Origin of the sequence: Pseudomonas sp. GM60, from assembly GCF_000282415.1 — a bacterium.
GTDB classification, from domain to species: Bacteria; Pseudomonadota; Gammaproteobacteria; order Pseudomonadales; family Pseudomonadaceae; genus Aquipseudomonas; species Aquipseudomonas migulae.
This window is the reverse complement of the sequence record NZ_AKJI01000070.1, coordinates 57,672-114,417: the sequence shown is the minus strand read 5'-3', so window position 1 is coordinate 114,417 and position 56,746 is coordinate 57,672. Positions and strand designations below refer to the sequence as shown.

Genomic DNA, 56,746 nt, shown 5'->3' with positions numbered 1-56,746 from the left:
TGAGCTGAACCTTTCTATCCGCCGTAACCGTGCGATGTTCTTCCGCGCCAAGCACCGCGATGCTGTTGCCCTTGATCGCTTCCCGACGCTCATTCCCCACGTCCAGTCGGCTGTCGTTCCCGACCTTCTGCTCCATGTCCCGCTGCGCTCGCAGGTAGATCAACTCCAGCCCGGCGCGGTCTTCGATCGACAGTTCGTTATAGCCACCGGTATGCGGCGAGCTGTGGCTGCGCAGCACGGTTCTGGTTTTGTTCTCGGGCAAGGGGTAGGGTGCCGGTGTGACCTTGTTGATCAGGCAACCGGTTATGAGTGGGTTATCTGGATTGCCTTCGAGGTAGGTGACGAGGACTTCCATGCCGATGCGCGGAATGGTCACCGCACCGAAATGATCCCCCGCCCAACTGGACGTCACCCGCAGCCAGCAACTGCTTTGTTCGCTGTTGCGCTCCGCGCGGTCCCAATGGAATTCGACTTTGACGCGACCGTCTTCATCGCAGTAGATCTCTTCTCCGACAGGCCCGGTGACGCGGGCGGTCTGGCAGACGAGCACGGGGCGTTGTGCGGGCATCGGCGGCCGATAAAACACGTCCCAGGGAATCGCGCTGAAACTGTTTTGGTAGCCCTGGGTAAAACTGCCCTCGGCGTCGGTGATTGACTCTTCCAGCACCTGCGGCTGTTTGCCGATATGAGTAACGCTGAGCAGCAGCCACAGATCGTTGTACGTGGCGCGTGGGTGATCCGTCAGGCTGAAAAAGTGGCCGCTGCGCAGGCACGGCTGATCACTTTTGCCCTCGGCCAATTGATAGTCGGTGCGGTGCCGCTCCAGTGCTTGTCGGGCGAGCTGTTTGCCGTGCTTTTCGGTCTCGAAAAACAGCGGATAACGATAGTCTTCAAGCTCGGGGCTGAACTCGGCGATGAAGCGACTTTCCAGCAGCAAGCTCGGGTGTTTCGGGTCGTAGTTTCGGCGGGTGACTTTGCTGGGGCGAGTGCTGTAACGCATGGAAAACTGGCTGACGACCGGATGCTCCGCCACCATGCCGGCGCCTTGCAGATAGGGCGTTTCGCCCAATTTCGCAAAGGCGGTCTGGTCATCGCTGAACACCAGCACATGGCCTTCCCGGGAGTGCTGGTGATGCCACGCAATGCCGTCCTCGGCGCACAGTCGCCGGACGAACTCAAAACAACTTTCCCCATATTGGGTGCAGTATTCGCGCTCGGGACTCGTTCTGACGTGGAAGGTAAATGCATCGGCCTGAATGCCGTGACCCTTGAGTACCCGAGCGATGATTTGCGGTGCCGTCAGGCCCTGGAAAATTCGCTGATCGTGACTGAACTGCAAGTCATGCAGCGCCGGCACCAGGTGCATGCGATAGCGGGTCAGGCGCTTTCCGACTTCGCCCACGGACACCCTGGTGACATGGCCATGAATGCCCTCGCCGTTGAGGCCGAATTGGAGAAATGCGGGTTGGTTGAGCAAGCTTTCCAGATCGAAATCCGGATGCTCGCTGACCAGGTCAACCTGGATCGAATACAAGGCGCTGATGGTTTCCGTGCCTTCGAAGGCCAGCACTTTGAAGTCGTTGCGAATCGTCGGGATAAGGAGGGTGAAGTGGGCAACGTTGGCCGATGCAAGCATGCGCTTATCCTTTTGCTACGTAGTCGCTCGTCCTTAAGCTGAAAGAAAAAATCGGCGAAACCGAGCCATACGTGCCCGGATTAAGTCGCCAAAATGCCGGGCACGCTAACAAGGCATGCAAAGTATTGATGTAGGAAGGATCTTGAAGAGTGGTGTGATATTTCCCAGATACCCGAAGTTCCATTTTGGAACTTTGTTTTAAATTCAAAGTGGCCATCATAGTGATGGCACTTTTCTTATCGGCAGTTGTCACTCGTCGCTTTATTCATCGATGCCGTAACATTTCGGAATGCTCCTACATTTATATTTTTTTGTTTTTGGCATGCTGCGCGCCTGCCAAAGGGAGCAATCGGCAATGAATATGCGATTAATTCAGGTGAAAGAAGCGGAGGCCTCTACCTCAACGGTTTCAGGGCGTTGGGTCGAGCGCTGAATTATTAAACTGACATCAGGGATCCCCTTGCTACATATAGGGAGATCTCCTACGAGAGATAAACGCGCTTCGTCTTATTGTTTAATCGGGTGCTTGCTAGTGGCCATCATCGTGAGTACGATGCGCCCACTTTGAAAGAGCACGATCTCAATTGGATGAGACATTTCGCAGCTCTTTGATTCTGTCTCACGCCGTTGGAACTCCAATGAACGTATGACCGTAATCCAAACTAAAGGCCATGGATGTCCTACTCAAGCAAACTTTCTGCTCATTACCTCGATCTCGCAAAAGCCTCTGTTTCCAAAGAGAATTTCGCGGGCGAGGATGTTCGCTTTTCGAGCGAATATGAGTCATTGGAAAGTGAGCTGGCCAAAGCCTCGTCCATGCACGAAAGCGGTCAGATCGACTGGCTGAAAATCCGTGAAAACAGCGAAAACCTGCTGCGCACCCAGTCCAAGGATTTGCGCGTCGGCGCCTGGCTGACCTGGGCCCTGTACCAGCGCGAATCCTTTCAAGGCCTGCTCGCCGGCCTCGGTTTGCTGCACTACCTGTGCGAAAGCCATTGGGCCGAAGTCCACCCGAACAAGGCACGTACGCGCTCCGCTGCGATCAGTTGGCTGGTGCCGCGTCTTGAGCAGGTGCTGACCGAAAACGTCGCGATCAAAGAGCAGTTGCCGATGTTCCGCCGTCTGGTGGAACACCTGGAAGGCCTCGACGCCGCGTGCACCGAGCACTTGGGTGACGACGCGCCGTTGCTGTTGCCAATCTCCCGCCGTCTGAAAAACATGGTGCAACGCGCCGCCGACAACCAGCCGGAACCAGGTGTGGTCGGTGCGGCCGTGGCTCAGGTCAAACAAGTCGCGACGCAACTTTTAACGCCCGGCGCGCCGATCGACAACGAAAAAGAAGCCCACAAAGCCCTGCGCGCGCAGCAAGAAAGCGCCCGGCCGTTGTGCGCCTGGTGGCTCAAGCAGAAAGCCACCGACCTGCGTGCCCTTCGCCTCAATCGCACGCTGTTGTGGTTGCCCATCGACGCTGTCCCCGAACGTAATGCCGAGCAGATCACCGTGCTGCGCGGCTTGCCGGCGGACAAGCTCAAGGCCTATCAGGACCGTTACGATCAAGGCAAATACGCCGACCTGTTGGTGGAACTGGAGGCGAGCCTGGCGAAGGCGCCGTTCTGGTTCGATGGCCAGCGAATGGTCTGGGAATGCCTCCAGGCACTCAACGCAGAAATGGCGATGCGCGAAGTGGAAATCCACTTCGCGCTTTTGGTTCAGCGCCTGCCCGGTATCGTCGAATTGCGCTTCCATGACGGTGCGCCGTTCGCCGATCCGTCCACTCGCGCCTGGATCAGCGCCAACGTCATGCCGCACCTGCAAAGCGCCAGTGCGCCACGCAAAGTCGAAGTCGCCGACACCCAGCCCGCCTGGGAACTGGCCCTCGAAGAGGTCCTGCCGATTCTGCGCAAGGACGGCCTCAAGGCCGCTGTGCAAATCCTCAAGCAGGGCCTGCAAAGCGCCAACGGCGGGCGCGTGCGGTTCTTCTGGCAGTTCGCCCTCGCGCGACTGTGCTTCATGGCCAAGAAATACGAACTGGCCAAGACCCAACTCGAAACCCTCGACCAAACATTACAGGACTCAGGCCTGCACGCCTGGGAGCCCGATCTTGCGCTGGAAGTGCTGCATTTACTGCATAGCTGCTGCGAGTTGTTGCCGCAGAACCATGCCGTACGTGAACGCAAGGAAGAGATTTATCGCAGGCTGTGCCACCTCGATCTCGAAGTGGTACTCGAATAGGCCCCAGGGCCACAACCGCAAGGAGAAAAGCCATGGCCAAAGAAGGCTCGGTAGCCCCCAAGGAACGCATCAACGTCACGTTCAAACCTGCCACCGGTGGTGCCCAGGAAGAGATCGAACTGCCGTTGAAACTACTGGCAATCGGTGACTACACCCACCGCAAGGACGAACGCAAAGTCGAAGATCGCAAGCCGATCAGCATCGACAAGATGACCTTCGACGAGGTGCTGGCCAAGCAAGAGCTGCAGCTGACACTGAGCGTACCGAACCGTCTTCAGGAAGAAAGCGACACTGAAGAACTGGCCGTGAAACTGCGCGTCAACTCGATGAAGGACTTCAACCCGGCCAGCCTGGTCGAGCAAGTGCCTGAGCTGAAAAAACTGATGGAACTGCGCGACGCGCTGGTGGCCCTCAAAGGCCCGCTGGGTAACGCGCCTGCGTTCCGCAAAGCCATCGAAGGCGTTCTCGCCGACGACGAATCCCGCGGTCGCGTACTGGGTGAGCTGGGCCTGAACGCCGCAGCCCAGGACGTCTGAGTCTCCATCAGCCAAGGAAGCCAACATGAGCACGAGTGCAGCGCAGCAAAAGAGTAACGAGAACGGCGAATACAGCATTCTCGACAGCATCATCGCCGAAACCCGCCTGACCCCGGACGACGAAGCCTACGACATCGCCAAGCGCGGTGTGTCGGCCTTCATCGAAGAGCTGCTCAAGCCGCAGAACAACGGCGAGCCGGTCAAGAAAGCCATGGTTGACCGCATGATCGCCGAGATCGATGCCAAGCTCAGCCGTCAGATGGACGAGATCCTCCACCACCCGGACTTCCAGTCCCTGGAATCGTCGTGGCGTGGCCTGCAGTTGCTGGTCGACCGCACCAACTTCCGCGAAAACATCAAGATCGAAATCCTCAACGTCTCCAAAGAAGACCTGTTGGACGATTTCGAAGATTCGCCGGAAGTGATGCAGGCTGGCCTGTACAAGCACATCTACACCGCTGAATACGGCCAGTTCGGTGGTCAGCCGGTAGGCGCGATCATCGCTAACTACTTCATGTCCCCAAGCTCGCCGGACGTGAAACTGATGCAGTACGTGTCCAGCGTTGCGTGCATGTCTCACGCGCCGTTCATTGCCGCCGCCGGCCCGAAATTCTTCGGCCTGGAAAGCTTCACCGGCCTGCCGGACCTGAAGGATCTGAAAGATCACTTCGAAGGCCCGCAATTCGCCAAATGGCAGAGCTTCCGCCAGTCGGAAGACTCCCGTTACATTGGCCTGACCGTGCCGCGTTTCCTGTTGCGCAACCCGTACGACCCGGAAGAAAACCCGGTCAAATCGTTCGTGTACAAAGAAACCGTCGCCAACAGCCACGAGCACTACCTGTGGGGCAACACCGCCTACGCGTTCGGCACCAAGCTGACCGACAGCTTCGCCAAATTCCGCTGGTGCCCGAACATCATCGGCCCACAGAGCGGTGGCGCGGTTGAAGACCTGCCGTTGCACCACTTCGAAAGCATGGGCGAAATCGAAACCAAGATCCCTACCGAGGTATTGGTCAGCGACCGTCGTGAATACGAACTGGCCGAGGAAGGCTTCATCTCCCTGACCATGCGCAAAGGCTCCGACAACGCGGCGTTCTTCTCCGCAAGCTCGGTGCAGAAGCCGAAGTTCTTCGGCATCAGCGCAGAAGGCAAGGCGGCAGAGCTGAACTACAAGCTCGGCACCCAACTGCCGTACATGATGATCGTCAACCGCCTGGCTCACTACTTGAAAGTGCTGCAGCGCGAGCAACTCGGTTCGTGGAAAGAGCGCACCGACCTCGAGCTGGAACTGAACAAGTGGATCCGCCAGTACGTGGCCGACCAGGAAAACCCGAGCGCCGAAGTTCGTGGCCGTCGTCCACTGCGCGCTGCCCAGATCATCGTCAGCGATGTCGAAGGCGAGCCTGGTTGGTACCGCGTCAGCCTGAACGTGCGCCCGCACTTCAAGTACATGGGTGCCGATTTCACCCTGTCGCTGGTTGGCAAGCTGGACAAAGAGTAAGCGGAGCTAACTCATGACTGGATACGGCAGCCTTTTCGAACGCCTGGGTGGCGACGCGGACAAACGCGTCGGCTGGAGCCGCGAGGTCTCCGCCATGGCGTCCGTGGCTGCCCATTTGGCCAAGATGCTCAGCACCCGTGCGGGCAGCGTGCAAACGCTGTCCGATTACGGGCTACCCGATCTCAATGACATGCGCCTGAGCCTGCACGACTCCCTGAGTCAGGCCCGCCTGGCCATCGAAAGCTTCATCGAAGCCTACGAACCGCGCCTGAGCAACGTGCGTGTCATCTCCCTGCCGCGTGACAACGATCAGCTTCGCCTGTCCTTCAGCATCGAAGGCCTGCTGGAAGTTGATGGTTTCAAGCGCCAGGTCAGTTTCGCCGCGCGCCTGGATGGCAGCGGTCAAGTAAAGGTGAGCTAGGGATATGCGAATGAGGGGGCTAAGTACCGTGGCAATGATCGTGCGTCGCGCTTTGCTGCTGATCGCCCTGACTGCCGCTGCTCTGGTGTTGGCTGCTTGCTACATGAAAGTGACGGCTTCAAGGCTCGCTCACATGTACTCCACAGTCTGGAACGAGTCTGGGACTTGTTACATCAATTCCTACATTCCGCAGTATTCGGCTCTTGGCATTCCCGGAAAGATCTTCCGTCTTTTCACCAGTGAAGCCTTTTTCAGGGTGTACGCAAAAGACGGCACGTTGTTGAAGTCGTCTGAATGGTTGATTTGGCAGAACGAATTCACGACGGATGAACGGGCGCAATGGGTAAACGCACATGCGATCTATCCGACAGCGACGGGTTACGAGGGCTGGAAAATTCCAGTGTGTGGTTGAGCAATGAACAGTCATCAAGCCAAGGTCAATTAAGGAGAGCCCAATGTCAGGAAAACCAGCAGCACGCGTATCCGACCCCACCGCTTGCCCGCTCCCCGGCCACGGCACCAACCCGATCGCCGCCGGTTCCGGCGACGTCTTCTTCGACGGCCTCGCGGCCGCCCGCCAAGGCGATGCCTCGGCGTGTGGTGGTGCGATGTCGGGCGGGTTGGCTACGACGGTTTTGATTAACGGGAAACCGGCTGCGACGGTGGATTCCGTTGGGACGCATGGCAACAAGGTTACGGCCGGTTCCGGGACGGTGATTATCGGGAATTCGCATTCGCCGGTGCCGTTTGTGGCGCCGTTGCCGTTAATGCTGTTTACCCACACTCAGCATGTAGTGATGGAAGATCAGGATGGAAATCCTCTGCAGGATATTCCCTATCAGATCACTACGGCTAAAGGTCAGGTCATCTCTGGCCAGAGCGATGCGATGGGAAGAACCCAGTTAGTCGGTGGTAAGGAAGGTGAAGCCTTCGACTTTCACGCTGCGATTGGTGGGGCAATGGTATGAGTGCAGAAGTTCTATCTACATTAATGGCGCGCTCAATTGCACTTACCCCAAAGGAAGACAAAGCACCAAAAAAAGTTACTTACAAGGTGTTCTGGAAAACAACTGCTTTCTGGACTGATGCGGATATTGCTGACTATCACAAAGAAGCACCAGAGATAGCAGAACGGCTTATCGTAGAAAAATACTGGACTAAAGAGGGGGCGGTTAGCGGAAATAAATTCACCTGTGAAGATTTCGCACTCAGATTGCTTTGTGAATTTTCCTCTAGTCGCGGGTTGCCGATTAAGCTAAAAACCGGAGTAAGAACCTATAGAAATATGGAGAACTACTCTGCCGCTGAGCATGATCGCTACCTATCGCACATGTATGGTTTCTGCGAAATGGTCATGTTGACTTACGGCGCCCCAGATATGCAGCGAGTTGGCGAAAATACGTTATCGGTCGAGACAGCCGAGGCCTTGCTACCTGGAGATATCCTCGCTCAAGCATTGGACCGGCCCAAGGACATCGCCCACCACGTTCAAATTACCGTGAGTGTCAACGAGTCGAAAATCGAAATTAGGCAGGGCAACACAAGCGGAGTAAGCGTCCGTCCTTTCACTACGGTTCAAAAATGGCTTGGATCAAACATGGCTGATCCGCAAAACTCGGGCTACGCGGGAATGCCGATAGAGAAAGGATATTACACAAAGCATGCGGTGGGTTGGACTTACCGTAATGAAAGTACAGGGGCAATGGCTGAAGATTTCCTGAAGAAATTCTTATTTTATAGGTGGAATTTTATGGAGTTCAACAAATGACTTTTCGAGACTATTTGGCAAGCGTTGCTGATAGCGATTTTTTTGGTGTGTTGGCGATTTTATGTTCGTTAGTGGCGCTGCTGGGGTTGTTTAGACAAGTCAGAGAAAGGCGCCTCCATAAAATTATGATGTATGTGTGTGTGCTGATAGTGCCGGTGATTCATATCATTGGTACTTATTACTTAAATCAGCCGCCGGCCTGAATGAGCCAGTTTTGTGAGTGGGGGCCGCGCAAAAAGGGGGCTGTCCCCATTGTCAATTTTGCTGATGACAAATTGGAAATAGACGAATGAAGATTCTGAAAAGACTAGCCATCTCACTCGCTATTATCTTTGTTCTGCTCGTAGTGGCGGTGTTTGCTCTGCTGGAGCGTGATGACGGAAAGGGGCCTGTATTGAAAGATCATCCAAATGCTTTTTGGAGCGGGGCGGAAGACGGTGGCTCCTTCTTTGAAATTACAAAGTCAAGCTCCCCAAGCTACTACGTCGAAATACGCCATGAAAGCGGTGATATCTGGTCCAAAGGCTGGGTGACACATGTGAAGAAGGACGGGAGCCAGCTTTCTAACGAAGATTTTATGGGTTACGACGGAGGTGATGAAGTTTACTTGCAGGACGAAACTGCATTGAAGTTGAACCCGGCGTTGGTGAAGTAACATGACAGCATGCGCATTCCTTAACTTAACGGAAAAGGGGGCTGTCCTTAATGTTTGCTGGGTTTCAGGTGAGCAGCGCCGGCTCGAATTGGCAAAGACCCTCTATTCGCGGAGGTTTGCGTTGATGAGTAGTGCAACAAAAGTCAAAGCTATGATCATCATGGCAGCCGCATTGATCGTACCGTTTGCATTGCTCGAAATTTATGCGGTTGTCCGGTTTGGATTTGCTGAACCTTATAGTTGTTTGCTTTCCGTTCCATTGGGAGTGATTTCGTTCTTACTATTGCAGTTCGCTATTGGTTATGGGGTGGTTAAGGGGTGGGCGGTCTGCAGAATGCCTGGTAACTACTATTTATTGGTGCTTTGGATAGTCAGCTTGTTGGCGCTATTTGTGCTTCCTGTGTGTTATTCAGGTGGGCCAATGTCGTGATTAGGTATTTTTATTTTTTTATCTCTGCGATTTTGCTTTTTATGTCATTCACTGACCCAAAAACCAGATGGTTAGTGAGTGGTGTTGATGTTTACGGAAGTTTGTTTGTTTTTTGTGCGGTGCTTTATATTCCGCTGATGGCATGTGTTTTTTATTATTTTGTAAAGACAGTGGTAGTTGTTTTTAAGTCGAAGCGTTTACAAGGTGGATTTCATTCCTTGGTCGCTACCGCTGTAGGTGTTGTTGCGCTTTATAGCTTCAATCACTGGGTGTTCAATGAAATTTACTAATAATCCAGCGCAGAACATCCAGAAAAGTGGAAGTTGCGCTTGTCCGAATTTTTTCAGGGTTGTGCTCTGGGTACCGTTATTGGTGTTGCTGCTTCTCATATTGATTGAGCAGAGCAACGAAAACGCGTCGGTTTTGAACTGGCATCAGATGCTGTTGATCTACGTCCTCGCATTCGGAGTCCCGGCCTATACCGCTTTCGCCCTGTGGGCAACGCGTGAGCTGAGCGGAAAAACCGAACAGCAGATCATCAAAAAAATCTGGTGTGCGCCGCTGATGTTCATCCCGTTTTACGCCGTCCCCTGGGTGATTTATGGGCTGGTAAACGCATTGATGGGTGATATGGCTGGCTTCGCAATGACGTTGGGCTGGCTGGCTTTTTTACCGTACCTGCTCATCGCCGGCTACGTGATTTCCGGCCTGACAGTCGCGCTCTACAGGACAGTTTTTTCATGAGATCCACTACCAGGAAGGTACTCCGTGTCCTTTAACCACTACTACCAAAGCGAACTCACCGCACTTCGCCAGTTAGGTCGTCGATTCGCCGAGCGTAGCCCGGCGTTGGCGCCTTTCCTTGGCCAGGCCGGCCGGGATCCAGACGTGGAGCGGTTGCTGGAGGGCTTCGCATTCCTGACCGGTCGCCTGCGTCAGAAGCTCGACGACGAGCTGCCAGAGCTCAGCCATTCCCTGATGCACCTGCTGTGGCCCAACTACATGCGGCCGCTGCCGGCGTTCAGCATTTTGCAGTTCGATCCGTTGAAGCGTTCGGGGCCTGCGTTGAGGGTCGAGCGCGACACGCCGATCGAGAGTGTGCCAATCGATGACGTGCGTTGTCGCTTCCGCACCTGCTACCCAACCGAGGTGTTGCCGCTGGATCTGGCCGCGTTGAATTACTCGGTGAAGGGCGACGGTTCGCTGTTGAGCCTGCGTCTGGAGATGAGCGCTGACGGTCACCTCGGTGAGTTGGAACTGAGCCGGCTGCGTCTGCACTTCGCCGGTGAGCGCTACATCAGCCAGATGCTTTACCTGAGCCTGCTGCGCAATCTGGAAGGCATTGAGCTGATCCCGCTGGACGGCGCCGGCAAGCCCATCAACGGTGTCAACGGCACGCCGATGGCGTTCAAGATGCCTGGCGACCGTGTGCAGCCGGTGGGTTTTGCCGAAGAAGAAGCGTTGATCCCGTATCCGCTGAACACCTTCCGCGGCTACCGCTACTTGCAGGAATACTTCGCCTTCCAGGACAAATTCCTCTTCGTTGATATCAACGGTCTGGACCTGCTCAAAGCCCTGCCGGAAGACACGCTCAAGCAGATGCGCGGCCTCGAATTACGCTTCGACATTCGCAAGAGCGGCATCATGCGCATGCGTCCGACGCTGGACAACGTGAAGCTCTACTGCACGCCTATCGTCAACCTGTTCAAGCACGACGCCTTGCCGATCCGCCTCGACGGCAAGCAGGACGAATACCTGCTGCTGCCCGCCGAATTCGATCTGCAAAATTGCGGCGTGTTCTCGGTGGAAACCGTGACCGGCTGGAAGCCCGGCGGCCTCGGTTATCAGGAGTACGTGCCATTCGAATCCTTCGAGCACGACCCGAGTTTCGACGTGCCCAACAGCCGTCCCCATTACAGCATTCGCCAGCGTTCCTCCTTGCTACACGACGGCCTCGACACCTACCTGAGCTTCGGCATCCGCCACACCGAAGCCCATGAAACCCTGTCGATCGAGCTGATGTGCACCAACCAGAACCTGCCGCGCAAGCTCAAGCTCGGCGACATCTGCATGGCCTGTGAAGAGACGCCGGAGTTTTTGAGCTTCCGCAACATCACCCCGGCCACGTCGAGTTTCGCGCCGCCGCTGAACCGCGACTTCCTCTGGAAGTTGATCAGCAACATGTCGCTTAACTATTTGTCCCTGGCCGACGTCAATGCGTTGAAGGTGATTCTCGAAACCTACGATTTGCCGCGCTACTACGACCAACACGCGGAAAAAGTCAGCAAGCGCCTGCTCGGCGGGCTCAAATCGATCAAGCACCACCACGTCGACCGGTTGCACCGAGGGTTGCCGGTTCGCGGGTTGCGCACCGAGCTGACCATCGACCCGGAAGGGTATATCGGCGAGGGCGACCTGTTCGTTTTCGCTTCGGTTCTCAACGAGTTTTTCGCGCTTTACGCCAGTCTCAATTCGTACCACGAGCTGCGGGTAAAAAGCACACAGGGAGAGGTGTACCAATGGACACCACGTATGGGCCTGCAGCCGCTTCTTTAAGCGGACTGACCCGAGGAATACGCGAGTACTCGCTGTTTCAGGCCGTGCTGCTGGTGATTGACCGGCTGCGCGAGGCCCACCCGCACCTGAGCGAAGACGACCTGTACGATCAGCTGGAATTCCAGGCCAACCCGAGCCTGGGTTTCCCTGGCAGCGACGTTGATCGCGTGGAGTTTTTCCAAGAGCACGGGCACATGCGTGCGCGCCTGCGGTTCAACCTGATCGGCCTGGTCGGTTCCGGTTCGCCGCTGCCGGCGTTCTACGGCGAACAGGCGCTGGGCGACAGCGAAGACGGCAACCCGACCCGTAACTTCCTCGACCTGTTTCACCATCGCCTGCAACGGCTGATGCTGCCGATCTGGCGCAAGTACCGCTACCGCGCAAGCTTCCAGAGCGGCGCGCTCGACCCGTTCTCGGCGCAGCTGTTTGCCTTGATCGGCCTTGGCGGCGAAGAGATCCGCAAGGCCCAGGAACTGAACTGGAAACGCCTGCTGCCGTACCTCGGTTTGCTCAGCTTGCGGGCGCACTCGGCGGCGTTGATCGAAGCAGTGCTGCGTTACTACTTCAAGCACGCCGAACTGACCATCGAGCAATGCATCGAGCGCCGGGTGGAAATTCTCGACGAGCAGCGCAACCGTCTGGGCCGCGCCAACAGCCTGCTCGGCGAAGACCTGGTGCTGGGCGAACACGTGCGCGACCGCAGCGGCAAATTCCGTATTCACATCCGCGAACTCGACTGGCAACGCTTTCACGAATTCCTGCCGATCGGTTTCGGCTACCAGCCGTTGTGCGCGCTGGTGCGGTTCACCCTGCGTGACCCGCTCGACTACGACATTCGCCTGGTGTTGCGCCAGGAAGAAATCCGCGAACTGCGCATCGGTGAGCAGAACGCCTGTCGCCTGGGATGGACCAGTTGGCTGGGCCGCGAAAAAGCGGACGGCGTGGTGACCCTGGGCAGCAAAATTCATTAAGGACAGATGACCAATGATCAACGTAGACCTGCAACAACTTATCCAGGCGCTGGACGCCGAAACCCGTCGTGATCTGGAAAGTTCTGCCGAGCGTTGCGTCGCCCGTGGCGGCAGCAAGATCCTCGTCGAAGACTTGCTGCTGGGCCTGCTGGAGCGCCCGCAAGGCCTGCTCGCACGCGCGCTGCAAGACGCCGAAGTGGATGCCGGCGAGCTGAGCGCCGCGCTGCAATCGCGGGTCGAGCACAGCGCCTCGCGCAACCCGGTGTTCGCCCCGGAACTGGTGCAGTGGCTGCAAGACGCGTTGCTGGTGGCCAACCTTGAACTGGGCCAGAGCCAGGTCGAGCAAGCCGCGTTGATCCTCGCGCTGCTGCGCAACCCGATGCGCTACGCCGGCAGCCGTTACCAGTCGTTGCTGGCCAAGCTGAACATCGAGCGCCTGAAAGAATTCGCCCTGTCGCAGAAAGAGCAACCGGCCACCGGCAAGCCTGCCGTGCCGGGCGAATCGCTGCTGCAGCGCTTTACCCACAACCTGACCCAGCAGGCCCGCGACGGTAAACTCGACCCGGTGCTGTGCCGCGATGGCGCGATCCGGCAGATGGTCGACATCCTCGCCCGTCGCCGCAAAAACAACCCGATTGTGGTCGGCGAAGCTGGTGTTGGTAAAACCGCGATTGTCGAAGGCCTGGCTTCGCGCATTGCCGCCGGTGAAGTGCCGCAAGTGTTGAAAGGCGTTGAGCTGCTGTCGCTGGACATGGGCCTGCTGCAGGCCGGCGCCAGCGTCAAAGGTGAATTCGAGCGTCGCCTCAAAGGCGTGATCGACGAAGTCAAAGCCTCGCCGAAGCCGATCATCCTGTTCATCGACGAAGCGCACACGCTGATCGGCGCGGGCGGCAATGCCGGCGGTTCCGATGCGGCCAATCTGCTCAAACCAGCCTTGGCCCGTGGCGAATTGCGCACCATCGCCGCCACTACCTGGGCGGAGTACAAGAAGTACTTCGAAAAAGACCCGGCCCTGGCCCGTCGTTTCCAACCGGTGCAACTGCACGAACCGACCGTCAGCGAAGCGGTGACCATCCTGCGTGGTTTGGCGCAGGTCTACGAGAAGAGCCACGGCATCTACCTGCGCGACGACGCGGTGGTGGCGGCGGCGGAATTGTCCGCCCGTTACCTCGCCGGCCGTCAGCTGCCGGACAAGGCCGTCGACGTGCTCGACACCGCGTGCGCCCGTGTTCGCATCAGCCTCGCCGCTGCCCCGGAAAGTCTTGAGCGTCTGCGTGGCGAACTGGCTGAAGGTGGCCGTCAGCGTCAGGCGCTGCGTCGTGATGCCGATGCCGGTTTGTTGATTGATCACGAGGCGCTGGATGCTTTGGAAGATCGTCTGACTGCCGCCGAAGACGAAATGGTCGCCCTCGAAACGCTGTGGACCGAGCAGAAAGAACTGGCCGAGCGCCTGTTGGATCTGCGTCAGCAACTGGCCAAGGCTCGCGAAGCGGCTGCCGTCGAACCGACCGTCACGGTTGAAGAAGACGCCGAAGGCACCGTGATCGAAACCCTTGAAACGGTGAATGACGTCGCGTCCCTCGAAACCGCGCTCAACGAAACTCACAAAGCCCTGACCGATGCTCAGGTCAAAGAACGCCTGGTCAGCTTCGAAGTCTGCCCGCGTCTGGTCGCCGAAGTCATCAGCGCCTGGACCGGCGTGCCGCTGGCGCAACTGGCCCGCGAACACAACGCCAAGGTCGCCAGTTTCGCCACCGACCTGCGCACGCGCATCCGTGGTCAGGAACAAGCCGTGCACGCACTGGACCGCTCGATGCGCGCCACCGCTGCCGGCCTGAACAAACCGGATGCACCGGTGGGCGTGTTCCTGCTGGTGGGCCCGAGCGGCGTCGGCAAGACCGAAACCGCGCTGGCCCTCGCCGATTTGCTGTACGGCGGTGATCGTTTCATCACCACCATCAACATGTCCGAGTTCCAGGAGAAGCACACCGTGTCGCGCCTGATCGGTGCACCGCCGGGCTACGTCGGCTACGGCGAGGGCGGCATGCTCACCGAAGCCGTGCGGCAGAAGCCGTACTCCGTTGTGTTGCTCGATGAGGTCGAAAAGGCTGACCCGGACGTGCTCAACCTGTTCTACCAAATCTTCGACAAAGGCGTGGCCAACGACGGCGAAGGCCGCGAGATCGACTTCCGTAACACGCTGATCCTCATGACCTCGAACCTGGGCAGCGACCGCATCAGCGACCTTTGCGAAAACGGTGCACGGCCAACTGCCGAAGTGCTCGAAGAAACCATTCGCCCGGTGCTCAGCAAGCACTTCAAACCGGCGCTGCTGGCGCGGATGCGTGTGGTGCCTTACTACCCGGTCGGCGGCCCGGTGCTGCGTGAGCTGATCGAAATCAAACTCGGTCGTCTGGGCGAGCGCCTGAACCGTCGTCAGCTGGATTTCACCTACTCGCAAGACCTCGTCGATCACCTGGCCGAGCGCTGCACCCAAAGCGACAGCGGCGCGCGTCTGATCGACCACTTGCTGGACCTGCACGTACTGCCGCTGGTGGCCGACCGCTTGCTCGACGCGATGGCAACCGGTGAAAGCCTCAAGCGCGTCCACGCGACGCTCGACGGTGGCGCCAGCGTGACCTGCGAGTTCGCCTGAGGTGGGTGTGATGTTCACTCAAGTGCCGCAGCCGCTGGTGTATGCCGAAGCGTTGCTGGCGCAGTTCGCCAGCCTGTCGCGCGCGGCGGACGGCGCTGCGCTGCTGGGTGACTTCGTGCGCGGGGTGGCGGAACTCAGCGGTTGCGAGTTGACGCAGCTGTACCTGCTGGACGCGACCCACACGTGCCTGGGGATGAACGCCGAGTGCCTGAACGGCATTCTGCAGCCGCGCGAATCGGCAAGCTTGCTGGCGGATTACAACGGTGAACAACTGCTGCAATTCGCCCTGTGCCAGAACCGCGTGGTGAGCCTCGGCGAACTGAGCGGCAGCCTGCACGAAACCAGTTTCCTGCCGCCGCAGGCCACGCCGTGGCAGTCGCTGCTGTGCGTGCCGCTGGTCAATCAGCAGAAGGCGGTCGAAGGTTTGTTGCTGTGCGCCAGTCGTCGGCACATGGACCTGCAAGGCTTCGCCGATTCCCTCGGGCAACTGGGGTCGTTTGTGCTCGGCCAACTGCATCTGCTGCAACGTCTGCGTCAGCCGGTCGGTGATGCACGGCCATTGAAAGCCAGCATCCCGAGTGCCAGTGGTTACGGCTTGATCGGCAAGAGCAAGGCCATGCGCGAAACCTATTCGCTGATCAGCAAAGTCCTGCACAGCCCGTACACCGTGCTGCTGCGCGGCGAGACCGGCACCGGTAAGGAAGTGGTCGCACGCGCCATTCACGACTGCGGCCCGCGCCGTTCCCAGGCGTTCATCGTGCAGAACTGCGCGGCGTTCCCCGAGAACCTGCTGGAAAGCGAACTGTTCGGCTACCGCAAAGGCGCCTTCACCGGCGCGGATCGCGACCGCGCCGGGCTGTTCGACGCGGCCAACGGCGGCACCTTGTTGCTCGATGAAATCGGCGACATGCCGCTGTCGCTGCAAGCCAAGTTGCTGCGCGTGTTGCAGGAGGGCGAGATCCGCCCGCTGGGTTCCAACGACACTCACAAGATCGACGTGCGCATCATCGCCGCGACGCACCGGGATTTGTCGGTGCTGGTCAGCGAAGGCAAATTCCGCGAGGACTTGTACTACCGCCTCGCGCAATTCCCGATTGAGTTGCCGGCCCTGCGTCAGCGCGAAGGCGACATCCTCGACCTGGCCCGGCACTTCGCCGACAAGGCCTGCTCATTCTTGCAGCGCGATGCGGTGCGTTGGTCCGATGCGGCGCTGGATCACCTGTCCGGTTATGCCTTCCCCGGCAACGTGCGCGAACTCAAAGGCCTGGTCGAGCGCGCGGTGTTGCTGTGCGAGGGCGGCGAGTTGCTGGCCGAGCATTTCTCCCTGCGCATGGAAGCCGTGCCGGAAGACAACAGCCTGAACCTGCGTGAACGCCTGGAGCAGGTCGAACGCAGCCTGTTGCTCGATTGCCTGCGCAAAAACGACGGCAACCAGACCCTCGCGGCCCGCGAACTCGGGCTGCCGCGTCGCACGCTGCTGTACCGCCTCGGGCGCCTGAACATCAATCTCGGTGACTTCGATGGCTAGGCAAATGACCGTCGATTTCACCTCATTCGCTTCTGATAGCGCCGCCCGAACGGGCCGGCGCTTTGTGCTTTGTCTACCCCTGGAGACCCTCTGATGTCTGTTCGTCACTGGCAAGCCGTCCTGCTGACCCTCGTCGTTCTATGCGGCCTTGGCGGCTGCAGCGGCAATTACAAATTCAACGACAACACCTATCGCCCATTGGGTGATCCGCAGGCGGTCAATCGCGGCAAGTGACCGCAAGGAGTATCACCATGGAATTGGTTTTCGAAATGCTGAACACCAAGCAATTCGTGCCCACGGAGCTGTGCCAGAAGACCTTCAAGCAGGCCGGCGGCGTGATTGGCCGGGGCGAGGATTGCGACTGGATCATCCCGGACCGCAAGCGTCATCTGTCCAATCACCATGTGGACATCAGCTTTCGCGAAGGGACGTTCTTCCTGACCGACACCAGCAGCAACGGTGTCCAGGATGGCGGCAGCGGCGCACGCCTGCGCAAGGGCGAACCGATGCGCATCGAGCATGGCAGCACCTACGTGCTGGGTGATTTCGAGATCCGTGCGCGGCTGGTGCGCGACCCGGCGACCTTCGACGTCGAAGTCGGTCGCCCACAAGCGGCGGGCAGCATCATCCCGGATGACGCGTTCCTTGATCTCGATCCGCTGAACGCCCTTGATCAGCAAGAGCGCGTGTACTCGGAAATCGAAGAGTTGATCACCCCGAGCACCACCATTGAGGACACCCGTCAGCGCGCCGACTATGCGCGCATCGACATGGAAAGCCTGATGGTGCCGGAGTTGATCAACGCCCCGGCCGAACCTGCGCCAAGCCCTGTCGCAAAAGCGCCTGAGCGCCAGAGCGAAGGTTTCTGGGAGCACTTCGGTGCAGCGCTGGGCGTGGACCTCAAAGGCCTCGACCACGACGCCCGCGAAGCCCTGGCGCTGAACGCGGCACGCCTGCTCAAGCAAAGCGTCGGCGGTTTGCAGCAGAGCCTGCGCACCCGCAGCGAACTGAAAAACGAACTGCGTCTGGCCCAGACCACCGTGCAAGGCACGAACAAGAACCCGCTGAAATTCGCCGTCGATGCCGGTGAAGCGCTGGGCATTCTGTTGCAGCCGAACAAGCCGGGCCAATTGCCGGCCGAGCAGTCGATCTCCCGTGCGTTCCGCGATTTGCAGGCGCATCAGGTGGCCTTGCTGACCGCCAGCCGCGCCGCCGTTCGCGGCACGCTGGAACACTTCTCGCCGCAGCAACTGACCCTGCGTTTCGAGCGCGACAACAAGCCGTTGCTGGCCACCTCCGGCAGCCGCTGGAGAGCGTACGGTCGTTATCACCAGGCCCTGCGTCAGGACGATGACTGGAGCGAGCGCCTGCTGGCCCGCGACTTCGCTCAGGCCTACGAAGAACAGATCCGCCTGATTTCCACCCTTCACACCGACCACCAAGGATGATGCGCATGTCTCGCTGCTCGACCGCTTTTTTCAAGATGCTGACTGCGTTCGCGGTGCTGGTGCTGCTGGCCGGTTGTTCGTCGCTGTCGCCGTATTCCAAAGTGACAAAGGTCAACCTGAAGCTCACCGGCAGCGATCAGCTGAACCCGGACCTCAACGGGCGCCCGTCGCCGGTTGTCGTGCGTCTGTTCGAGCTCAAGCACCCGGTGACGTTCGAGAACGCCGACTTCTTCAGCCTGTACGAGCGCGCCAAGGAATCCCTGGCCCCAGACCTGGTGGCCAGCGAAGAACTCGAACTGCGCCCGGGCGAAACCATTGAGCTGAAACTCAGCGTGGAGGAGGGCAGCCGTTACGTCGGGATCCTCGCGGCCTACCGCGACCTGCCGGAAACCAAATGGCGCTACACGGTGCAAGTCACCCCGCTGGAAGTCACCGAGGCTGACCTGACCCTCGACCAGGCCGGTATTCGCAACAGCAACGAAAAGCTCGCCAAGGCGGATGACTGATCATGAATTCCCATAAAGTCATTTGGCAGGAAGGCATGCTGCTGCGTCCGCAGCACTTCCAGCACAACGATCGCTACTACGACCACCAGATGAAAACCCGCACGCAGTTGTTGGGCAGTTACACCTGGGGTTTCCTCAATCTCGACATCGATTTGCAGTTCCTCAACATGGGCAAACTGGTGATCAGTCAGGCCTCGGGGATTCTGCCGGACGGCAGCCTGTTCGAACTCGGCGGCAACACCGAGCCACTGGCGCTGGACGTGCCGCCGAACACCGGCAACACGCCGATTTACCTGGCGCTGCCGCTGGTCACCGGTAACCACATCGAGTCGCGCCGCCCGGAGCAATCCGACGTGCTGGCGCGCTACACCGCGTACGAAGCGGAAGTGGCCGACTCCAACGCCGGCGACGATTCCGCCAGCCAGGTCAGCTGCGGTCGCCCGGACTTCAAACTGTTGCTCGGCGAGCAGCAGAGCGATCAGGCCTACGTGAAGCTGAAGATCTGCGACGTGCTCGACACCACGCCCGACGGCGTGATCAGTCTCGATCCGGATTTCGTGCCGACCTACATTCAGGCGCATTCCTCCAGCTATTTGCTGTCGTGCCTGAAAGAAGTGATCAGCATGCTCGGTCACCGGGGCGACACCATCGCCGAGCGCATCCGCTCCAACGGCAAGGTCGGTGGCGCGGAAGTCGGCGACTTCATGATGCTGCAACTGATCAACCGCACCGAGCTGCTGCTGCGTCACTACCTCGGTCTGGAACAGGTTCACCCGGAAGAGTTGTACCGCACGCTGCTGACCATGCTCGGTGATCTGGCGACCTTCTCCAGCGACAGCAAACGCCCGCGTCTGGACAGCCGTTACCAGCACAGCGACCAGGGCGCGAGCTTCCGCAAACTGATGGAAGCGATCCGTCAGGTGCTGTCGATGGTGCTCGAACAGCACGCCATCGAACTGGTCCTGCAAGCGCGTCAGTACGGGATCATCGTCTCGCCGTTGCACGACCACAAACTGCTGGGCTCGGCGTCGTTCGTGCTCGCGGCCAGTGCCAACTGCGATTCCGAAGAACTGCGCCACCGCTTGCCGGCGCACCTCAAGGTCGGCCCGGTGGAGCGCATCCGCCAACTGGTCAACCTGCACCTGCCGGGCATCAAGGTCAAACCGTTGCCGGTGGCCCCACGGCAGATCGCGTTCCACTCCAACAAAACCTATTTCATCCTCGAACTCAGTTCCGAAGACCTGGCACAACTGGAGCGCTCCGGCGGCTTCGCGTTCCACGTGTCCGGCGAATTCGCCGAGCTTGAATTGAAATTCTGGGCCATCAGGAACTGACCGACATGATCAAGGACATGGAACACCATCAGGACGATAAAACCGTCTTGCTCGACCGCCAGGGCCACGGCCCGGCGCAAAGTCCGCTGACCGACTTCGCCGCACCGCCGCGTTTCGAACAACTCGAAGAGCGGATGATCTACGCCGCCCGCCTGCGCCCGGCAGAGACCTTCAACATCAGCCTCAATTCGCTGGTGGCCGCCGGTTCCGACCTGTTGTCGGAAGTGGTTCGCCTCAAGCACAGCGACAGCCGCGAAGACATGTACGCGCTCAACGAGCGCCTGACCGCCGGGCTGAAACTGTTTGAAGTGCGTGCGCTGCACAACGGCGCCGAAAGCAGCCAGGTGATGGCTGCGCGTTACGTGCTCTGCACCGTGGTCGACGAAGCCGTCGTGACCACGCCGTGGGGCAACGAAAGCGAGTGGTCGCAGATGAGCCTGCTCAGCAGCTTCCACAACGAAACCTTCGGTGGCGAGAAGTTCTTCCAGCTGCTGGATCGCCTGTCGAAAAACCCGGTCAAGCACCTGCCGATGCTGGAGCTGATGTACCTGTGCCTGTCCCTCGGTTTCGAAGGCAAGTACCGCGTGCAAGCGCGCGGCATGCTCGAACTCGAAGGCATCCGCGACGCCTTGTATCGGCAGATTCGTCAGCTGCGCGGCGACGTGCCGCGTGAACTGTCGCCGCATTGGGAAGGCTTGAACGACCAGCGTCGCAGCCTGGTGCGCATCGTGCCGGCGTGGATGGTGGTGCTGTTCACCGTGGTCTGCCTGGTGGTGATGTATTCGGGGTTCGCCTGGGTCTTGGGCGAGCAGCGCGACACCGTTCTGCAACCTTATCAGCCGCTGGATTCCGCCGCGGCCCAGCCGCTGTCGCAGCCGTAAACAGGGACGTGTGATGAAAAAGTTTTTCAAGAAAGTCGGCGCGTTCGTGCGCCAGACCTGGGTCTGGACCTTGCTGCTGGTGCTGTTCGTCGCGCTGCTGGTCTGGTTTGTCGGGCCGCTGCTGGCCGTCGATGACTACAAGTTCTGGGAAGGTTCGACCTCCCGCCTGCTGACCATCAGTGTGCTGTTCCTGATCTGGGGCCTGACCATGGTCTTCGTCAGCTGGCGTGCCGGTGTGCGCAAGAAAGCGGTCGAAGAGACTGAGGATGGACAGGATCGTATCCGCCGTGAAGAGTTGATCGACGAAGAGCAGAAGGAGTTGAAGGAGCGTTTCAAGGACGCCCTGAAAACCCTGAAGACCTCGAGCCTCTATCGCGGCCGCAGCGAACGCTGGCGCAGCGATTTGCCGTGGTACTTGCTGATCGGCCCGCAGGGCAGCGGCAAGACCAGCCTGCTGGACTTCTCGGGCCTTGAGTTTCCGATCAACAAGATCGACCGCAAACTGACCCGCGACACACTCGGCACCCGTCATTGCGACTGGTATTTCGCCGACCACGGTGTGCTGATCGACACCGCCGGACGTTACCTGACCCAGGCGGATGCCGAAGTCGATGGCAGCGCCTGGAGCACTTTGCTCGACCTGCTGCGCAAGCGTCGTCGCAACCGTCCGTTGAACGGCGTGCTGGTGACCATTCCCGTGGAATTGCTGCTGGGCGCTAACGAGCAGGATCTGGAGACGCTGGCGCGTCAGGTGCGTGCGCGCCTGCAAGACGTGCATCAGAAACTGCACGTCGATGTGCCGATCTATCTGGTCCTCAGCAAGGCTGACCAGTTGCTCGGTTTCGACGAGTTCTTCGACCAGCTGACCCGCGAAGAAAGCGATCAGGTGCTCGGCACCAGCTTCCGCAAAGAGCAGAGCGGCACCGACGTCACCGTGCTGCGCGCCGAGTTCGAAGAGCTGCTGCGTCGCCTCAACAGCCAAGTGATCATGCGCATGCACCAGGAGCGCGACACCCAGCGCCGTGGTCGCATCCTCGACTTCCCGCATCAACTGGGGCAGATCGGCGAGCGGCTGTGCCTGTTCGTCGACATGGCGTTCACCGGCAACCGTTATCAGCGTGTCAGCCAGTTGCGCGGCTTCTACCTGACCAGCGCACCGCACCTGACCCAGGAAATGGACCAGACCACCGCCGGCATCGGCGCCAATCTGGGGATCAATTCCGGCGTATTGCCGACCCTTCGCAGCGGCCGTTCGCGGTTCATTCACCATTTGCTCAGCCGGGTGATTTTCCCTGAGGCCGATCTGGCCGGTCTGGACAAGCGCGAACGCAGCCGCATCCATTGGGGCCAGCGTGCGTTGTACGTCGGTGCATTGGCGGCGTTGGGCCTGTTCGGCCTGCTGTGGGCAAGCGGTTTCTCGGCCAACTATGAGCGCCTGGAAAACCTGCGCAACCTGGCGCAAACCTGGACGCAACAGCGCTCGGCCCTGACCGCCCGTGATGATTCGATGGCGGTACTGAAGACCCTCGACACCAGCTACGCGGCGACCCAGGTGTTCCCGAAGAAGGGCGATGTGGGTTACCACGAGCGTGGCGGCCTGTATCAGGGCGAAGACGTCAATCCGGTGGTGAAGGCGGCTTACGAGCGCGAGCTCGAAAAGCAATTGCTGCCGAAGGTCGCGACCCTGCTGGAAGGGCAGATCCGCGCCAACATGAAGGACCGCGAACGCCTGCTCAACAGCTTGCGCGCGTACCTGATGCTAAACATGAAAGATCGCCGCGATGCGGTGTGGCTCAAGGATTGGGTCGCGACTGACTGGTCCCTGCGTTACGCCGGCAACACTGCGGTGCAGAACGGTCTGAACACGCACTTCGAGCGCTTGCTCAAGCTTCCGTTTATCTACCCGCTGAACGATCAACTGGTGGCTCAGGCGCGTCAGGTATTGCGCAGCGAGTCGCTGGCCAACGTGGTTTACCGGATGCTGCGCGAGCAGGCCCGAGACCTGCCGGAATACCGTTTGAGCCAACACCTGGGCCCGCAGGGTGCGCTGTTTGTCGGCACCGATTACGTGATCCCGGGTTTCTACACCCAGCAGGGTTATCAGCAGTATTTCTCGGTGCAGGGCAGTGCGCTGGTCACCGACATCCTGCGTGACAACTGGGTGCTGGGCGAAGGTTCGGGCATCAGCGGCATGGACTTGCGTCGCCTGATGGTCGAACTGGAGCAACTGTACTTCCGCGACTACGCCAACTTCTGGAGCGAAGCCGTGGGCCAGGTTGCACTGCCTCCGATCAACGATTTCAGTGAGGGCGCCGAGCAACTGGCGGGCCTGACCTCGGCCAACTCGCCGGTGCTGCAACTGCTGGTGGAAGTGCGCGAGAACACCCGGTTCCCGGCAGAAGCCGAGGCGGTTGATCAAGCGGCTGATGCCGCTGCCGCACTGGGCGAGCAGAAAGGCAAGTTGGGCAAGCTGGGCAAACTGGCGTCTGCCGCCGCGGACAAAGCCTCGGACATGGCCGCGATCAAAAACCTGCCGGACACCGCGAAGAAATCCCTGCAACGCCGCTTCGAACCGCTGCACCGTTTGCTGGATGACAACAACGGCCCGGCCGCTGATTTGACCCCGGCGCTGACGGCGCTCAATGACCTGCAAATGCAACTGTCGAGCCTTGCTCGCGCCAGTGCGCCGGAGCAGGCCGCGTTCGAAATGGCCAAGACCCGCATGAGCGGCCAGCGTGATGCGCTGAGCAACCTGCGCAATGCCTCGAACCGCCTGCCGCGCCCGGTCAGCGTGTGGTTCAACGTGCTGGCCGAAGACACCTGGCGTCTGGTGCTCAACGATTCCTACCAGTACCTGAACCAGCGTTATCAAAGCGAGCTGTACAGCTTCTACGGCAAGGCGATCAACAAGCGCTACCCGTTCAGCGCCCACAGCACCAGCGACGTGGCGATCAGCGACTTCCGCGAGTTCTTCAAGGCGCAGGGCATTGCCGATCGCTTCTTTGATACGTACATGCGTCCGTTCGTGAGTGGCGATCCGGGCAACTACCGTCTGCGCAGCATTGACGGTCACAGCATGCCGATCTCCAAGGTCTACCTCGACCAGATGGCCGCGGCCCAAGTGATCCGCCAGAGCTTCTTCTCGATCAACCCGGCGGAACCGCAAGTGCAGTTCAAACTGGAGCCGTACACCCTCGACCCGGCCGTCAGTCGTTCCGAATTCAAGTTCGGCGACAAGACCATCGAATACCGTCACGGCCCGATTGTGCCGGTGTCGTTCAAATGGCCGACCGATGCTGAAGACGGGCGCACCAGCCTGGTGATGGACAAGATGGCGGGCCGCCCGATCGGCATCGAGAAGAACTCCGGCCCGTGGTCGCTGTTCCGTCTGTTCGACCTGATGCAGACCGAGTACCTCAGCGGTCGTGATGTGCTGGTGCTGAAGGCGGACGTCGGTGGCCTGCGCGCCAACTACTTGCTGACCAGCCAGCGCACGCCGAACCCGTTCGACATGGGCGTGCTGCGCACCTTCCGCATGCCGGTGCAGCTCTGATGCTGGTTGCCAGTTCCTGGCGCAGCGCTGCGCGCACCGATGCCGGCAAGGTTCGGGCGCGCAACGAAGATGCTTTCCTCGACTGTCCGCAGCAGGGGCTGTGGGTGGTCGCGGACGGCATGGGCGGTCATCAGGGCGGCGACGTTGCCAGCCAGTTGATCGTCGCCAGCCTGGCGGAATTGCCGGCGCAGGATGACTTCGACGAACGACTCAAAGGCATTCGCCAGTGCTTGCACTGGCTGAACCGCCGCTTGGGTCAGGAGTTGACCGTCACCGCCGGGCGCCACGACAGCATCATGGGCAGCACCGTCGTGGCGCTGCTGGTGGAAGGCAATCGCGCGGCCTGCATCTGGGCCGGCGACAGCCGTTGCTACCTGTGGCGCGGCCAGCGTTTGTACCAGCTGTCCAAGGACCATTCGCTGCAACAGCAACTCATCGACGAGCAACAGATGAGCGTCGAAGACGCCAGCGCGCATCCCGCCGCGCATGCCTTGACCCGTGCGGTCGGGGCGGCCGAGCAGCTGACGCTGGACGTGCTCGAACTCGAGGTTTACCCCGGCGATGCGTTTCTGTTGTGCAGCGATGGTTTGTACAACGGGCTGAGCAGCGATGCCTTGGGTAGCGCCCTGAGCCTGACCGCGCCGCATGTCGCGCTTGAGCGTCTGTTCGACGGCGCGCTGCGTGGCTCGGCCCGGGACAACCTGACTGCCGTGGTGATCCGCCAATGACCCAACTCATGCCGCCGCTCGACGACCTGCTGATGAGCGAAGAGCAAGCCAATAACCTGACTTACTTTGCGTTCGCCAAGTCGCATCAAGCTGAGCCCGCGTTGGCGCCGACAAGGGCCAGTGTCGGTGAACTGCCAGACGTGCTGGCAGGGCGTTACCGCATCGAGCGTCTGCTCGGTGCCGGTGGCATGGGCGCGGTTTACCGTGCACGGGACTTGCTGAGCGAACAGTTCGGCGATCCCGACCCTTACATCGCGCTGAAAATCCTCAGCGAAGAATTTGCCGAATCGCCGGACGCCAGCGCCTTGCTCTACAGCGAGTTCGCCCTGACCCGACGACTGCGCCACGACAACGTGCTGCGACCGCACACCTTTGAAGTGGACACCGATTGCCAGCGCGCCTTCATCACCATGGAACTCATGCGTGGGCTGACCCTGGACAAACTGCTCTGCGAACGGCCACTCGGCCTGCCGTGGAAAGAACTGCGCGACATCGCGCTGCCGCTGCTCGACGCACTGGCCTACGCCCACGCGCGCGGCGTGCTGCACGGCGACATGAAGCCAAGCAACGTGATGCTCAGCGAAGAAGGCGTGCGCCTGTTCGACTTCGGTCTGGGCCAAGCCGAAGAGGGCATCCTGCCCGGCCTACCTCATTTGAGCCGCGACCGCTTCAACGCCTGGACCCCAGGCTACGCCGCACCGGAACTGCTCGAAGGCCAGCCACTGTCAGCCAGCGCCGACGTCTACGGCGTGGCCTGCGTGCTTTACGAATTGGCGGGCGGCAAGCACCCGTTCCGCCGCTTGCCCTCGACCCAGGCCCGTGACGAACACCTGGAGCGCGAGCTGCACGCCCCGAAAAATCTACCGAAACACTGCTGGCCAGCCCTGCGAACGGCGCTGGCATTCGATGCGGCCGATCGAACGATCACCGCCGCACAACTGCGTGACGCCATGGGCGCCACTTTGTCTTTGCTGCAACGTCTGCGACTTCGGGCGTAACGGATGACTACCGAACAGGGAGCAAGCAATGTTCAACCCAGCTAACGAAACGCACTTCAGCCTGACTGTCGAAGACTACGTCGGCGACCTGCAAGTGCTGTCGTTCACCGGCACCGAAGGCATCAGCCAGCCGTATCGCTTCGACCTCGAACTGGTCAGCGAAAACCCCGATCTGGACCTGGAAAAACTCCTGCACAAACAGGCATTCCTGGCGTTCGATCCACAGGGCAGCGGCATCCACGGCCAGATCTACCGCGTCGCCCAAGGTGATGCCGGCAAGCGCCTGACCCGCTACAAAGTCTCCCTGGTGCCGCACCTGCAATACCTGCATCACCGCACCAACCAGCGCATCTACCAGCAGATGTCCGCGCCGAAAATCATCGCGCTGATCCTCGAAGAACACGGCATCAAGGGCAACGCCTACAACTTCCAGCTCAGCCAGCCATGCCCGGACCGCGACTACTGCGTGCAGTACGACGAAACCGACCTGCACTTCGTCCAGCGCCTGTGCGAAGAGGAAGGCATTCACTACCATTTCCAGCACAGCGCCAAAGCTCACCTGCTGGTGTTCGGCGACGACCAGACCGTATTCCCCCAACTCGGCCAGCCAACCGCGTACGTGCAAGGCAGCGGCATGGTCGCCGACGAACCGGTGATCAAAGGCTTCAAACTGCGCCTGGAAACCCGCACCAGCCGCACCACCCGCCGCGACTACGATTTCGAAAAACCACGCCTGCAACTCGAAGCTGCTTACAAGCCCGATGTTCAGAGTGACGAACCAGACCTCGAAGACTACGACTACCCCGGCCGCTTCCTCGACCGCGCGCGCGGCAAATTCCTCAGCCAGCGCGTCCTCGAACGCCACCGCGCCGACTACCAGCAAGCCGAAGGCCACGGCGACCAGACCCGCTTGATCAGCGGCCACTTCCTGGAAATGTCCGACCACCCGCGCACCGAGTGGAACGACCTCTGGCTGCTCACCGAAATCGTCCACGAAGGCAAACAACCGCAAGTCCTCGAAGAGTCCGTGACCAGCGACACCACCGACAACAAAGACGACTTCCACCAGGGCTACCGCAACCGCTTCCTCGCCACCCCATGGGCCGTGTTCTACCGCCCGGCACTGCAACACCCGAAACCGAGGGTACTCGGCAGCCAGACCGCCAAAGTCACCGGCCCCGCCGGCGAAGAAATCCACTGCGACCAGTACGGCCGCATCAAAGTGCAATTCCACTGGGACCGCGAAGGCCAGGCCGACGACAAAACCAGCTGCTGGATGCGCGTCTCCTCAAGCTGGGCCGGCGACCGCTACGGCGCCATCGTCATCCCGCGCATCGGCATGGAAGTCCTCGTCACCTTCCTCGAAGGCGATCCCGATCAACCGTTGGTGACTGGTTGCCTGTACCACAAGGAAAACCAGGTTCCCTACGACCTGCCGGCGAACAAGACGCGCAGCGTGTTCAAAACCCTCAGCTCACCGGGCGGCGGCGGGTACAACGAACTGCGGATTGAGGACAAGAAAGGCGCGGAGCAAATCTTCATCCACGCCCAGCGGGATTGGGATGAAAACATCGAGCACGACCAGAAGATTCGCGTCGGGAACGAACGGCACGACACGGTGGTGAAGAACACCTACACCGAGCTGAAGGCTGAAGAGCATCGCACCACGATTGCTGATCGCAAGGTGGAAACGCGGGTGGATGATCACCTGACGATTGGGCAGAACCAGCATGTCAAACTCGGAAACGCGCAACTGACCAGCGCCGGGAAAGAGATACACCTGAAGGCTGGGGCGAAGATTGTTATTGAGGCAGGGTCGGAGCTGACCATCTTGGGTGGTGGCAGCTTTATCAAGCTGGATGGCGGTGGGGTGACGGTTGTTGGGCCGATTGTGAAGATCAATGCCGGTGGGTCGGCGGGCTCGGGGACCGGGATTGGGATTAAACCGCCGGTGCTGCCGGGGGCGGCGGATAAGGATAAGGCGGGGAGTTTGATGGATCAGGCGTTGGGGAATGCGGTGCCTGAGAAGGTTAAACCGGAGGCTTTTTTTGTGTTTTCTGAGTGATCATTCATCCGCTTAAAGGATCTGATATATGAAATATCAACGGCGCCTCACTCTTGCACTGGTCATGTCAGTGTTCGGAATATTTTCAAATTGCGCAATGGCAGGCGGAGCGAATTTAAATTCGTGTCCATCCACAGTCTTTTCAAAGTTTCTATCTGCTTATCTGGAAAATCCTTCCATTCAACAGGAGTTTACTCATATCCCGTTGAAAAAATTAATTACGGTAGACGCTGAGCCTGAACCAGAGCAAAAAATAGTTCTATTGGATAAGCAAAAGGTGACTTTTCCAGTAATTTCTGGGGAAAAGAAACGAGCCGTCGACGGCGTTGAAGTGACAATTTTAGAAGAAGTCAACGGTGTTGCAAAAGTAAAAATAGAGAAGCCAGATACCGACTATCAAGTTTTCTATGTGTTTAAGTTTGAAGAGTGTTGGTTTTTGGATGAAATTCAAGACTACTCGCTTTGATGGAAAATTAAAAAGGAAGTTATATGTCTTTCAATGAAGTGATGCTCCGTGTTCTGCCTCCAGTTGGTGATCACCAACCTCATATCACAGGAGTTTATGGCGAACAGCGTGCGAGTGGCCCTCATGGAGGGACAGATTTTAACTATATTGGCGGCCAGAATGGTATTAATCTACAGAATCCAAAAGTCTATGCGCCAATAGCCGGAACCGTAACATTTACCGGCGGCAATTATGGCACGATAAAAATCAAAGATGCGGACGGCAATAGTCATGAGATTCTGCATACGAGTAGTCACGTTGTAAGCCAGGGAGAAACTGTTGCTGCAGGTAATGAAATTGGTACTATGGGGGGGAAAGGACCGAATGGTGTAACCCAATACCCACGCCATGTTCACTATCAAATGAAGGATCCAAACGGCAACCTTATTAGTCCAGAGGTTTGGTGGGGTCAACAGACTGTTACTCTGAGCACAGCAACACCTGAATCAGCTGCGTTTAGCCTTCTTAATTTTCAGTTTCCAATACGGAAGTCGGGCAGCGGACGGTATAAAGATGCGGATGAGGTTTTTTCTGCACTACAAGGTGAAACTTCGGGTAATTATCTTCTAGGTAGCCATAAGTTTTGGCATGGGGGAATTCATATAAGTAATTCAAGCGCCCCTCAATGCATTAGTGATGAGCCAGTTCGCTGTATGGCTGATGGTGTGGTCGTCGCCTACCGTCTGAACAAAGACTATGAGAAGTCCACATTTGAGGGTGAGAGCGGCTCTGAGGTACTGAAGTATTCAAACTCTTTTTGTTTGGTCCGACATGATTACAAATCTCCGTCCAATAGTCAGGCAACTCCTAATACAAATAACACTCTAACATTCTATAGTTTGTACATGCATTTGCTGCCATTTCAGCACTATCCGCTCGAGCCTGGAGGAGGAACTATTGCTCGGTCGAAGCCCGAGTATTGGCAAGGTAAGGTTCGCGCGAAAGTCACTGGCAGTGGGCTAGTTCTACGGAATGCGCCTGCTACTTTGACTGATGGAGCCAATGCTGGGACGAAAAAAGGTAGCTCTATGGTCTTGAGCACTAATAGTATTATCGAATTCGATAGTTCGAAAATCCTTAATCTAAAGCTGAATGGTAAGCTGCTTAGAATGGCCGAGTGTGTATTTATTCCGAGCTCCTCGAATCCACCTACTGGACTAAAAAATCAAAGTGCAGCTGTACCTTCTAATTTTTGGGCTTGTGTAGAGGATGTGAGCCCCAATCGTGTTGTCGAATGGCAGGAAATAACGCCAACGAGTTTTGATGCGGTCGTTCCAATGAATATGAAAATCAAAGCGGGAGACACGATTGGATACCTTGGCCTCAATGAGGTCTTGGCGGGTCCTAACGGGGGGGTAGTCCGTAAGCACCAAGTTCATTTGGAGATTTTTACACTGGATCCAAAAGTCGACGATTTTCTGAAAAATACGGCTGGCGTAAAAAAAGGAAAACGATATATTCATCTGCCTTCAGGTACTGTTCTGGTCAAGAAAACTCCTGAGACAGGAAGTGTGACCTTGGGAACGGATCATTGTGTTGATCTGAGCAAGTCTCCGATATACAAAGATCCGACTGAGTGGTATGAAGTATCTGTTAAGGAAAACAATCAAGATATTAAAGGATTGATAAAAAAGACAGAAGCAAAGGTAGTCACTCAACACGACTGGGAAAAGTTAGGGTTTCGTGTCGTAAAGGAAATTAATTCTAATTCTGACGGGTTTTTAGATCCGGATGATATGCCGCCTTTTTTCAAAGAGCTATATGACGATCTGGATAATCTTGGTAACCACGATAACAAGGTGACGCCGGAGGATTTTCCTGAAGCATTAAAAAACGCAGAGTTTCGAGATCACTGGTCTAGATTAGTTGCGTATCATCCTACTGAGTGGAAGGAAAAATCAGACTCTGCAAAATGGAGTCGACTAAACCAGATACTTGAAGGGTCTCCGGCGATTCTTAAGCTAGAAAAAGATCGGATTGATAAACTGGTTTTTTGGGACGATCCAGTCATTCAAGAAAAGGGTCTTGGTGATGGAAATATTTGGCACTTCCATCCAATCGCAATGATTGGAAATTTTTTAGCCAAAGAGTCGTCAAAGGCTGGGCAAATTACCTACGATGCTGAGGGTAATGACATCCCAGGCTCCCCGTTTTTCAGTCGTCATATACACTGGCCAGGGAATGATTTGTCAGGCGTTACCTTAGGACGCGGATATGATATGGGGTTTAGATCCGAAACGGAAATATACAACCATATGATCGCTGCTGGGGTAGAAGATGCTCAGGCTACGAAGATATCTAAAGCTCGGCAGTTTAAGGGCACAAACGCGAGAGATTTTGTGGCTCAGAATCGCGCCGATATAGGCACGATAACAATCGAGCAGCAAGAAGCACTATTTGATTTGATTTATCCAGGCTACGTTGTTAAGGCTGTCGCAAATTATAATTACTGGACATCTCCTTTTTCAGAGCGTTTGGAGTGGGATGCATTAAGCCAAATCGTTAAAGATATCTTGGTGGATTTTGTATACCAAGGATTCACAAAAGGGGCAAATCCAATGAAGGCAGGGATGAAGGATGACGTTGATCAGTTAATAAGCTATATCGAAAATAATCCTACAATTAGACAGTACGAAGACGGTCGAAAACGCGCTGCTTACTTGAGAAAAAATCGCTAGGAGATATACATGAGAAATTTATTGCTTTTTGCCGCTCTCTTAATCCCTTTGTCAGTTGCTGCAACGCAATCGGATTGCGCTAATATTTCTACCAGTCAACAAGTAGATGTCTGCGCAAAGCAGGCGAAAGAGTCCGCAGATGCTAACCTTAATGTTAGCTATCAGAGACTGATAAAAAGGGTTGGATCTCAATACCAAGTTGACGCTACTCTGCGCGATGAATTCATGAAAAAGTTGAAAGAGTCTCAGCGTGCTTGGTTGAAACTACGTGATACGAATTGCGCTCTTGAGGCATTTGAAATTGAAGTTGGGCAGCCTGCCTATGTTACTACTGTGAATAACTGTGTTGCGCGAATGAGTTTGGATCGTTCTGTCTATCTGGATAAAACGCTACCCGATTTGTAGTGCGAATAGGGGGGCAGATCGCGTTCTAATAATTATCTGAAAAGGTGATCTGTCCCCGTTTTTATTTTTTCGAAAAATTCCATTGCAGTGCAGCAGGGCGTAGCAGACCGATTTGTTTCAGAGAAGGCGAAAGCACAGGGGCGTTTGAAAGATGAAAGCGGCCACTAATATTCTGATGTTTGCTGTTGAAGTGCTTTTTGCCAGTATTTCAGTGGCTCAAAACAGTTTGGCGCTTTACGTTTCCGATTCAGGAAGTGCGGCTTTAACGGAGGGGCAAGGACGTGCCTCGTTGCTAGTTCTTGCTGGGGGAAACGATAATGGGCAGGCTACGTCGGGTAGTTGCGTAATCGCAGCAAGTTTAACAACTGTAGAAGGAGGCTTTAAAGGTAACCTCTTTCCCGTCAGTACGGGCATAAACAGCTATAGTGAAGAACAAGCGCAGGGAAAAAAAACAAACGTCGAAAGTGATTCCGCGACGATAGTTATAACTGATGTGGATGATGTGGGTATTTGTGCATTAGATAATAGTCTGGTTAATCGCTATAAAAAGATTCTGCTCAATGACAAGAAACATAAAATTGTTTATTCGGAAATGATTGATCTCGCTCACGCCAATGCTCTGTCGTTGTTTAAAAAAGGAAAAAAAGAGGAGGCGATCATCGGGCTTTCTCCTTATGCGGAAAATTATAAGCCTGCTTGGCTGGCTGACAAAGAATTGGCTGGTGTAGTTGTGTCAGCGATAAATGATTATGCCTATTTTCTACAGGAGCATAATCAAGCAGCGGAATCTATCCCGTTTCTAAAAGATATCGTAACTGCTCAGCCAAATAGAGCGGTCGCTTGGTTGAATTTGGCGGATTCGAACTGGGCGGTTGGCAACAAAAACGATGCCGTAAAACAATATGCTGAATATAAAAAGCTCATGCTGTCGGTAAACAAAAAACCCAAAATCCCTTCACGAGTATTTGAACGCTCTGGAGTTTCCTCTAGTTTTTAATGAAAAAGGGAAAGGGGCGGATTTGTTTAGTTTAGCTCGGCACTTTGTTCCGTCCCTTTTATGCGTTGATTGTCTTAGGTGATGTATGAAGTTTTCGAAGTTCGTGCCGTCGGTTTGTATTGTTTACCTGGGGTACGCAGCAGCTGAAATTCCAGATATCGGCTCTGTCTCGGAAGTCGGGGTTGGTCGCGTGGGCAATAATGTCGTCAGGTATATAAAGACATTAGGTAATAGTTGTCTTGATGTTCAGGTTGTTAGCCCTGAAAAAAACTTGGAAGTTTTGTCTTTTTCGAACTTCTGTACCTTTGAAGGTAAAAAATTCGGTTCGGATTTTGCTGATGCTGGTTTCGAGGATATTTCGGTGAAAGCTGACGGTATTCATTTGACACTCAGCCTTACCCCATTGCAGCCAACCGGTGAGCAGCGCAGACGCTGTGTCATTCCTGTTGCGGCTACGATAATTAAAGACCTGGACTGTTCCGAAGCAGGGAAATAAATGAGATGAGTCGGATTCATTTGCTGCTTTGCTCGAGTGCGTGCATAAATACAAGGAAATAGTATTGAATAAGTTGTTTTGGTTAGTGATGTTCTTATGTCCTCCGATTGTGGCGGCTGAACCGATCTTTCAAACCCCGCTGTCGTGTGCGCAGGAAGCGAGGGTCATGAATAATTGCTCGGTGGTTCTGGATAGCAATAATTATCTGGTGGATGCCGGTTCCGGTAAAAAGTTGTCCGGCACGCCGGAGCCGACTGGAGCTTTGAATTCGTCTGAGCTCTATCGGGATGGTAGTCAATACATTCTGGCGAGTGAAAATTTTTCGACGGCTCAGTCCCGCCGCTGGGTGGTGTTTGGATACGAAGATGGAAGAGTTCAATTGCGGAGGATTTACATCTTCTCCTTAGACACCTCTAAACAGTCAGGACCTTATTGGCACGGTTACGATTGCCGACCTGACTCCAAACCATTCCCTCCGCCAAGCGGTGTGCCTTTCAGCGAATCAGCTATGCAGGCATTGTGTGGAGATGTCGAGGGTGACGTGGTCGTTGTGCCGATAGACCCATCCGTCTCTGTGCCCTCCAAATCCGTGGGCGTAAGCGTTCCCGTGTATAGAGCCCGAACCCGGGTAGGCGTTGCGACTTACGTATTTGCTGGAAGTGACGAACCGAATCTGCCGACGGTGTTCTGCCTGTCCAATTGCGTTTCCCGCCCATCGGAAAAGACCAGGTCGCCGGCGGGGAATGCTTCACCTGCTTCAAGTGTTTCCGTTAGCGCTAAGGAAACCTGCAACCCCGACAGCTTCACCAATCCCGATTTGATCACTTGCGGTCAGCAAAGCCTTGAGAAAGTCGATGCCGTCTTGAATGACCAATACAAGAAAGCAATGGTCAGTTTGTCTCCCGCAGACAAGAAGCAACTGACAGACGTGCAAAGAAAGTGGGTGCGATTCAAAGAAACATATTGCGAGGAAATCTATCAGTCCGCTTTACCGGGAGCGGAGGCGCCCATCGAGAAGCTTGCGTGTTTGGCGCGTGCAACCAATGCCCGGTTGGGTGAGCTCATTTATCTACAGACAGGGCTGCCGAATGATGGCTTTTACAAAGCTGCATCGTTGATGGCAGGGCAGGATCGAGAAAACGGCCTAAAGGCCTCGATCAACCTGCTAGGCGGAGTTGAATTCGACGATCCGGTTTGGAAGCAATATGCCGATGCGCAGTGCGACATGAGTTTCCGCATGTTGCGCGAAGACCTCGCCTATTGCGCTGTACGAATGCGTTTTCAGTTACCCATGAACCGCTAAAAAAAGACAGGTCTGAACTCGCCGCCCGAGACAGGCTGTTGAGTCAGGGATTATCGAGAAAGGGGACGCCAAGTCCCCTTTTTTACGTCGATTGATGCGCCACCATCGCCAGCAAGCTGGCTCCTACAGGTCAGCTGACTCGGCTTTGTTGCTTGGCGAAAATCGCCGCCATTTCCGGTTCATCCAAATGATCCAGCGCTCGCTCAACCAACAAATGCACGCCGTCGGCCATGCGGCTGAGCGCCAGGGCTACGGAGCGGCGTGAGCCTTCCACCCCGTCGGCGAGGTCGGAGGCGATGGCGCTGATGGACAGGAGGTCTTCCGAGGCGTTGGCGAGGAGGGCTTCAGTGTTGATGTCGGGGCAGACGCTGAAGAGGTCGCCGTTGCGACGTTTGGATTTTTTATCCGGCGGTGTGCCGAGGTGATGGTCGAGGGCGCGCTCGGCAGCTTCGTGGAGTTTTTTGGAATCTAAGGATTCGTAGGGAGAGGTGGCTTCGTGTTCGGGCGATTTGGATGTCGGATTGGTCATTGGTGTAAATCCTTGGAGTTAATGAATTGTTTTTCTCCGATTTCGGACTTGCACATCCGGTCGCTGATTTCGCGGCAACGAGCAAAGGTTATCGATGAAGATCAGGGATGCCTAGTTCATGAACAACACCACGAGTTGAAGGAAATATCCGATAGCCTCGAGCGTAGAAAGACCAAAAAACCTCAGCTTTTAAACAACAGCGTTTCGTCAATGACTTGGTAGTCATCAGCGTCAAAAACCACGGCATCTTCTTCTAACACTGCGCAATAGTGGCGTTCTCGCTCGAAGCCGCTACACTGCGCCGGCCGTTCATTTTCCTTTTGAGGCTGTGCGCATGAAATTTCGTTTTCTTCTGTGGATGCTGGGTTTGTTGATGGGTAAGGCCAGTCGGACTAATCCTGCGTTTCAGCAGCAGTTGGGTGACAAGGAGTTGGTGTTCCAGCTACAGACCCTGGACGGGAAAGTGGCGCGGCATTTCTTTGTGAAGGATCAGCGCATTACCAGTAAGTCGGGCGTGTATGCCGAGCCGGCGTTTGCGATTGCGTTTAAAGATGCGGCGTATGGCTTCGCCACGATGCAGGCGAAGAACAAGCAATTGGCGTTTATGACGGGGATTCAGGACAAGTCGATTCAGATCAAGGGCAACCCGGCGTTGGTGATCTGGTTTCAGGGGTTGACCAAGTATTTGAAGCCGCGGAAGGCGAAGGCCAAAGCCAAGGTTTGAGGTTGTCAGGTAGACCGAGGTGGATTCTTCGCGAGCAAGCCCGCTCCCACATTTGACCGAGTGTGGGAGCGGGTTTTTTTATGCCTGGGTGAATTGCGAAGCGAGTTCGCGCAGCAGGACTTCGGCTTCGAGGACTTTACTGACGACGTCGTTGGCTTTGTCGCGGGTCAGGCCGACGCGTTCCAGCAGGGCGTCGGGGATGTCTTCATCGGGGCCGGAGCCGATGCCGCGGCTACGCAGCAGGCGCACGGACAGGCACACGAGGTTTGGGTATTCAGCGTAGGCGCCGTCGTAGCTCGGGTCGTGCTGGAAGCGCAGCGCGGTGGCCAGTTCGTCGGGCATGTCCCAATAGCGCATCAGCCATGAGCCGATCTGTTCGCGGCTGATGCCGAGCAGGTGTTGCTCGACGTAGCTGTGGCACAGGTGCGGGTTGACCTCCAGGTGGCGGCAGATCAGCGAGAAGTGCGGCGGGAACACGTGGGCCAGCAGCAAGTAGCCGAAGTTGTGCAGCAGGCCGGCGAGGTAGGTCAGGCCGGCTTCCGGGCGCTGGGCGCGCGGCATGGCGCGGGTCAGGCCTTCGATGACGGCGGCGGTGTAGATCGATTGCTGCCAGTACGGCGTGGTGTGTTGCGGGTGGTCTTTGGGCAGGCTGAGGGTTTTGCCCAGGGCCAGGCCCAGCGCCAGGTTGATCACCAGGTCGAAGCCCAGCACGCGGACGATGGCGTCTTCAACTGAACGAATCTTGCCCGGCGAGGCGTAGTACGGCGACGCCGCCCAGCTCACGACTTGTGCGGCCAGGGCCGGGTCGGTTTCGACCACGCCGGTGATGTCGTCGATGGTGGCGTTGGGGTCGACGCGCAGTTTGATGATTTTCTGCGCGGTCTCGGCCAGCGGCGGAATTTCGATGGTGGCTTCCAGGCGCTGCTGGATGCGTCGCGCGGTGAACGCTTGAACGGCCTGGGTGATTTCCTCGCGGTCATCGTCGGGGCGGTCGAGGTTCGGGCGGATGCTGCTCACGTTCTCGCCGAAGTTGGCGGCGCTGGCCTTGGTCAGCATGGTCTTGAAGGCTTCGCTGGTGATTTCCAGCAGCACACCCGGCTCGCCCGAGTTGATCAGCAACTTCGGTTCGCGCAGCAGGCTTTCTTCGTACAGGCAGGGCGAGCTGGTCAGCGCCGGCAGGCCGGGCAGCAGGCTCAGGTTGTGTTTGCCGAGCATCTTTTCCAGGCGCTCGGTCGACACGGCGGCGAGGCGGCGGCCGGTCAGTTCGGCGAGGCGGTTGAGGTCGAGCAATTGGCTTTGCGGGAACAGCACCATCAGCGCGCCCACGGCGTCGTCGAGCAGCACCGCTTGCACTTTGCGTGAGGCGTTCAGGCCGTGGTGGTCGAGGACTTCTTCGTAGGCGATGCCCAGTTTGGCGAGCAGCAGCCGAATAACAGACGGAGCGTGCGGGGTTTCGGGGACGAGGGCAGCTTCAGTCATGGTCTGTATCCGTATTCAAACAATTGCAGGAGTATAACCAGCTTGTTTAAGGGCAGGGTCCAGAAACTGCGACGGTGCTCACACTTGGCCGTATTGCTGCCCGTGGCGCAGCCAGCGGTCGAGCAGCGGGCTGACGTGATCCGGCCAACGCTCCAGCAATGCCTGGGCGGCGTCGCGCACGGCGGGCAGCAGATCGGCGTCGCGCATCAGGTCCGCGACCTTGAATTGCAGCAGACCGGTCTGCCGCGTGCCGAGCATTTCGCCGGGGCCGCGCAGTTCCAGGTCTTTTTCGGCGATGACAAAACCGTCGTTGGTTTCGCGCATGATGCCCAGGCGCTGACGACCGATCTGTGACAGCGGCGGATGGTAGAGCAGCACGCAATGGCTGGCGGCGCTGCCCCGACCGACGCGGCCGCGCAATTGGTGCAACTGCGCGAGGCCGAGGCGTTCGGGGTTTTCGATGATCATCAGGCTGGCGTTCGGAACGTCCACGCCGACTTCGATCACGGTGGTGGCGACCAGCAGTTGCAGGTTGCCGGCCTTGAATTCGGCCATCACGGCGGCTTTTTCCACGGGCTTCATTCGGCCGTGAATCAACCCGACCTTCAACTCGCCGAGAGCGGCGGTGAGGTCCTCAAAGGTGGTTTCCGCCGCTTGGCAGGTCAGCTCTTCCGACTCTTCGATCAGCGTGCACACCCAATAGGCCTGACGCCCTTCGGCGCAGGCACCGCGCACCCGTTCGATGACTTCGACGCGCCGGGTGTCGGTGACCAACACGGTGTTGACCGGGGTTCGGCCCGGCGGCAGTTCGTCGAGGATCGAGGTGTCGAGGTCGGCGTAGGCGCTCATCGCCAGCGTGCGTGGGATCGGCGTGGCGGTCATGATCAGCTGATGCGGACACATGCGCCCGCCGACGCCTTTCTGGCGCAGCGCCAGGCGCTGTTGCACGCCGAAACGGTGCTGTTCGTCGATGATCACCAACGCGAGGTTCTTGAACTGCACTTCGTCCTGGAACAGCGCGTGAGTGCCGACCACCATCGGCGTGCCGCTGGCGATCTGTTCCAGCGCGGCCACGCGGTTCTTGCCTTTGAGCTTGCCGGCCAGCCACGCGACTTCAATGCCCAGCGGTTCGAGCCAGCGCTTGAAGGTGATGAAGTGCTGCTCGGCGAGGATCTCAGTCGGCGCCATCAACGCCACTTGGTAACCGGCTTCCAGCGCTTGCAGCGCGGCAAGGGCGGCGACCACGGTTTTGCCCGCGCCGACGTCGCCCTGAATCAAGCGCAGCATCGGTTCGTGCTGGCTGAGGTCGTAGGCGATTTCGTTGCCGACGCGTTGTTGGGCGCCGGTTGGATTGAAACCGAGATTGGCCAGGTATTGGGCCGGCAATCGGCTGGCTTTCGGCATCGCCGGCGCGCGCAGGGAGCGCATGCTTTCGCGCAGACGCTGCTGGGACAGTTGATGAGTCAGCAGTTCTTCAAAGGCCAGACGGTGCTGCGCCCAATGATGACCGAGGGCGAGTTCGTCGACATCGGCGTCGGCCGGCGGGTGATGCAGGTAACGAATCGCGTCGGCCAACGGCGCCAGTTGATAGTCCCGCGCCAGTTCGTTCGGCAACCAATCCGGCAGGCTGGTCGGGCCGAGCATCGTCAGGGTTTGCATGCAGAGCTGGCGCAAGCGCTGCTGGGTCAGGCCTTCGGTGAGCGGGTATACCGGCGTCAGGGTTTCATCCACGGGCGGTGGCTCGTCGCCGGTGAGGGCGCGGTATTCCGGGTGGTAGATTTCCAGTCCCGACGCACCGGGCCGCGCTTCGCCGTAGCAGCGAATCCGCGTGCCACGTTTGAGGCCTTCTTTCTGGGCGTTGCTGAAATGGTAGAAGCGCAGGCTGAGCCCGCCGGTGCCGTCCTGCAAGCGCACGACCAGGCTGCGGCGCCGGCCCATGACCACATCGGCGCCGCTGACGGTGCCTTCGATCACGGCATCTTGCCCCGGTCGCAGGTGGCCGATCGGGACTACGCGAGTGCGGTCCTGATAACGCAGCGGCAGGTGAAACAGCACGTCCTGGAGATTCTCCAGGCCGACCTTGGCCAGTTTCTCGGCCATGGCCTCGCCGACACCCTTGAGTGCCGTGACCGACACTTGCGACAACTCGGTCATGACAGCGACTTAAGCCGCAGCCACTGGCGCGGGCGGCTTGGCCACCGAGCACAGGCGAATGGAGTCAGCGAGGATCTCAATGGCTTTCGGACGCGGGAAGCTCGCGCGCCAGGCAATGGCCACGGTGCGGAACGGCACTGGCGCGGTCAGTGGGCGCACTTCGATCACGCCGGGGGCGTAGTGATGGCTGTCCACGGCCGACAGCGGCAGGATCGAAATCCCGAGCCCCGAGGCGACCATGTGGCGAATGGTTTCCAGCGAGCTGGATTCCACCGTGGTGTGCTTGGCGCCGTCGTTGCCTTTGGTCAGCGTCGGGCAGGCTTCCAGCACTTGATCACGGAAGCAGTGGCCTTCGCCGAGCAGCAGCAGGCTCTTGTCGTTGAGCAGGGCGGCGTCGATGGATTCTTTTTGTGTCCACGGGTGCTGGGCCGGCATCAGGACGTAGAACGGCTCATCGTAGAGCTGCAGGGTCAGGACGTCGGCTTCGTTGAACGGCAGGGCGATGATGATCGCGTCGAGTTCGCCGTTGCGCAGTTTGTCGCGCAGCACGTGGGTGAAGTTTTCTTCGATGTACAACGGCATCTGCGGGGCGACCCGGTGCAGTTGCGGAATCAGGTGCGGAAACAGGTACGGGCCGACGGTGTAGATGGCGCCGACTTTCAGCGGGGCGGTCAGCTGGTTCTTGCCGGCCTGGGCCAGTTCGCGGATGCCTTGGGCCTGTTCCAGGACTTTTTGGGCCTGGGCCACGATGCCTTCGCCGACCGGGGTCAGGCGCACGGCGCTCTTGCTGCGCTCGAAAATCAGCACACCGAGTTCGTCTTCAAGCTTTTTCACGCCCACCGACAGGGTCGGCTGGCTGACGTGGCAACGCTCGGCCGCGTGGCCAAAGTGCTGCTCTTGGGCGAGGGTAACGATGTAGCGTAATTCTGTAAGAGTCATAGCGAGCGTCCATGAAGTTGCGGGCCAAGCATACCGGCTGCAATCGATAGACGCACGTTATCAGAGAGAGTGTGTCGAGTGACACCGGGTAATGCCGGTTTGCCGCTGGCGGATATGCAAAAGGCACCTTTCGGGTGCCTTTCTCGAGCAAATCGCCAATCTCTCTGTAGGAGCCAGCTTGCTGGCGATCGGGCATAGCCTCCGCGATCTTGCAGGCTCACCGCACTTGCAGGGGGGGCGACTGCTGCGCAGTCGATCGCTGGCAAGCCAGCTCCTACAAGAGTTATGTCAGCCTTTAGCGGCGGCGTTCCAGCGAGTAAACAAACGGTGCAACAATTTCGATGGAGCCGTTGTTCAGCATGTCGGCCGGTGGCTTGGGCAGCGGCTGGGCACGCTTGATCATTTCCAGGGTGGCCCGGTCCAGATCGGCGTTGCCCGAACGGCCCACCAGTTCGAACGACAACACGTTACCTTCGCCGTCCACCACGAAGCGCAGACGGTTCAAACCTTCCTTGCCCCGCGCCTGTGCACTGGCCGGGTACTTTTTGTACTTGGCCAGGTGCGCCAGCAGGGTGCCTTGCCAACTGGCCTTGGCTGCTTGCTGCGCAGGTGATGGGCCCGGTGCCGGTTGAGCGGATTTCTCCGACGGTGCCTGGGTCGGTTGCGCTTCGCTCGGTTTTTCCTCGGACGGTTTTTCCTTCGGCGGCTCCGGCTTTTTCTCCACAGGCTTGGGCGGTTGAGGCTTGGGCTTGGGTTTGACCGGCTTCGGTACGGTGATTTCTGCCTTGGGCACTTCGGCCAGTTTCGGGATCGGCAGCTCTTCCACCGGAGCAGGTGGTTGTGGTGGCGTTATCACCTTCGGTGGTGCCGGAGGAGGCGGTGCCGGAACCGGCGCCAACTCGACCATCATCGCCTGCGGCGGCAGCTCAATAGGTGGGCGCGACGTCCAGTTCAGCGCCAGCGCAATGGCCAGCGCATGGACGCCCAGCACCACGGCCAGGCTACCGCCGTAACGCGTCAGCTTATGGCGCGTCGTGATCATTTCTTCACTGCCGTCTCGAGTCCGACCAGACCGACCTTCAGGTAGCCGGCAGCGCGCAGGTTGTCCATCACGCTCATCAGGTCGCCGTAGTCCACGCCTTTATCGGCCTGGAAGAAGATCGTCGTGTCTTTCTTGCCCTGGGTCTTGGCGTCGAGCGTGGCGCCGAGTGCTTCGGCTTTCACTTCGTCTTCGCCGAGGAACAGGCGCTGGTCAGCCTTGACGCTGAGGAACACCGGTTTCTCTGGCCGCGGCGCCGGTTTGGCGCTGGAGGCAGGCAGGTCGACCTTGATGTCCACGGTGGCCAACGGAGCGGCCACCATGAAGATGATCAACAGCACCAGCATCACGTCGATGAACGGCGTGACGTTGATTTCGTGGTTCTCGGCCAGATCGTCGTCTGCGCCTTCTTTCAAATGCAGGCCCATGGCCGATTACCCCACTTTCACCATGTGCGGTTGCGAGCTGCGCTCAGGCTGGTGGTCGAGGTCGCGGCTGACCAGCAACAGGACTTCTGCCGAGGCGTCGGACACTTGCGCCTTGTAGCCGGCAATGGAGCGGGCGAACACGTTGTAGATCACAACGGCTGGAATCGCGGCAACCAGGCCCAGCGCGGTGGCCAACAGGGCTTCGGCGATGCCGGGAGCTACGACGGCGAGGTTGGTAGTCTGGGTTTTGGCGATGCCGATGAAGCTGTTCATGATGCCCCACACGGTGCCGAACAGGCCCACGAACGGCGCGGTGGAACCGATGGTGGCGAGTACGCCGGTGCCGCTGCTCATGTTGCGACCGCAGGCTGCGACCAGGCGCTCGAGACGGAAGGCGACGCGTTCCTTGATGCCTTCTTTCTCGCGGCTGTTGGTCGACAGGTGCATCTCTTCCAGCGCATCGTGCACCAACAGGTTGGCGAGGGTGCCGGGCTTGGCTGCCGTTACACTGGCTTCCTTGAGGGTGGCCGCCTTCTTCAGGTGGACGATTTCAGTGCGCAGACGACGCTTGGCGCCCATCAGCTCGAAGCCCTTGGCGATCCAGATGGTCCAGGTGATGATCGATGCGATGGCGAGGCCGATCATCACGATTTTCACGATGATGTCGGCGTTCTGGTACATGCCCCACGGCGACAGGTCATGGGCCATGCCCAGGCTGTTGTCGGCTTCGAGGACTTGCGGCGCGTCTTCACCAGCGGCGTCTACGGCCTGGGCCGGATCGGTGGCAACCGGTGCTGCGTGTTCGGCAGAGTGCTCGGCGGGAGCGGGCGCAGTGGCGGCGGCTGGGGTGGCCGGGGCTTGTGCGTCAGCGAAGGCGGCGGTTGGCGCCAGCATCAGGCTGAGCAACAGGGCGGCCACCGCGCTCCAGGCGCGAGGTCGATTGGTTGGCGAAGCGAGGAGTTGATTACGTGTCATGCTGGCCGGACCTGAGAGGAAAAGACGGTAAATGTTCTTCCAGGCCTCGAAGGCCGAGAACAAAAGTGGCGGGCATTATTGCAAGTAATTCTTGTTAACAGAAGTAATAGAGTATCTTTTTTTCCTTCATTGCTAGCCGCTCGTCCATTGCCGGCGCTAGTCTGTGGCTTTCCGATAGGAGTTTTTTGATGTCCGCGCCCTCTGTTTTGATCGCCGGCTGCGGTGATGTCGGCAGTCGTCTGGCTACACAATTGCTCGCTTGCGGGTGGGAGGTCCATGGCCTGCGCCGTGACGTCTCGCGCCTGCCCGAGGGGGTGATTGGCGTTGCCGGCGACTTGTTCAACAAAGACTGTCCGCAAACCTGGCCGGTCGGTGCGGTGGACTACCTGGTGTATTGCGCGGCAGCCACCGTTCACGATGAAGCCGGTTACCGAGCCGCTTATGTCGAGGGCTTGGAGCATGTGATCGAGTGGCTGGACGACTACGGACAGGTGCCCAATCGCTTGCTGTTCGTTTCCAGTAGCAGCGTTTATGGCCAGCAGGACGGCGAGTGGGTCGATGAAACGTCGCCGACCATCGCTGCCGGCTATTCAGGTCGACTGATGCTGGAGGCGGAGCAAGTGGCGCTCAACAGTGGCATCCCGGCAAGCATCGTGCGTTTGACCGGCATCTACGGCCCGGGCCGCGAATGGCTGCTGACGCAGGTTCGTCGCGGATATCGCGTGGCGATTGATCCGCCGTTGTATGGCAATCGGATTCACGTGGATGACGCGGCCGGGTTGATGGCGTTTCTGCTTGAGGCGGATCGGCGCGGTGTGGCGTTGGATGACGTTTATATCGGCGTCGACGACGCGCCTGCGCCGCTGGCCGAAGTGGTGGATTGGTTGCGTGAATATCTGGGCGTGACTGAATGGGCCGACGATGCGAGTGTGCGGCGTACTGGCAGCAAGCAGTGCAGCAATGCGCGGGTGAAGGCCTTGGGTTGGGTGCCGAAGTACCCGAGCTATCGTGAAGGGTACGCCGCTATCCTCGAAGGCCGCTGCTGATTTCCTTCCGCCCCAAACAACTGTAGGAGCCGGCTTGCCGGCGATGGCGGTGTACCAGCCAACAGAGATGTTGGATGTTATGGCCTCATCGCCGGCAAGCCGGCTCCTACATGGTTTTGCGTTGGCTCTAGAGCCGGGTTACTGCTTTTCCAGCAACCACTTGCGATCACCCGGCGTGAACTGCGGCATTTCGTCTGCCTGCGCGGTGTTCACAGCCTGGAGGATCTCCAGTTCCTTGCCCTTGCGCGCAAAGATCCAGGTGTTGCCCTGGCCCTTGAGTTGCAACCACATGTTGTCGTTGCCGCCGCTCATCGACGCGCAATCGCCCGCCAGGCACAGCGCGTAGCGATCCGCACCCGGCAAACCGGTTACCTGGCCGTCGGCCTGGAACTGCACGGAGCTGCCTTCACCGGGACCGCTGACGACTTTCCAGCTGCCGCCCATGTAGGCGGAATACAGCGCACGTTCGAAGCTGGCACCCATCGGTGCGCCATCCGGCACCGGGATCAGCGCGCGGTCGAAGACCTGTGCGGGTTCGTTGTCGCTGGCGACTTGGGCCAGTTGCTTGCCGTCACGCTTCAGCTCGCTGGCGGAACTGCCGTAGAAGTCGACTTTCCAGGCGCCGGACGCTTCGCCCAGCAGCTTGCCTTCGACGTTCTCAAAACCGTTGGTGTAGCGGGCCTGACCGGCCTTGGTGTTGACGTCCCATTCCAGGTTCGGACCATAGGCCTGGAGCGCTTCGCGCAGGGGGCCGCCTTTGGACGCAGCATCGATCGCCACCTGATTGATCCAGGTGCCGCTGATGTCGCGGTCGGCAGGGTTGCTGGCACATCCGCCCAAGAACAGGGCGACCAGCGAGACAGCAAGCGCAGTGCGCATGGTGGAATCCTTTCAAAACGCTTTTTATACATACGGCATTGGCGCAGCCTTTCGGGCTGCGCCGAACGCATTACTCGATGACCAGAATGGCATCCATTTCAACCTGCGAACCCTTTGGCAGGGCGGCTACGCCGATGGCAGCGCGGGCTGGGTATGGCTGGTCAAAGTACTTGCCCATGATCTCGTTGACCTTGGCGAAGTGGCTCAGGTCGGTGAGGAAGATGTTCAGTTTGACGATGTCCTTGAAAGAACCGCCAGCGGCTTCAGCCACGGCTTTCAGGTTCTCGAACACCTGGACGGTCTGGGCTTCGAAGCCTTCAACCAGTTCCATGGTTTTTGGGTCCAGAGGAATCTGACCCGACATGTAAACGGTGTTGCCAGCCTTGATCGCCTGGGAGTAAGTGCCGATGGCGGCCGGGGCCTTATCGCTGGTGATAACAGTCTTGGTCATGAATGACTCCTTGTAATAGGTTGGCTTAGGCGCGCATGCGGGTGATGCGGATCACCCCGGTCAGTGCGCGCAGTTTCTTGATCACGCGAGCCAGATGCACACGGTCGTGCACGCTGACCACCAGTTGGACCACGCTGATGCGACCATCGCGTTCGTCCATGCTGATTTTTTCGATATTGCCGTCGGCCGCGTTGACGCTGCTGGCCAACAGTGCGATCAAGCCGCGCTGGTGTTCCAGCTCGACGCGCAGCTCGACGTTGAATTCGCCGGTGACATCCTTGGCCCACGAGAGCTGGATGCATTTTTCCGGGTTGTGGCGGATTTCGCTGATGTTGCGGCAGTTGTCGAGGTGCACAACCATGCCTTTGCCCGCCGACAGGTGACCGACAATCGGGTCGCCCGGGATCGGCGTGCAACACTTGGCGTAGCTGAGCACCAGACCTTCGGTGCCGCGAATCGCCAGCGGGCCTTCCGCGCTTGGCAGTTGTTCGCCTTCGCCCAGCAGGCGGCGGGCGACCACGTAAGCCATGCGATTGCCCAGGCCGATGTCTTCGAGCAGGTCTTCGATCAGTTCGAGGCGGTACTCGGTGAGCATGGCCTTGACGCGCTCGGTCGGAACTTTGTCCAGGGCGCTGTCGAAACCGTTGAGGACCTTGTTCAGCAGGCGTTCGCCGAGGCTGATGGATTCGGAGCGGCGTTGCAGTTTCAGCGCGTGGCGGATATGGGTCCGCGCCTTGCCGGTGACCACGAAGTTGAGCCACGCCGGGTTCGGCCGCGCGCCGGGAGCACTGACGATCTCGACCGTGGAGCCGCTTTGCAGCGGTTCGGACAACGGCGCGAGACGACGATTGATCCGACAGGCAATGCAACTGTTGCCCACGTCGGTGTGCACCGCGTAAGCGAAGTCGACCGCCGTGGAGCCTTTGGGCAGCTCCATGATCCGGCCTTTGGGCGTGAACACGTAGACCTCGTCCGGGAACAGGTCGATCTTCACGCTTTCGATGAATTCCAGCGAGTTGCCGGCGCGTTGCTGCATTTCCAGCACGCCTTTGACCCACTGGCGGGCGCGGGCGTGAGTGCCTTTGGGCTGCTCGTCGCCGCTGGATTTGTACAGCCAATGGGCGGCGATGCCGTTGTTGGCCATCTCTTCCATTTCACGGGTGCGGATCTGGATCTCGATCGGAACACCGTGCATGCCAAACAACGTGGTGTGCAGCGACTGGTAGCCGTTGGCCTTGGGGATCGCGATGTAATCCTTGAAGCGCCCCGGCAGCGGTTTGTACAAATTATGCACAGCACCCAGCACGCGGTAGCAGGTATCGACCTTGTCGACGATGATCCGGAACGCATAGACGTCCATGATCTCGTTGAAGGCCCGACGCTTGCCGCGCATTTTCTTGTAGATGCCGTAGAGGTGTTTCTGACGACCGCTGACTTCGCCCTGGATGCCATCGATGGCCAGGCAGTGGCCGAGGGATTCTTCGATCTTGTTGACGATTTCCTTGCGGTTGCCCCGGGCGCGTTTGACCGCCTGGTTGATCCGCGCGGAACGCATCGGGTGCATGGCCTTGAAGCCGAGGTCTTCGAATTCTATGCGGATGGCGTGCATGCCCAGCCGGTTGGCAATGGGCGCATAGATTTCCAGGGTTTCCTTGGCGATCCGCCGGCGTTTTTCACCGGACAGGACTTCCAGCGTGCGCATGTTGTGCAGGCGGTCGGCGAGTTTGACCAGGATCACGCGAATGTCGCGCGCCATGGCCATGGCCATTTTCTGGAAGTTTTCGGCTTGTGCTTCGGCCTTGGTCTCGAAGTTCATCTGGGTCAGCTTGCTGACTCCATCGACCAGTTCGGCCACGGTTTCGCCGAACTGCGCTTGCAGCGCTTCCTTGGCAATACCGGTGTCTTCGATCACGTCATGCAGCATCGCCGCCATCAAACTCTGATGGTCCATGTGCATGTCGGCAAGAATATTCGCCACCGCAAGAGGATGCGTGACGTACGCCTCACCACTGCGGCGGCGTTGGCCGTCGTGGGCTTGTTCGGCGTAGAAGTACGCTCGGCGGACCAGGTTGACCTGGTCCTTGCCGAGGTAGGTCGATAAGCGATCGGCGAGGGCGTCTATGCTCGGCATGATGACTCCTGCCGTTCGCTGTGACCCCGCGCCGTGCTACGTCGACCAGGCATAGGCTTAGACGGCCTCGTTGGACTCGTCCTCGAACGCTGCGAACAGCGGTTCATCCTGGACGATTTCTTGCTCGGCGATGAACTCGTAGCTCATCAGGCCTTCAGCGATTTCACGCAGCGCTACAACGGTAGGCTTGTCGTTTTCCCACTGAACCAGCGGCTCTTTGCCACCGGTGGCCAGTTGACGGGCACGCTTGGTAGAGAGCATGACCAGCTCAAAGCGGTTTTCCACGTGTTCTAGGCAGTCTTCAACGGTTACGCGGGCCATGGTATTCCTCGGAGCGAATGCAATATGCGCGCTGCCCGGTTGGGCGAGCGGACTCAACAGTTTAAAAAATCACCAGCGATTAGGGAAGCGCTGATTTTTTGACCAAGCCCTTCAACGCGCTGCAAGTGCCAATGTAAAGCCCTTGCAGCGGTTTTGGGAAGAGCTGTTTAGCCGAGCAATTCAGCCAAAAGTTTGCCGTTGCGCTGCTGCTGACGCTTCTGATGCAGCTGATTGGCACGGAAAATCGCCTGCAAATCGCGCAGGGCATGGGCGAAATCGTCGTTGATGATCAGGTAGTCGTAGTCAACGTAGTGGCTCATCTCGCTGACGGCTTCACGCATGCGGCCGTCAATGATCTCGTCGCTGTCCTGGCCGCGATTGGTCAGGCGCTGGTGCAAGGCCTGCAGGGACGGCGGCAGAATGAAGATCGAACGGGCCTGGGGCATCAACTTGCGCACTTGCTCGGCGCCTTGCCAGTCGATTTCCAGAATCAGGTCGTGGCCTTCGTCCAGGGTCTGCTGCAGGTGGCTTTGCGAAGTGCCATAGAGGTTGCCGAATACTTCGGCGCGCTCGAGGAAATCGCCGTGCTCGATCATTTTCACGAACTCGCTGCGTTCGACGAAGTGATAGTTCACGCCGTCCACTTCACCGGGGCGCATGGCACGGGTGGTGTGGGAGACCGAGACGCGGATCTCCGCATCAGCGTCAGTCAGGGCCTTGACCAGGCTGCTCTTGCCCGCGCCCGAAGGGGCGGAAATGATGTACAGGGTGCCGGTGCTGTGGGTCATGTCGGGTTTGCCTTACTCAATATTCTGCACTTGTTCGCGCATCTGCTCGATCAACACCTTGAGGTTGACCGCCGCCTGAGTGCTGCGCGGGTCGAAGGCCTTGGAGCCCAGTGTGTTGGCTTCGCGGTTGAGCTCCTGCATCAGGAAGTCGAGGCGCCGGCCGGCAGCGCCGCCGGACTTGAGTACCCGGCGAACTTCGATGATATGGGTGCTCAGGCGATCCAGTTCTTCGGCGACGTCGCTCTTCTGAGCGAGCATGACCATTTCCTGCTCCAGGCGCTGCGGGTCCATTTCCGCCTTCATGTCGGCGAAGCGGTCGAGGACTTTCTGGCGCTGGGTGGCGAGCATCTGCGGGACCAGCTCGCGCAGGGTCACCACATCTTCTTCAATGGACGTCAGGCGATCGTTGATCAACCGTGCCAGTTCCGCGCCTTCGCGCTCGCGGCCAGCCTTGAGTTCCTTCAGGCCTTCGTTGAACAGCGCCAGCGCTTCGGCATTCAGTGCTTGCGGGTCGGTGGCATCGCCCACCAGCACGCCGGGCCAGGCCAGCACTTCCAGCGGGTTCAGCGCGGCCGGGTTCTTGATCAGGCCGGCGATGGTCTCGGCGGCGGCGACCAATTGCGCGGCGCGCTCGCGATCCACTTGCAGGGGTTTATCGGTGTTCTCTTCGGTGAAGCGCAGGGTGCATTCGAGTTTGCCTCGGGAGATGCCTTGGCGCAGCGCTTCGCGGACCGCGCCTTCAAGATCGCGAAACGACTCCGGCAGACGCAAGTGCGGTTCCAGGTAGCGGCTGTTGACCGAGCGCAGTTCCCAGCTCAGGGTGCCTTGGACGCCGGCTTTCTCGACGCGGGCGAAGGCGGTCATGCTGTGCACCATGGAGGTACCTCGCAATGCAGGTCGATGCGTTACCAAAGGTTTCGCGGACCCGCTATCTGTGAATTAAAGCCGACAGGCAGCAAAGGCGCAGGATTGTAGCGCAGTGGGGCGGATGCGCCCAAACACACGGTGTGACAAAGGGCTGCAGGCCGTCGGTAAAGCGCTGTTCTAAGCTCAGGCCAGAGCCTTCAATCGTCGGGCGGATTTTTTAGAAGTGCCCAGTATTGGCGCGCGGCTCTATAATGCTCGGCAGTTTTCCGTCCCCCGTACAGGTATTCCCTATGAAACGTCCAAGTGGTCGCGCTGCCGATCAGCTCCGCTCGATCCGCATTACCCGCAACTACACCAAACACGCCGAGGGATCTGTACTGGTCGAGTTCGGTGATACCAAAGTCATCTGCACCGTCAGCGTCGAAAACGGCGTGCCGCGTTTCCTCAAAGGTCAGGGCCAAGGCTGGCTGACCGCCGAATACGGCATGCTGCCGCGCGCCACCGGCGAGCGTAACCAGCGTGAAGCGAGCCGCGGCAAGCAAGGCGGCCGCACCCTGGAAATCCAGCGTCTGATCGGTCGTTCGCTGCGCGCCTCGCTGGACATGTCCAAGCTGGGCGACGTCACCCTGTACGTCGACTGCGACGTGATCCAGGCTGACGGCGGCACCCGCACCGCGTCCATCACCGGCGCGATGGTTGCGCTGGTCGATGCCTTGAAAGTGATCAAGAAGCGCGGCGGCCTGAAAGGCGGCGACCCGCTCAAGCAAATGATCGCCGCCGTTTCGGTAGGCATGTACCAGGGCGAGCCTGTGCTCGACCTCGACTACCTGGAAGACTCGGCTGCCGAGACCGACCTGAACGTGGTGATGACCAGCACTGGCGGCTTCATCGAAGTTCAGGGCACTGCCGAAGGCGCGCCGTTCCAGCCTGAAGAGTTGACCGCTATGCTTGAACTGGCGAAGAAAGGCATGACCGAAATCTTCGAACTGCAAAAGGCTGCACTGGCTGACTGACCGGAACCATCCCAGACAAGGAGGACAACATGAGTGACGAGCAAGAGCTGCTTCCCGTCCCGAGCAAAGAAGTTCGGCAATGGGCGATGTATTGTCACCTGTCCGCCTTGTTGGGGATCTGGATTCCGTTCGGCACGCTGATCGGCCCGCTGATTCTCTGGCAGATGAAGCGCGAGATGGACCCGTTTGTCGATGCGCAGGGCAAGGAGGCGCTGAACTTTCAGATCACCGTCGCCATCGCTTCCGCCATCTGCTTCCTGCTGATGGTGTTGATCATCGGGTTCTTCCTGTTTGGGTTGCTGGCGATCGGTGCGTTGGTGTTGACGATCATTGCTGGCGTGAAGGCCAATGAAGGGGTGCCGTATCGGTATCCGTTCACTTGGCGGTTGATCAAATAACGAACAGCACATAGTTCCTGTGGGAGCAAGCCTGCTCCCACAGTAAAAATCAACGGGTGTAAAGGTGTCGATAAAATGATGCTGCGTGCAATGCGCAGTTCATGTCAGCCTAAAACTAAATAACGTCATTTGTAGGACTTTTCTTTTTTTTAAGTTAGAAGCTTACTAAGTTTACATCTGATGTTTACTATTTCAGACTAAGCCCTTCTCCAAGATTTATATTGAGCACTGATTGTCCTAACATGTTTAGTCACAACTGCAGCGCTTCAACATAGCCTGTAGTCATTGGCAATGAGACTTGTCGATTGATAAAGTTGTTTTCAGCACTATCCACTAAGAAATATCTCGATACGTTCAGGCCAGTGACGGTTCTTGAATCCAATACCAATTAGTGTTGATAAAAATCAACCTGTTCTAGAGGCGTGTCCGGGTAAACAGTTCGCCTATGAATATATATTCCAAGAGTATCCAATGGTTCAGCTCGATTTTTATGGAACACTTGTTGCTGCCTCTTTAGTGCTGTTGCTGGGACGCGGACTAGTCACACGAATCGGTTTTTTACGCAGCTACAATATTCCCGAGCCTGTAGCAGGCGGCCTGGTAATTGCTCTGCTTCTCCTGTCTTTGCGGGGCCTTGATTTTGAAGTCCGATTTGACACCTCCCTGCAGACTCCCTTGATGTTGGCGTTTTTTGCCACTATTGGCTTGAGCGCGGACTTCGCCAGTCTGAAGAAAGGCGGGCGCGTAGTGGGGGTTTTTCTCCTGGCAGTCATCGGGCTTCTGGTGGTGCAGAATGCCTTGGGCATCGGGCTCGCAAAGGCTTTGGGGCTCGATCCGTTAATGGGCTTGTTGACGGGCTCGATAACGCTGTCTGGTGGTCACGGTACAGGCGCAGCCTGGGGAGCAACGTTCAGTGAGAAGTTCGGTCTGGCATCCGCCTCTGAACTTGCCATGGCCTCTGCAACGTTTGGGTTGGTGTTGGGCGGGCTGATCGGTGGCCCGGTCGCTCGCCTGCTGATCAAGCGTGTCCAGACACCCGGCTGCGAGCACGATAAGCCGCGGTTGCCAAAGGGCTTTGAGCAGCCAAACGAAGAGCGCGCGATCACGCCGTTTTCGTTCATCGAGACACTCGCTCTAATCGCCATCAGCTTGATGGCGGGCACTCTTCTGAACGGCCTGCTTTACGGAACTGCATTTGAACTGCCGACGTTCGTTTGCGTCCTGTTCGTGGGTGTGATTTTACGCAACGGGCTTTCAGCGTTTGGCCTGTATCAAGTGTTTGAGCGTGAGGTCTCGGTCCTGGGGAATGTCAGTTTGTCGCTGTTTCTGGCGATTGCTTTGATGTCACTCAAACTGTGGGATCTGGCTGCGCTGGCGCTGCCGATTTTCATCATCCTGGCCGCGCAAGCGTTAGTGATGGCGTTGTTTGCGATTTTCGTTACGTTCAGAGTCATGGGCAGTAACTATGATGCGGCAGTACTGGCGGCGGGGCACTGCGGTTTCGGATTGGGTGCAACACCCACTGCCATCGCTAACATGCAAGCAGTGACACAGCGTTATGGGCCATCGCAAATTGCGTTTCTGGTGGTGCCGATGGTGGGGGCGTTCTTCATCGACATTATTAATGTCGTCGTGATCAAGATTTACCTGGCGCTGCCTCTGTTCGCTGCCGTTTAACGTAGGTCGCATAAAAATGCCCGTATCTTTCGATACGGGCATTTTCGTTAACCGGTGCGCTAGATTGTCAGCGTCCAGTCGTAGTCCACGATCAGCGGTGCATGCTGCGAAAACCGTGGCTGACGTGGCAAGCGCGCGCTGCGTACGAAGCGGCGCAGGCCCGGCGTCAGTATCTGGTAATCGAAGCGCCAGCCCAGGTTGAGCATCTCGGCCTGTTCGTTGTCCGGCCACCAGCTGTACTGATCGCCTTCACGGCTGACTTCGCGCAGGGCATCGACATAGCCCATGTTGCCGACAATCTCGTCCATCCAGGCACGCTCAGGTGCCAGGAAGCCCGGGGATTGCTGGCTGTCGCGCCAGTTCTTGATATCCAGCTTCTGTTGCGCCACGTACAGCGAGCCACAGTAAATGTACTCGCGACGTTTGCGTCGCTGTTTATCCAGATAACGGGCGAAATCGTCCATTAGCTTGAACTTCTGGTTCAAGTCTTCATCGCCGTTCTGCCCCGAAGGGAGCAGCAAGGTCGCGATGCTGACCTTGTCGAAATCGGCTTGCAGGTAGCGCCCGTAGCGGTCGGCCGTCTCGAAGCCGAGACCGCTGATGACTGCCTTCGGCTGCAACCGCGAATACAAAGCCACGCCACCCTGGGCGGGAACTTCGGCTTCGCAGGCATAAAGGAAGTAGCCATCCAGTTGGAAGGCTGGATCGTCCAGTTCAAAGGCGGAGGCGCGGGTGTCCTGCAGGCAGATGACGTCGGCATTCTGTGCTTGCAGCCAACTGAGCAAACCTCGCTCCACTGCAGCCTGAATACCATTGACGTTCACACTGATGATCCGCATAAATGGCCCCAAAAATCGCGTGCGTGTATGATACACGGCGTCAACCTAATTAGCTAAATCCGTGGTATTTGGGGTTTTTTTCATGCAAGCGTATCAGCGCGATTTCATTCGTTTTGCCATCGATCGCGGCGTTTTGCGCTTCGGTGAGTTCACCCTGAAGTCCGGGCGTACCAGTCCATACTTCTTCAATGCCGGCCTGTTCAACTCGGGTTCGGCCCTGGCGCAGCTGGGTCGTTTCTACGCGGCGGCCATCGTCGAGAGCGGTATTGCGTTCGACGTATTGTTTGGCCCGGCCTACAAAGGCATCCCTTTGGCGGCGACCACTGCCGTGGCCCTGGCTGAACATCACGACCGTGATTTGCCATGGTGCTTCAACCGCAAAGAGGCCAAGGCCCACGGCGAAGGCGGCAGCCTGGTCGGCGCGCCATTGACCGGCGATGTGCTGATCATCGACGACGTGATCACCGCTGGCACCGCGATCCGCGAAGTGATGCAGATCATCGCCTCCCAGGACGGCGCCAAGGCAGCGGGCGTGCTGATCGCCCTGAACCGCCAGGAGCGTGGCAATGGTGAATTGTCGGCGATCCAGGAAGTGGAGCGTGATTTCGGCATTCCGGTGATCAGCATTGTTTCGCTGAATCAGGTGCTGGAATTCCTCGCCGACGATCCGCAGCTCAAGCAACACCTGCCAGCCGTAGAAGCCTACCGCGCCCAATTCGGCGTCTGACCCTGTAGGAGCCAGCTTGCTGGCGATCAATGCAACGCGGTGTGTCAGGCACGCCGCTTTGGCGGGAAGGGGTTACGTACAAATAAAGAGCCCCCGTTCGGGTCATCCGGACGGGGGCTTTTTTATTTCTGATACCTGTTCATCGAAGTTTTTGCCACTTGAGCGCGAGTTGGACGGTCAGCTTCAGGTTGAACAGCGCAAACACCATCAGTGCAAACACAACCATCACGTAAAGCGTGCGATCCACATCAAATGCCCACAGATCCAGTTTGCTGCTGCCCATGATGTTCACCGCGGCAGGCAAGTTGACGTAAAACAGTGCCATGAATGCACTCGTCAGCGGCAAGGCGCAGCTGAACAACGCGTTAATCACATTCTCTCGACCACGTTTCCTGGCTTGAGCGCCGGACTGCTTTTCATCGAGCATCAGCGCTTCGTTCAACCTCGGCCACGCAAGGTTGAACATGAAGGTGGTCAGGGTCAGCAGCAGGCCACTGACCGCGACGACGTCACTGAACGGCATTCAGGCCCAGTGTCTGGCACAACAGCGCGTGGGAGTCTTCGCTGATTTCGAACTGCCCGGCACTGCCTTTACGTTTGATGATGGGTTTGAAGGTTGGCTCGTTCTGTGTGATCAGCATGTTCAGCTCATCGCGAATAACGTCCGAACTGATCACCACCAGATACACTGTTTGCGCGTGTTCTGCAGATTCGATCACGGCTCGCATGCTGTGCTGCAGAATCTCGTCCAGTTGATTGCGAAAGCGTGAAACCGTGTTTTTCAGCAGGGTTTTGCTTTGGCTCTGGGTCAGCTGGAAAATCGTTGATATCTGCGATTCGGTCGGCAGGGTTTGCCCGAAGTAGCTTTGAATCAAATACAGCAAGCGGTCCTGTTTCGCTTCATCGGCCCGGCTCGGCATACCGCCTTCTACCAGCATTTTCAAGTATTCGGTCAGGCTCGCCTTGGCGATACGCTGTAGGGCGTGGGCGATTTCGTGATCGGAAATTCTAAGTGTCTTTTTGACCGGCTCCTTTTGCTCGAGGTCGAATGCCTGGGCGTCGATCGTGAAGGAAATCTGCATGGCTGATCAACTCCGAGGCTATTTTTTGCTGGCAGGGTTGGAGGTTTCGACCCTTTTGATTGCTGCGGGTTTGTCGGCTTTCTTTGGATAGGGATCAATCACGGCGTCGCCCTGGCCGGAAAGAACTTTCCATCCATTGCGCGTGTGTTTCGATTTCAGATACTGAGGGCATGGCGGGATCGAGGTCTTTGCCTGATTCGAATACTGATGTCCGCAGTCCACGCATTCAAAGGTGCCTGCTGAAACATCGCTGCCGTAAGGAACGTAGTCTTTTTGCATGAGGTCATTCTCCTGTGGATACAGGGAAGATCCTATGCGGACTAATACTGACGGGATGTCAGACGTTTCGCTGAGTTAGGTCGGACGTTTCCGGTGCGCATAAAAAAGATCGCAGACTTCGTCAGCTCCTACGGAATATTCGTACGTCCGTAGGCGCTGCCGCAGGCTGCGACCTTTTGCAGTTCTAGAATCAGTGACGCTTGCGATTGCTGATCAAAGTACCCACGCCGGTATCGGTGAAGATTTCCAGCAAGATCGCGTTTGGCACGCGACCATCAATGATCAGCGAGCTGCCCACGCCACCCTGAACCGCTTCCAGCGCGCAACGGATCTTCGGCAGCATGCCACCGTAGATCGTGCCGTCGGCAATCAGGTCGTCGACCTGCTGAGTGCTCAGGCCGGTCAGGACCTGGCCCGACTTGTCCATCAACCCGGCGATGTTGGTCAGCAGCATCAGCTTCTCGGCTTTCAGCGCTTCGGCCACCTTGCCGGCCACCAGGTCGGCGTTGATGTTGTACGACTCGCCGTTGGCACCGACGCCGATTGGCGCGATCACCGGGATGAAGTCACCTTTGACCAGCAGGTTCAGCAGATCGGTATTGATGCCGACCACTTCACCGACGTGACCGATGTCGATGATTTCCGGTTGGGTCATCTCCGGCGTCTGGCGGGTGACGGTCAGCTTCTTCGCGCGAATCAGCTCGGCGTCTTTACCGGTCAGGCCGATGGCGCTGCCGCCGTGACGGTTGATCAGGTTGACGATGTCTTTGTTGACCTGGCCGCCCAGGACCATTTCCACCACGTCCATGGTTGCCGCGTCGGTGACGCGCATGCCATCGACAAAGTGGCTCTCGATCGACAGTCGCTTGAGCAGATCGCCGATTTGCGGGCCGCCGCCGTGAACCACCACCGGGTTAATCCCGACGGCTTTCATCAGCACGATGTCGCGGGCGAAGCCGGTTTTCAGCTCCTCGCTTTCCATCGCGTTGCCGCCGTATTTGATCACCAGCGTCTTGCCGACATAGCGGCGGATGTAAGGCAGCGCTTCGGACAGGACCTTGGCGGTGTTGGCGGCGGCTTCGCGTTCGAGGGTCATTCAGGGCTCCGGGTGAATCAGAACGGTAGTTGGAGATCAGGTGCAACACGCTTCAACTGGACTTTGAAAACGTCCTTGATGCGTTGCAATTCAGCCTC

The 56,746-nt window shown here is 58.0% G+C and carries 55 protein-coding genes and 1 pseudogene (2 of these 56 only partly in view); 36 read left to right on the top strand and 20 right to left on the bottom strand.

The features are described from left to right. A protein-coding gene (tssI, locus tag PMI32_RS11715; RefSeq protein WP_008030681.1) for a type VI secretion system tip protein TssI/VgrG crosses the window boundary here: on the bottom strand, window positions 1-1,636 show its 5' portion. The gene continues 1,784 nt to the left of window position 1, outside the view; 1,636 of the gene's 3,420 nt are visible here — the first part of the coding sequence; it begins with the start codon at window positions 1,634-1,636; its stop codon lies beyond the left edge, outside the window. A 675-nt stretch (window positions 1,637-2,311) separates the two neighbouring features. Between tssI and tssA the strand changes: the two genes are divergently transcribed. The 30 genes from tssA to PMI32_RS30675 all read left to right on the top strand — a co-directional run bounded on the left by tssA (window position 2,312) and on the right by PMI32_RS30675 (window position 34,787). Continuing rightward, the gene (gene tssA, locus PMI32_RS11720; protein ID WP_008030680.1) at window positions 2,312-3,868 is read left to right on the top strand and encodes a type VI secretion system protein TssA; all 1,557 of its coding nucleotides are present in this window, start codon (window positions 2,312-2,314) and stop codon (window positions 3,866-3,868) included. Between the two features lie 32 nt (window positions 3,869-3,900). Then, entirely contained in the window at window positions 3,901-4,404 is a 504-nt protein-coding gene (tssB, locus tag PMI32_RS11725) for a type VI secretion system contractile sheath small subunit (RefSeq protein ID WP_008030679.1), read from the top strand. A 25-nt stretch (window positions 4,405-4,429) separates the two neighbouring features. Then, window positions 4,430-5,905: a type VI secretion system contractile sheath large subunit gene (gene tssC, locus PMI32_RS11730; protein ID WP_008030678.1), complete on the top strand. Its 1,476-nt coding sequence runs from the start codon at window positions 4,430-4,432 to the stop codon at window positions 5,903-5,905. 13 nt (window positions 5,906-5,918) lie between these two features. Beyond that, window positions 5,919-6,326 (top strand): type VI secretion system baseplate subunit TssE, encoded by a 408-nt coding sequence (gene tssE, locus PMI32_RS11735; protein WP_008030677.1) that lies wholly within the window; start codon window positions 5,919-5,921, stop codon window positions 6,324-6,326. A gap of 34 nt (window positions 6,327-6,360) precedes the next feature. Then, entirely contained in the window at window positions 6,361-6,738 is a 378-nt protein-coding gene (locus PMI32_RS11740) for a hypothetical protein (protein ID WP_235864454.1), read from the top strand. Window positions 6,739-6,781: 43 nt separating this feature from the next. Beyond that, window positions 6,782-7,294 (top strand): PAAR domain-containing protein, encoded by a 513-nt coding sequence (locus PMI32_RS11745; protein ID WP_008030675.1) that lies wholly within the window; start codon window positions 6,782-6,784, stop codon window positions 7,292-7,294. Further along, window positions 7,291-8,094, top strand: coding sequence for a hypothetical protein (locus PMI32_RS11750; protein WP_008030674.1), 804 nt, complete (start codon window positions 7,291-7,293; stop codon window positions 8,092-8,094). Before PMI32_RS11745 ends, PMI32_RS11750 begins: the two co-directional genes overlap by 4 nt. Further along, window positions 8,091-8,297, top strand: a complete 207-nt coding sequence (locus PMI32_RS11755) for a hypothetical protein (protein ID WP_008030673.1) — start codon at window positions 8,091-8,093, stop codon at window positions 8,295-8,297. The genes PMI32_RS11750 and PMI32_RS11755 overlap by 4 nt, the downstream gene beginning before the upstream one ends. Before the next feature lie 86 nt (window positions 8,298-8,383). Then, window positions 8,384-8,749 (top strand): hypothetical protein, encoded by a 366-nt coding sequence (locus tag PMI32_RS11760; RefSeq protein WP_008030672.1) that lies wholly within the window; start codon window positions 8,384-8,386, stop codon window positions 8,747-8,749. Window positions 8,750-8,873: 124 nt separating this feature from the next. Continuing rightward, window positions 8,874-9,179 carry a hypothetical protein gene (locus PMI32_RS11765; RefSeq protein ID WP_008030671.1) on the top strand — a complete coding sequence of 102 codons (306 nt, stop codon included), beginning with the start codon at window positions 8,874-8,876 and terminating at the stop codon, window positions 9,177-9,179. Between the two features lie 276 nt (window positions 9,180-9,455). After that, complete coding sequence (locus PMI32_RS11770) at window positions 9,456-9,923, top strand: hypothetical protein (RefSeq protein WP_008030670.1); 468 nt, start codon at window positions 9,456-9,458, stop codon at window positions 9,921-9,923. Window positions 9,924-9,947: 24 nt separating this feature from the next. After that, window positions 9,948-11,735, top strand: a complete 1,788-nt coding sequence (tssF, locus tag PMI32_RS11775; protein ID WP_008030663.1) for a type VI secretion system baseplate subunit TssF — start codon at window positions 9,948-9,950, stop codon at window positions 11,733-11,735. Continuing rightward, on the top strand, window positions 11,699-12,706 hold the full coding sequence (tssG, locus tag PMI32_RS11780; RefSeq protein WP_008030662.1) for a type VI secretion system baseplate subunit TssG: 1,008 nt from the start codon (window positions 11,699-11,701) through the stop codon (window positions 12,704-12,706). The genes tssF and tssG overlap by 37 nt, the downstream gene beginning before the upstream one ends. A gap of 13 nt (window positions 12,707-12,719) precedes the next feature. Beyond that, complete coding sequence (tssH, locus tag PMI32_RS11785; RefSeq protein WP_008030661.1) at window positions 12,720-15,362, top strand: type VI secretion system ATPase TssH; 2,643 nt, start codon at window positions 12,720-12,722, stop codon at window positions 15,360-15,362. Between the two features lie 10 nt (window positions 15,363-15,372). Next, complete coding sequence (locus tag PMI32_RS11790; protein WP_008030660.1) at window positions 15,373-16,890, top strand: sigma-54 interaction domain-containing protein; 1,518 nt, start codon at window positions 15,373-15,375, stop codon at window positions 16,888-16,890. Window positions 16,891-16,983: 93 nt separating this feature from the next. Beyond that, window positions 16,984-17,124: a hypothetical protein gene (locus PMI32_RS11795; protein ID WP_008030659.1), complete on the top strand. Its 141-nt coding sequence runs from the start codon at window positions 16,984-16,986 to the stop codon at window positions 17,122-17,124. Between the two features lie 17 nt (window positions 17,125-17,141). After that, window positions 17,142-18,338, top strand: coding sequence for a type VI secretion system-associated FHA domain protein TagH (tagH, locus tag PMI32_RS11800; protein ID WP_008030658.1), 1,197 nt, complete (start codon window positions 17,142-17,144; stop codon window positions 18,336-18,338). A gap of 5 nt (window positions 18,339-18,343) precedes the next feature. Continuing rightward, the gene (tssJ, locus tag PMI32_RS11805) at window positions 18,344-18,844 is read left to right on the top strand and encodes a type VI secretion system lipoprotein TssJ (protein ID WP_008030657.1); all 501 of its coding nucleotides are present in this window, start codon (window positions 18,344-18,346) and stop codon (window positions 18,842-18,844) included. Between the two features lie 2 nt (window positions 18,845-18,846). Beyond that, window positions 18,847-20,178: a type VI secretion system baseplate subunit TssK gene (gene tssK / locus PMI32_RS11810; protein ID WP_008030656.1), complete on the top strand. Its 1,332-nt coding sequence runs from the start codon at window positions 18,847-18,849 to the stop codon at window positions 20,176-20,178. Window positions 20,179-20,183: 5 nt separating this feature from the next. Continuing rightward, the gene (gene icmH, locus PMI32_RS11815; RefSeq protein ID WP_008030654.1) at window positions 20,184-21,059 is read left to right on the top strand and encodes a type IVB secretion system protein IcmH/DotU; all 876 of its coding nucleotides are present in this window, start codon (window positions 20,184-20,186) and stop codon (window positions 21,057-21,059) included. Window positions 21,060-21,072: 13 nt separating this feature from the next. Beyond that, window positions 21,073-24,612, top strand: coding sequence for a type VI secretion system membrane subunit TssM (gene tssM, locus PMI32_RS11820; protein ID WP_008030651.1), 3,540 nt, complete (start codon window positions 21,073-21,075; stop codon window positions 24,610-24,612). Continuing rightward, window positions 24,612-25,340 carry a PP2C family protein-serine/threonine phosphatase gene (locus PMI32_RS11825; RefSeq protein ID WP_008030650.1) on the top strand — a complete coding sequence of 243 codons (729 nt, stop codon included), beginning with the start codon at window positions 24,612-24,614 and terminating at the stop codon, window positions 25,338-25,340. Before tssM ends, PMI32_RS11825 begins: the two co-directional genes overlap by 1 nt. Next, a complete protein-coding gene (locus tag PMI32_RS11830; protein ID WP_008030646.1) occupies window positions 25,337-26,338 on the top strand; it encodes a serine/threonine-protein kinase in 1,002 nt (333 codons plus the stop codon). Before PMI32_RS11825 ends, PMI32_RS11830 begins: the two co-directional genes overlap by 4 nt. Before the next feature lie 28 nt (window positions 26,339-26,366). Further along, a complete protein-coding gene (locus tag PMI32_RS11835) occupies window positions 26,367-28,403 on the top strand; it encodes a type VI secretion system Vgr family protein (RefSeq protein WP_008030641.1) in 2,037 nt (678 codons plus the stop codon). A 28-nt stretch (window positions 28,404-28,431) separates the two neighbouring features. Then, complete coding sequence (locus tag PMI32_RS11840; protein ID WP_008030635.1) at window positions 28,432-28,869, top strand: hypothetical protein; 438 nt, start codon at window positions 28,432-28,434, stop codon at window positions 28,867-28,869. A gap of 23 nt (window positions 28,870-28,892) precedes the next feature. Further along, entirely contained in the window at window positions 28,893-31,586 is a 2,694-nt protein-coding gene (locus tag PMI32_RS29880; protein WP_008030633.1) for a DUF8812 domain-containing protein, read from the top strand. A 9-nt stretch (window positions 31,587-31,595) separates the two neighbouring features. Then, entirely contained in the window at window positions 31,596-31,991 is a 396-nt protein-coding gene (locus PMI32_RS0128910; protein WP_050550359.1) for a lysozyme inhibitor LprI family protein, read from the top strand. A 151-nt stretch (window positions 31,992-32,142) separates the two neighbouring features. Beyond that, window positions 32,143-32,988 carry a tetratricopeptide repeat protein gene (locus PMI32_RS11845; protein ID WP_008030631.1) on the top strand — a complete coding sequence of 282 codons (846 nt, stop codon included), beginning with the start codon at window positions 32,143-32,145 and terminating at the stop codon, window positions 32,986-32,988. Between the two features lie 85 nt (window positions 32,989-33,073). Further along, entirely contained in the window at window positions 33,074-33,484 is a 411-nt protein-coding gene (locus PMI32_RS30300; RefSeq protein WP_157214366.1) for a hypothetical protein, read from the top strand. 64 nt (window positions 33,485-33,548) lie between these two features. Continuing rightward, window positions 33,549-34,787, top strand: a complete 1,239-nt coding sequence (locus PMI32_RS30675) for a lysozyme inhibitor LprI family protein (protein WP_238541027.1) — start codon at window positions 33,549-33,551, stop codon at window positions 34,785-34,787. Window positions 34,788-34,917: 130 nt separating this feature from the next. Here the strand turns inward: PMI32_RS30675 and PMI32_RS11850 are convergent, their stop codons facing one another. Continuing rightward, the gene (locus tag PMI32_RS11850) at window positions 34,918-35,316 is read right to left on the bottom strand and encodes a DUF6124 family protein (protein ID WP_008030625.1); all 399 of its coding nucleotides are present in this window, start codon (window positions 35,314-35,316) and stop codon (window positions 34,918-34,920) included. A 334-nt stretch (window positions 35,317-35,650) separates the two neighbouring features. On the opposite strand from PMI32_RS11850, the gene PMI32_RS11855 reads away from it, so the two are divergent. After that, complete coding sequence (locus PMI32_RS11855) at window positions 35,651-36,040, top strand: hypothetical protein (protein ID WP_008030620.1); 390 nt, start codon at window positions 35,651-35,653, stop codon at window positions 36,038-36,040. 78 nt (window positions 36,041-36,118) lie between these two features. On the opposite strand, the gene PMI32_RS11860 is transcribed toward PMI32_RS11855, so the two are convergent. From PMI32_RS11860 to exbB, 6 genes are all read right to left on the bottom strand, one after another. Next, window positions 36,119-37,519 carry an aminoacyl-tRNA deacylase and HDOD domain-containing protein gene (locus PMI32_RS11860; RefSeq protein ID WP_008030618.1) on the bottom strand — a complete coding sequence of 467 codons (1,401 nt, stop codon included), beginning with the start codon at window positions 37,517-37,519 and terminating at the stop codon, window positions 36,119-36,121. Window positions 37,520-37,597: 78 nt separating this feature from the next. Then, entirely contained in the window at window positions 37,598-39,673 is a 2,076-nt protein-coding gene (gene recG / locus PMI32_RS11865) for an ATP-dependent DNA helicase RecG (protein WP_008030616.1), read from the bottom strand. 9 nt (window positions 39,674-39,682) lie between these two features. Then, the gene (locus tag PMI32_RS11870; protein WP_008030615.1) at window positions 39,683-40,612 is read right to left on the bottom strand and encodes a hydrogen peroxide-inducible genes activator; all 930 of its coding nucleotides are present in this window, start codon (window positions 40,610-40,612) and stop codon (window positions 39,683-39,685) included. Between the two features lie 295 nt (window positions 40,613-40,907). After that, window positions 40,908-41,654, bottom strand: coding sequence for an energy transducer TonB family protein (locus tag PMI32_RS11875; protein WP_008030614.1), 747 nt, complete (start codon window positions 41,652-41,654; stop codon window positions 40,908-40,910). Continuing rightward, complete coding sequence (exbD, locus tag PMI32_RS11880) at window positions 41,651-42,079, bottom strand: TonB system transport protein ExbD (protein WP_008030611.1); 429 nt, start codon at window positions 42,077-42,079, stop codon at window positions 41,651-41,653. The genes PMI32_RS11875 and exbD overlap by 4 nt, the downstream gene beginning before the upstream one ends. 6 nt (window positions 42,080-42,085) lie before the next feature. Then, entirely contained in the window at window positions 42,086-43,054 is a 969-nt protein-coding gene (gene exbB, locus PMI32_RS11885) for a tonB-system energizer ExbB (RefSeq protein WP_008030609.1), read from the bottom strand. 188 nt (window positions 43,055-43,242) lie between these two features. On the opposite strand from exbB, the gene PMI32_RS11890 reads away from it, so the two are divergent. Further along, on the top strand, window positions 43,243-44,100 hold the full coding sequence (locus PMI32_RS11890; RefSeq protein ID WP_008030607.1) for an SDR family oxidoreductase: 858 nt from the start codon (window positions 43,243-43,245) through the stop codon (window positions 44,098-44,100). 138 nt (window positions 44,101-44,238) lie between these two features. On the opposite strand, the gene PMI32_RS11895 is transcribed toward PMI32_RS11890, so the two are convergent. From PMI32_RS11895 to PMI32_RS11920, 6 genes are all read right to left on the bottom strand, one after another. Continuing rightward, window positions 44,239-44,979 (bottom strand): putative periplasmic lipoprotein, encoded by a 741-nt coding sequence (locus PMI32_RS11895; protein WP_008030606.1) that lies wholly within the window; start codon window positions 44,977-44,979, stop codon window positions 44,239-44,241. Window positions 44,980-45,049: 70 nt separating this feature from the next. Next, a complete protein-coding gene (gene ridA, locus PMI32_RS11900) occupies window positions 45,050-45,430 on the bottom strand; it encodes a deaminase RidA (RefSeq protein WP_003229509.1) in 381 nt (126 codons plus the stop codon). A 25-nt stretch (window positions 45,431-45,455) separates the two neighbouring features. Then, window positions 45,456-47,561, bottom strand: coding sequence for a bifunctional GTP diphosphokinase/guanosine-3',5'-bis pyrophosphate 3'-pyrophosphohydrolase (spoT, locus tag PMI32_RS11905; protein WP_008030605.1), 2,106 nt, complete (start codon window positions 47,559-47,561; stop codon window positions 45,456-45,458). 57 nt (window positions 47,562-47,618) lie between these two features. Beyond that, window positions 47,619-47,882: a DNA-directed RNA polymerase subunit omega gene (rpoZ, locus tag PMI32_RS11910; RefSeq protein WP_008030604.1), complete on the bottom strand. Its 264-nt coding sequence runs from the start codon at window positions 47,880-47,882 to the stop codon at window positions 47,619-47,621. A gap of 167 nt (window positions 47,883-48,049) precedes the next feature. Continuing rightward, window positions 48,050-48,670, bottom strand: a complete 621-nt coding sequence (gmk, locus tag PMI32_RS11915; protein WP_008030603.1) for a guanylate kinase — start codon at window positions 48,668-48,670, stop codon at window positions 48,050-48,052. A 12-nt stretch (window positions 48,671-48,682) separates the two neighbouring features. Continuing rightward, the gene (locus tag PMI32_RS11920) at window positions 48,683-49,546 is read right to left on the bottom strand and encodes a YicC/YloC family endoribonuclease (RefSeq protein WP_008030602.1); all 864 of its coding nucleotides are present in this window, start codon (window positions 49,544-49,546) and stop codon (window positions 48,683-48,685) included. Between the two features lie 281 nt (window positions 49,547-49,827). On the opposite strand from PMI32_RS11920, the gene rph reads away from it, so the two are divergent. The 3 genes from rph (at window position 49,828) to gltS (ending at window position 52,625) form a co-directional block, all read left to right on the top strand. After that, window positions 49,828-50,550, top strand: coding sequence for a ribonuclease PH (gene rph / locus PMI32_RS11925; protein WP_008030600.1), 723 nt, complete (start codon window positions 49,828-49,830; stop codon window positions 50,548-50,550). A 29-nt stretch (window positions 50,551-50,579) separates the two neighbouring features. After that, the gene (locus tag PMI32_RS11930) at window positions 50,580-50,948 is read left to right on the top strand and encodes a DUF4870 domain-containing protein (RefSeq protein ID WP_008030599.1); all 369 of its coding nucleotides are present in this window, start codon (window positions 50,580-50,582) and stop codon (window positions 50,946-50,948) included. 471 nt (window positions 50,949-51,419) lie between these two features. Further along, window positions 51,420-52,625, top strand: a complete 1,206-nt coding sequence (gltS, locus tag PMI32_RS11935) for a sodium/glutamate symporter (protein ID WP_008030598.1) — start codon at window positions 51,420-51,422, stop codon at window positions 52,623-52,625. 59 nt (window positions 52,626-52,684) lie between these two features. Here gltS and crc read toward each other — a convergent pair whose 3' ends face one another. Further along, on the bottom strand, window positions 52,685-53,464 hold the full coding sequence (crc, locus tag PMI32_RS11940) for a catabolite repression control protein Crc (RefSeq protein WP_008030595.1): 780 nt from the start codon (window positions 53,462-53,464) through the stop codon (window positions 52,685-52,687). A gap of 82 nt (window positions 53,465-53,546) precedes the next feature. Between crc and pyrE the strand changes: the two genes are divergently transcribed. Then, window positions 53,547-54,191, top strand: a complete 645-nt coding sequence (gene pyrE / locus PMI32_RS11945) for an orotate phosphoribosyltransferase (protein WP_008030591.1) — start codon at window positions 53,547-53,549, stop codon at window positions 54,189-54,191. A gap of 139 nt (window positions 54,192-54,330) precedes the next feature. Here pyrE and PMI32_RS11950 read toward each other — a convergent pair whose 3' ends face one another. From PMI32_RS11950 to PMI32_RS11970, 5 genes and pseudogenes are all read right to left on the bottom strand, one after another. Next, window positions 54,331-54,714, bottom strand: coding sequence for a hypothetical protein (locus PMI32_RS11950; protein ID WP_008030589.1), 384 nt, complete (start codon window positions 54,712-54,714; stop codon window positions 54,331-54,333). Next, the gene (locus PMI32_RS11955) at window positions 54,701-55,273 is read right to left on the bottom strand and encodes a hypothetical protein (protein WP_008030586.1); all 573 of its coding nucleotides are present in this window, start codon (window positions 55,271-55,273) and stop codon (window positions 54,701-54,703) included. Before PMI32_RS11955 ends, PMI32_RS11950 begins: the two co-directional genes overlap by 14 nt. Window positions 55,274-55,291: 18 nt before the next feature. Beyond that, window positions 55,292-55,552, bottom strand: coding sequence for a hypothetical protein (locus PMI32_RS11960; protein WP_008030584.1), 261 nt, complete (start codon window positions 55,550-55,552; stop codon window positions 55,292-55,294). 190 nt (window positions 55,553-55,742) lie between these two features. Beyond that, entirely contained in the window at window positions 55,743-56,648 is a 906-nt protein-coding gene (gene argB / locus PMI32_RS11965; protein ID WP_008030582.1) for an acetylglutamate kinase, read from the bottom strand. Window positions 56,649-56,665: 17 nt separating this feature from the next. Next, window positions 56,666-56,746: pseudogene (locus tag PMI32_RS11970) on the bottom strand (phosphomannomutase/phosphoglucomutase); its annotated part runs 1,323 nt beyond the window's last position; the annotation flags it as partial.

Bases quoted from the DNA above. Each gene is read 5' to 3' on its own strand.
- tssA (WP_008030680.1), top strand. From the start codon at position 2,312: ATGTCCTACTCAAGCAAACTTTCTGCTCATTACCTCGATCTCGCAAAA.
- tssB (WP_008030679.1), top strand. From the start codon at position 3,901: ATGGCCAAAGAAGGCTCGGTAGCCCCCAAGGAACGCATCAACGTCACG.
- tssC (WP_008030678.1), top strand. From the start codon at position 4,430: ATGAGCACGAGTGCAGCGCAGCAAAAGAGTAACGAGAACGGCGAATAC.
- tssE (WP_008030677.1), top strand. From the start codon at position 5,919: ATGACTGGATACGGCAGCCTTTTCGAACGCCTGGGTGGCGACGCGGAC.
- PMI32_RS11740 (WP_235864454.1), top strand. From the start codon at position 6,361: ATGATCGTGCGTCGCGCTTTGCTGCTGATCGCCCTGACTGCCGCTGCT.
- PMI32_RS11745 (WP_008030675.1), top strand. From the start codon at position 6,782: ATGTCAGGAAAACCAGCAGCACGCGTATCCGACCCCACCGCTTGCCCG.
- PMI32_RS11750 (WP_008030674.1), top strand. From the start codon at position 7,291: ATGAGTGCAGAAGTTCTATCTACATTAATGGCGCGCTCAATTGCACTT.
- PMI32_RS11755 (WP_008030673.1), top strand. From the start codon at position 8,091: ATGACTTTTCGAGACTATTTGGCAAGCGTTGCTGATAGCGATTTTTTT.
- PMI32_RS11760 (WP_008030672.1), top strand. From the start codon at position 8,384: ATGAAGATTCTGAAAAGACTAGCCATCTCACTCGCTATTATCTTTGTT.
- PMI32_RS11765 (WP_008030671.1), top strand. From the start codon at position 8,874: ATGAGTAGTGCAACAAAAGTCAAAGCTATGATCATCATGGCAGCCGCA.
- PMI32_RS11770 (WP_008030670.1), top strand. From the start codon at position 9,456: ATGAAATTTACTAATAATCCAGCGCAGAACATCCAGAAAAGTGGAAGT.
- tssG (WP_008030662.1), top strand. From the start codon at position 11,699: ATGGACACCACGTATGGGCCTGCAGCCGCTTCTTTAAGCGGACTGACC.
- tssH (WP_008030661.1), top strand. From the start codon at position 12,720: ATGATCAACGTAGACCTGCAACAACTTATCCAGGCGCTGGACGCCGAA.
- PMI32_RS11790 (WP_008030660.1), top strand. From the start codon at position 15,373: ATGTTCACTCAAGTGCCGCAGCCGCTGGTGTATGCCGAAGCGTTGCTG.
- PMI32_RS11795 (WP_008030659.1), top strand. From the start codon at position 16,984: ATGTCTGTTCGTCACTGGCAAGCCGTCCTGCTGACCCTCGTCGTTCTA.
- tagH (WP_008030658.1), top strand. From the start codon at position 17,142: ATGGAATTGGTTTTCGAAATGCTGAACACCAAGCAATTCGTGCCCACG.
- tssJ (WP_008030657.1), top strand. From the start codon at position 18,344: ATGTCTCGCTGCTCGACCGCTTTTTTCAAGATGCTGACTGCGTTCGCG.
- tssK (WP_008030656.1), top strand. From the start codon at position 18,847: ATGAATTCCCATAAAGTCATTTGGCAGGAAGGCATGCTGCTGCGTCCG.
- icmH (WP_008030654.1), top strand. From the start codon at position 20,184: ATGATCAAGGACATGGAACACCATCAGGACGATAAAACCGTCTTGCTC.
- tssM (WP_008030651.1), top strand. From the start codon at position 21,073: ATGAAAAAGTTTTTCAAGAAAGTCGGCGCGTTCGTGCGCCAGACCTGG.
- PMI32_RS11825 (WP_008030650.1), top strand. From the start codon at position 24,612: ATGCTGGTTGCCAGTTCCTGGCGCAGCGCTGCGCGCACCGATGCCGGC.
- PMI32_RS11830 (WP_008030646.1), top strand. From the start codon at position 25,337: ATGACCCAACTCATGCCGCCGCTCGACGACCTGCTGATGAGCGAAGAG.
- PMI32_RS11835 (WP_008030641.1), top strand. From the start codon at position 26,367: ATGTTCAACCCAGCTAACGAAACGCACTTCAGCCTGACTGTCGAAGAC.
- PMI32_RS11840 (WP_008030635.1), top strand. From the start codon at position 28,432: ATGAAATATCAACGGCGCCTCACTCTTGCACTGGTCATGTCAGTGTTC.
- PMI32_RS29880 (WP_008030633.1), top strand. From the start codon at position 28,893: ATGTCTTTCAATGAAGTGATGCTCCGTGTTCTGCCTCCAGTTGGTGAT.
- PMI32_RS0128910 (WP_050550359.1), top strand. From the start codon at position 31,596: ATGAGAAATTTATTGCTTTTTGCCGCTCTCTTAATCCCTTTGTCAGTT.
- PMI32_RS11845 (WP_008030631.1), top strand. From the start codon at position 32,143: ATGAAAGCGGCCACTAATATTCTGATGTTTGCTGTTGAAGTGCTTTTT.
- PMI32_RS30300 (WP_157214366.1), top strand. From the start codon at position 33,074: ATGAAGTTTTCGAAGTTCGTGCCGTCGGTTTGTATTGTTTACCTGGGG.
- PMI32_RS11850 (WP_008030625.1), bottom strand. From the start codon at position 35,316: ATGACCAATCCGACATCCAAATCGCCCGAACACGAAGCCACCTCTCCC.
- PMI32_RS11855 (WP_008030620.1), top strand. From the start codon at position 35,651: ATGAAATTTCGTTTTCTTCTGTGGATGCTGGGTTTGTTGATGGGTAAG.
- PMI32_RS11860 (WP_008030618.1), bottom strand. From the start codon at position 37,519: ATGACTGAAGCTGCCCTCGTCCCCGAAACCCCGCACGCTCCGTCTGTT.
- recG (WP_008030616.1), bottom strand. From the start codon at position 39,673: ATGACCGAGTTGTCGCAAGTGTCGGTCACGGCACTCAAGGGTGTCGGC.
- PMI32_RS11870 (WP_008030615.1), bottom strand. From the start codon at position 40,612: ATGACTCTTACAGAATTACGCTACATCGTTACCCTCGCCCAAGAGCAG.
- PMI32_RS11875 (WP_008030614.1), bottom strand. From the start codon at position 41,654: ATGATCACGACGCGCCATAAGCTGACGCGTTACGGCGGTAGCCTGGCC.
- exbD (WP_008030611.1), bottom strand. From the start codon at position 42,079: ATGGGCCTGCATTTGAAAGAAGGCGCAGACGACGATCTGGCCGAGAAC.
- exbB (WP_008030609.1), bottom strand. From the start codon at position 43,054: ATGACACGTAATCAACTCCTCGCTTCGCCAACCAATCGACCTCGCGCC.
- PMI32_RS11890 (WP_008030607.1), top strand. From the start codon at position 43,243: ATGTCCGCGCCCTCTGTTTTGATCGCCGGCTGCGGTGATGTCGGCAGT.
- PMI32_RS11895 (WP_008030606.1), bottom strand. From the start codon at position 44,979: ATGCGCACTGCGCTTGCTGTCTCGCTGGTCGCCCTGTTCTTGGGCGGA.
- ridA (WP_003229509.1), bottom strand. From the start codon at position 45,430: ATGACCAAGACTGTTATCACCAGCGATAAGGCCCCGGCCGCCATCGGC.
- spoT (WP_008030605.1), bottom strand. From the start codon at position 47,561: ATGCCGAGCATAGACGCCCTCGCCGATCGCTTATCGACCTACCTCGGC.
- rpoZ (WP_008030604.1), bottom strand. From the start codon at position 47,882: ATGGCCCGCGTAACCGTTGAAGACTGCCTAGAACACGTGGAAAACCGC.
- gmk (WP_008030603.1), bottom strand. From the start codon at position 48,670: ATGACCCACAGCACCGGCACCCTGTACATCATTTCCGCCCCTTCGGGC.
- PMI32_RS11920 (WP_008030602.1), bottom strand. From the start codon at position 49,546: ATGGTGCACAGCATGACCGCCTTCGCCCGCGTCGAGAAAGCCGGCGTC.
- rph (WP_008030600.1), top strand. From the start codon at position 49,828: ATGAAACGTCCAAGTGGTCGCGCTGCCGATCAGCTCCGCTCGATCCGC.
- PMI32_RS11930 (WP_008030599.1), top strand. From the start codon at position 50,580: ATGAGTGACGAGCAAGAGCTGCTTCCCGTCCCGAGCAAAGAAGTTCGG.
- gltS (WP_008030598.1), top strand. From the start codon at position 51,420: ATGGTTCAGCTCGATTTTTATGGAACACTTGTTGCTGCCTCTTTAGTG.
- crc (WP_008030595.1), bottom strand. From the start codon at position 53,464: ATGCGGATCATCAGTGTGAACGTCAATGGTATTCAGGCTGCAGTGGAG.
- pyrE (WP_008030591.1), top strand. From the start codon at position 53,547: ATGCAAGCGTATCAGCGCGATTTCATTCGTTTTGCCATCGATCGCGGC.
- PMI32_RS11950 (WP_008030589.1), bottom strand. From the start codon at position 54,714: ATGCCGTTCAGTGACGTCGTCGCGGTCAGTGGCCTGCTGCTGACCCTG.
- PMI32_RS11955 (WP_008030586.1), bottom strand. From the start codon at position 55,273: ATGCAGATTTCCTTCACGATCGACGCCCAGGCATTCGACCTCGAGCAA.
- PMI32_RS11960 (WP_008030584.1), bottom strand. From the start codon at position 55,552: ATGCAAAAAGACTACGTTCCTTACGGCAGCGATGTTTCAGCAGGCACC.
- argB (WP_008030582.1), bottom strand. From the start codon at position 56,648: ATGACCCTCGAACGCGAAGCCGCCGCCAACACCGCCAAGGTCCTGTCC.